General features: G+C 71.5%; 50 protein-coding genes and 2 pseudogenes (1 of these 52 running past the window's edge). 26 read left to right on the top strand and 26 right to left on the bottom strand.

The window, feature by feature from the left end; translation table 11 throughout:
* Both QI554_RS36215 and QI554_RS36210 read left to right on the top strand, forming a co-directional pair.
* On the top strand, positions 1–1,262 hold the 3' portion of the coding sequence (locus QI554_RS36215; RefSeq protein WP_281476480.1) for a serine hydrolase domain-containing protein. It extends 157 nt beyond the left edge of the window; only the last 1,262 of its 1,419 coding nucleotides appear in the window; its start codon lies beyond the left edge, outside the window; its stop codon occupies positions 1,260–1,262.
* Positions 1,263–2,495: 1,233 nt separating this feature from the next.
* Positions 2,496–3,017, top strand: a complete 522-nt coding sequence (locus QI554_RS36210; protein ID WP_281476478.1) for a hypothetical protein — start codon at positions 2,496–2,498, stop codon at positions 3,015–3,017.
* 7 nt (positions 3,018–3,024) lie between these two features.
* Here the strand turns inward: QI554_RS36210 and QI554_RS36205 are convergent, their stop codons facing one another.
* Positions 3,025–3,678: a GNAT family N-acetyltransferase gene (locus tag QI554_RS36205; RefSeq protein WP_281476476.1), complete on the bottom strand. Its 654-nt coding sequence runs from the start codon at positions 3,676–3,678 to the stop codon at positions 3,025–3,027.
* A 110-nt stretch (positions 3,679–3,788) separates the two neighbouring features.
* Between QI554_RS36205 and QI554_RS36200 the strand changes: the two genes are divergently transcribed.
* Positions 3,789–4,421: a winged helix-turn-helix domain-containing protein gene (locus QI554_RS36200; protein WP_281476475.1), complete on the top strand. Its 633-nt coding sequence runs from the start codon at positions 3,789–3,791 to the stop codon at positions 4,419–4,421.
* Between the two features lie 293 nt (positions 4,422–4,714).
* Positions 4,715–6,187 carry an MFS transporter gene (locus QI554_RS36195; RefSeq protein ID WP_281476524.1) on the top strand — a complete coding sequence of 491 codons (1,473 nt, stop codon included), beginning with the start codon at positions 4,715–4,717 and terminating at the stop codon, positions 6,185–6,187.
* A 33-nt stretch (positions 6,188–6,220) separates the two neighbouring features.
* On the opposite strand, the gene QI554_RS36190 is transcribed toward QI554_RS36195, so the two are convergent.
* Complete coding sequence (locus QI554_RS36190; RefSeq protein ID WP_281476473.1) at positions 6,221–6,727, bottom strand: DUF4279 domain-containing protein; 507 nt, start codon at positions 6,725–6,727, stop codon at positions 6,221–6,223.
* 144 nt (positions 6,728–6,871) lie between these two features.
* On the opposite strand from QI554_RS36190, the gene QI554_RS36185 reads away from it, so the two are divergent.
* Positions 6,872–7,375: a DUF4265 domain-containing protein gene (locus QI554_RS36185; RefSeq protein WP_425528116.1), complete on the top strand. Its 504-nt coding sequence runs from the start codon at positions 6,872–6,874 to the stop codon at positions 7,373–7,375.
* A 155-nt stretch (positions 7,376–7,530) separates the two neighbouring features.
* Here QI554_RS36185 and QI554_RS43470 read toward each other — a convergent pair whose 3' ends face one another.
* On the bottom strand, positions 7,531–8,313 hold the full coding sequence (locus tag QI554_RS43470) for a TnsA-like heteromeric transposase endonuclease subunit (protein WP_343230846.1): 783 nt from the start codon (positions 8,311–8,313) through the stop codon (positions 7,531–7,533).
* A gap of 319 nt (positions 8,314–8,632) precedes the next feature.
* Between QI554_RS43470 and lon the strand changes: the two genes are divergently transcribed.
* Positions 8,633–11,035: an endopeptidase La gene (gene lon, locus QI554_RS36175; protein ID WP_281476470.1), complete on the top strand. Its 2,403-nt coding sequence runs from the start codon at positions 8,633–8,635 to the stop codon at positions 11,033–11,035.
* Between the two features lie 118 nt (positions 11,036–11,153).
* On the opposite strand, the gene QI554_RS36170 is transcribed toward lon, so the two are convergent.
* Both QI554_RS36170 and QI554_RS36165 read right to left on the bottom strand, forming a co-directional pair.
* Positions 11,154–12,218, bottom strand: a complete 1,065-nt coding sequence (locus QI554_RS36170; RefSeq protein WP_281476468.1) for a hypothetical protein — start codon at positions 12,216–12,218, stop codon at positions 11,154–11,156.
* A gap of 96 nt (positions 12,219–12,314) precedes the next feature.
* On the bottom strand, positions 12,315–13,208 hold the full coding sequence (locus QI554_RS36165) for an ADP-ribosylglycohydrolase family protein (RefSeq protein WP_281476467.1): 894 nt from the start codon (positions 13,206–13,208) through the stop codon (positions 12,315–12,317).
* 224 nt (positions 13,209–13,432) lie between these two features.
* On the opposite strand from QI554_RS36165, the gene QI554_RS36160 reads away from it, so the two are divergent.
* From QI554_RS36160 to QI554_RS36130, 7 genes are all read left to right on the top strand, one after another.
* Positions 13,433–14,239 carry an SAM-dependent methyltransferase gene (locus QI554_RS36160; RefSeq protein WP_281476465.1) on the top strand — a complete coding sequence of 269 codons (807 nt, stop codon included), beginning with the start codon at positions 13,433–13,435 and terminating at the stop codon, positions 14,237–14,239.
* A complete protein-coding gene (locus QI554_RS36155; protein ID WP_281476463.1) occupies positions 14,236–16,476 on the top strand; it encodes a putative bifunctional diguanylate cyclase/phosphodiesterase in 2,241 nt (746 codons plus the stop codon). The genes QI554_RS36160 and QI554_RS36155 overlap by 4 nt, the downstream gene beginning before the upstream one ends.
* Positions 16,477–16,918: 442 nt before the next feature.
* Complete coding sequence (locus tag QI554_RS36150) at positions 16,919–18,514, top strand: ABC transporter substrate-binding protein (protein ID WP_281476461.1); 1,596 nt, start codon at positions 16,919–16,921, stop codon at positions 18,512–18,514.
* Between the two features lie 88 nt (positions 18,515–18,602).
* Positions 18,603–19,637 (top strand): ABC transporter permease, encoded by a 1,035-nt coding sequence (locus QI554_RS36145; protein WP_281476460.1) that lies wholly within the window; start codon positions 18,603–18,605, stop codon positions 19,635–19,637.
* Positions 19,637–20,800 carry an ABC transporter permease gene (locus QI554_RS36140; protein ID WP_281476458.1) on the top strand — a complete coding sequence of 388 codons (1,164 nt, stop codon included), beginning with the start codon at positions 19,637–19,639 and terminating at the stop codon, positions 20,798–20,800. The genes QI554_RS36145 and QI554_RS36140 overlap by 1 nt, the downstream gene beginning before the upstream one ends.
* Positions 20,797–21,864, top strand: a complete 1,068-nt coding sequence (locus QI554_RS36135; RefSeq protein WP_281476456.1) for an ABC transporter ATP-binding protein — start codon at positions 20,797–20,799, stop codon at positions 21,862–21,864. Before QI554_RS36140 ends, QI554_RS36135 begins: the two co-directional genes overlap by 4 nt.
* Entirely contained in the window at positions 21,848–23,149 is a 1,302-nt protein-coding gene (locus tag QI554_RS36130) for an ABC transporter ATP-binding protein (protein WP_281476454.1), read from the top strand. Before QI554_RS36135 ends, QI554_RS36130 begins: the two co-directional genes overlap by 17 nt.
* A gap of 61 nt (positions 23,150–23,210) precedes the next feature.
* Here the strand turns inward: QI554_RS36130 and QI554_RS36125 are convergent, their stop codons facing one another.
* The gene (locus QI554_RS36125) at positions 23,211–23,408 is read right to left on the bottom strand and encodes a DUF397 domain-containing protein (RefSeq protein ID WP_281476452.1); all 198 of its coding nucleotides are present in this window, start codon (positions 23,406–23,408) and stop codon (positions 23,211–23,213) included.
* On the bottom strand, positions 23,405–24,232 hold the full coding sequence (locus QI554_RS36120) for a helix-turn-helix domain-containing protein (RefSeq protein ID WP_281476451.1): 828 nt from the start codon (positions 24,230–24,232) through the stop codon (positions 23,405–23,407). The genes QI554_RS36125 and QI554_RS36120 overlap by 4 nt, the downstream gene beginning before the upstream one ends.
* 124 nt (positions 24,233–24,356) lie before the next feature.
* Here QI554_RS36120 and QI554_RS43645 point away from each other — a divergent pair.
* Positions 24,357–24,692: pseudogene (locus QI554_RS43645) on the top strand (ATP-binding protein); the annotation flags it as partial.
* Between the two features lie 53 nt (positions 24,693–24,745).
* On the opposite strand, the gene QI554_RS36115 reads toward QI554_RS43645, so the two are convergent.
* Together QI554_RS36115 and QI554_RS36110 are read right to left on the bottom strand one after the other, a co-directional pair.
* Positions 24,746–26,041, bottom strand: coding sequence for a hypothetical protein (locus QI554_RS36115; protein WP_281476449.1), 1,296 nt, complete (start codon positions 26,039–26,041; stop codon positions 24,746–24,748).
* Positions 26,042–26,133: 92 nt separating this feature from the next.
* Entirely contained in the window at positions 26,134–27,246 is a 1,113-nt protein-coding gene (locus QI554_RS36110) for a nucleotidyl transferase AbiEii/AbiGii toxin family protein (RefSeq protein WP_281476447.1), read from the bottom strand.
* A gap of 113 nt (positions 27,247–27,359) precedes the next feature.
* Between QI554_RS36110 and QI554_RS36105 the strand changes: the two genes are divergently transcribed.
* The 3 genes from QI554_RS36105 (at position 27,360) to QI554_RS36095 (ending at position 29,649) form a co-directional block, all read left to right on the top strand.
* Positions 27,360–27,914, top strand: a complete 555-nt coding sequence (locus QI554_RS36105) for a GNAT family N-acetyltransferase (protein ID WP_281476445.1) — start codon at positions 27,360–27,362, stop codon at positions 27,912–27,914.
* Positions 27,915–28,030: 116 nt separating this feature from the next.
* Positions 28,031–28,357 carry a hypothetical protein gene (locus tag QI554_RS36100; RefSeq protein ID WP_281476444.1) on the top strand — a complete coding sequence of 109 codons (327 nt, stop codon included), beginning with the start codon at positions 28,031–28,033 and terminating at the stop codon, positions 28,355–28,357.
* Positions 28,358–28,428: 71 nt separating this feature from the next.
* A complete protein-coding gene (locus QI554_RS36095; protein ID WP_281476443.1) occupies positions 28,429–29,649 on the top strand; it encodes a DUF6745 domain-containing protein in 1,221 nt (406 codons plus the stop codon).
* A gap of 4 nt (positions 29,650–29,653) precedes the next feature.
* On the opposite strand, the gene QI554_RS36090 is transcribed toward QI554_RS36095, so the two are convergent.
* Positions 29,654–30,787, bottom strand: coding sequence for an acyltransferase family protein (locus QI554_RS36090; protein ID WP_281476440.1), 1,134 nt, complete (start codon positions 30,785–30,787; stop codon positions 29,654–29,656).
* 193 nt (positions 30,788–30,980) lie between these two features.
* Between QI554_RS36090 and QI554_RS36085 the strand changes: the two genes are divergently transcribed.
* Both QI554_RS36085 and QI554_RS36080 read left to right on the top strand, forming a co-directional pair.
* Positions 30,981–33,041, top strand: a complete 2,061-nt coding sequence (locus tag QI554_RS36085; protein WP_281476438.1) for an alpha-galactosidase — start codon at positions 30,981–30,983, stop codon at positions 33,039–33,041.
* A complete protein-coding gene (locus tag QI554_RS36080) occupies positions 33,038–34,300 on the top strand; it encodes an MFS transporter (protein ID WP_281476435.1) in 1,263 nt (420 codons plus the stop codon). Before QI554_RS36085 ends, QI554_RS36080 begins: the two co-directional genes overlap by 4 nt.
* On the opposite strand, the gene QI554_RS36075 is transcribed toward QI554_RS36080, so the two are convergent.
* The 14 genes from QI554_RS36075 to QI554_RS36010 all read right to left on the bottom strand — a co-directional run bounded on the left by QI554_RS36075 (position 34,284) and on the right by QI554_RS36010 (position 48,433).
* A complete protein-coding gene (locus QI554_RS36075) occupies positions 34,284–34,949 on the bottom strand; it encodes a TetR/AcrR family transcriptional regulator (protein ID WP_281476433.1) in 666 nt (221 codons plus the stop codon). The two genes, QI554_RS36080 and QI554_RS36075, sit on opposite strands and share 17 nt — an antisense overlap.
* A gap of 72 nt (positions 34,950–35,021) precedes the next feature.
* Complete coding sequence (locus QI554_RS36070) at positions 35,022–35,993, bottom strand: DUF1152 domain-containing protein (RefSeq protein ID WP_281476431.1); 972 nt, start codon at positions 35,991–35,993, stop codon at positions 35,022–35,024.
* A gap of 93 nt (positions 35,994–36,086) precedes the next feature.
* The gene (locus tag QI554_RS36065; RefSeq protein ID WP_281476429.1) at positions 36,087–36,932 is read right to left on the bottom strand and encodes an STM4011 family radical SAM protein; all 846 of its coding nucleotides are present in this window, start codon (positions 36,930–36,932) and stop codon (positions 36,087–36,089) included.
* Positions 36,933–36,964: 32 nt separating this feature from the next.
* The gene (locus QI554_RS36060) at positions 36,965–38,317 is read right to left on the bottom strand and encodes an STM4012 family radical SAM protein (protein WP_281476427.1); all 1,353 of its coding nucleotides are present in this window, start codon (positions 38,315–38,317) and stop codon (positions 36,965–36,967) included.
* 111 nt (positions 38,318–38,428) lie between these two features.
* Positions 38,429–39,574 (bottom strand): hypothetical protein, encoded by a 1,146-nt coding sequence (locus QI554_RS36055; protein WP_281476425.1) that lies wholly within the window; start codon positions 39,572–39,574, stop codon positions 38,429–38,431.
* Complete coding sequence (locus tag QI554_RS36050; protein ID WP_281476423.1) at positions 39,571–40,128, bottom strand: SigE family RNA polymerase sigma factor; 558 nt, start codon at positions 40,126–40,128, stop codon at positions 39,571–39,573. Before QI554_RS36050 ends, QI554_RS36055 begins: the two co-directional genes overlap by 4 nt.
* Before the next feature lie 127 nt (positions 40,129–40,255).
* Positions 40,256–41,065: an STM4013/SEN3800 family hydrolase gene (locus QI554_RS36045; RefSeq protein ID WP_281476522.1), complete on the bottom strand. Its 810-nt coding sequence runs from the start codon at positions 41,063–41,065 to the stop codon at positions 40,256–40,258.
* Between the two features lie 67 nt (positions 41,066–41,132).
* Positions 41,133–42,293, bottom strand: coding sequence for an STM4014 family protein (locus QI554_RS36040; RefSeq protein ID WP_281476421.1), 1,161 nt, complete (start codon positions 42,291–42,293; stop codon positions 41,133–41,135).
* On the bottom strand, positions 42,290–43,267 hold the full coding sequence (locus QI554_RS36035) for an STM4015 family protein (RefSeq protein WP_281476419.1): 978 nt from the start codon (positions 43,265–43,267) through the stop codon (positions 42,290–42,292). The genes QI554_RS36040 and QI554_RS36035 overlap by 4 nt, the downstream gene beginning before the upstream one ends.
* Complete coding sequence (locus QI554_RS36030) at positions 43,264–44,217, bottom strand: STM4015 family protein (RefSeq protein ID WP_281476417.1); 954 nt, start codon at positions 44,215–44,217, stop codon at positions 43,264–43,266. Before QI554_RS36030 ends, QI554_RS36035 begins: the two co-directional genes overlap by 4 nt.
* 58 nt (positions 44,218–44,275) lie before the next feature.
* Positions 44,276–45,292 (bottom strand): STM4015 family protein, encoded by a 1,017-nt coding sequence (locus tag QI554_RS36025; protein WP_281476416.1) that lies wholly within the window; start codon positions 45,290–45,292, stop codon positions 44,276–44,278.
* 1 nt (position 45,293) lies between these two features.
* Complete coding sequence (locus QI554_RS36020; RefSeq protein WP_281476414.1) at positions 45,294–46,304, bottom strand: STM4015 family protein; 1,011 nt, start codon at positions 46,302–46,304, stop codon at positions 45,294–45,296.
* A gap of 47 nt (positions 46,305–46,351) precedes the next feature.
* On the bottom strand, positions 46,352–47,404 hold the full coding sequence (locus QI554_RS36015; protein WP_281476413.1) for an STM4015 family protein: 1,053 nt from the start codon (positions 47,402–47,404) through the stop codon (positions 46,352–46,354).
* A gap of 54 nt (positions 47,405–47,458) precedes the next feature.
* The gene (locus QI554_RS36010; protein WP_281476412.1) at positions 47,459–48,433 is read right to left on the bottom strand and encodes an STM4015 family protein; all 975 of its coding nucleotides are present in this window, start codon (positions 48,431–48,433) and stop codon (positions 47,459–47,461) included.
* Between the two features lie 271 nt (positions 48,434–48,704).
* Between QI554_RS36010 and QI554_RS36005 the strand changes: the two genes are divergently transcribed.
* The 7 genes from QI554_RS36005 (at position 48,705) to QI554_RS35975 (ending at position 56,197) form a co-directional block, all read left to right on the top strand.
* Complete coding sequence (locus tag QI554_RS36005; RefSeq protein ID WP_281476411.1) at positions 48,705–49,571, top strand: NUDIX hydrolase; 867 nt, start codon at positions 48,705–48,707, stop codon at positions 49,569–49,571.
* Complete coding sequence (locus tag QI554_RS36000; RefSeq protein WP_281476410.1) at positions 49,568–50,716, top strand: protein kinase family protein; 1,149 nt, start codon at positions 49,568–49,570, stop codon at positions 50,714–50,716. Before QI554_RS36005 ends, QI554_RS36000 begins: the two co-directional genes overlap by 4 nt.
* A 59-nt stretch (positions 50,717–50,775) precedes the next feature.
* On the top strand, positions 50,776–51,780 hold the full coding sequence (locus QI554_RS35995; RefSeq protein WP_281476408.1) for a hypothetical protein: 1,005 nt from the start codon (positions 50,776–50,778) through the stop codon (positions 51,778–51,780).
* Between the two features lie 184 nt (positions 51,781–51,964).
* Positions 51,965–53,437, top strand: a complete 1,473-nt coding sequence (locus tag QI554_RS35990) for an adenylosuccinate synthetase (protein WP_281476406.1) — start codon at positions 51,965–51,967, stop codon at positions 53,435–53,437.
* Positions 53,438–53,834: 397 nt separating this feature from the next.
* A complete protein-coding gene (locus QI554_RS35985) occupies positions 53,835–54,596 on the top strand; it encodes an electron transfer flavoprotein subunit beta/FixA family protein (protein WP_281476520.1) in 762 nt (253 codons plus the stop codon).
* A 63-nt stretch (positions 54,597–54,659) separates the two neighbouring features.
* The gene (locus QI554_RS35980) at positions 54,660–55,619 is read left to right on the top strand and encodes an electron transfer flavoprotein subunit alpha/FixB family protein (RefSeq protein WP_281476405.1); all 960 of its coding nucleotides are present in this window, start codon (positions 54,660–54,662) and stop codon (positions 55,617–55,619) included.
* Between the two features lie 197 nt (positions 55,620–55,816).
* On the top strand, positions 55,817–56,197 hold the full coding sequence (locus QI554_RS35975; RefSeq protein WP_281476403.1) for a hypothetical protein: 381 nt from the start codon (positions 55,817–55,819) through the stop codon (positions 56,195–56,197).
* Positions 56,198–56,234: 37 nt separating this feature from the next.
* On the opposite strand, the gene QI554_RS35970 is transcribed toward QI554_RS35975, so the two are convergent.
* Together QI554_RS35970 and QI554_RS35965 are read right to left on the bottom strand one after the other, a co-directional pair.
* A complete protein-coding gene (locus tag QI554_RS35970; RefSeq protein ID WP_281476400.1) occupies positions 56,235–56,858 on the bottom strand; it encodes a gamma carbonic anhydrase family protein in 624 nt (207 codons plus the stop codon).
* Between the two features lie 367 nt (positions 56,859–57,225).
* Positions 57,226–57,282: pseudogene (locus QI554_RS35965) on the bottom strand (hypothetical protein); the annotation flags it as partial.
* Between the last annotated feature and the right edge of the window lie 389 nt (positions 57,283–57,671).

Below are 57,671 nucleotides of genomic sequence, written 5' to 3'. Positions count from 1 at the left end.
TGGTCACCGCGAACGTCGACGACGGGAACACCCCCGGTTCGCCGCACGGCATGGACCAGATCCCGGGGGCGGTCGGCCGTACCGAGGTCGACGGCGTGCAGTGGGCCGGAACCGCCGACAACCCCGCCACGCAGTCGCCGCGCCAGGCCGACGCCAAGTTCCGGGCGGCCAGCAACACCAAGATGTTCACCTCCGCCGTCGTCATGAAGCTGGTCGCCGCGAACCGGCTCAAGCTGACCGACGACGTGTTCGGGCTGCTCGGCCCGATCCTCAAGAACAACCCGTCGCAGGGCTGCAACCCGCTGCGCTTCCGGTGCTTCGACGACCCGAAGAACGGCGGGCTGCCGATCACCGTCCTGAACCTGCTCAACATGTCCAGCGGCATCAAGGACTACATGGGCGACTACCTGTTCGACGCGAAGGTCGTCGCGACCTTCCCGAACACCGTCACCACGCCGCGGGAACTCGTCGCGAGCATGGCCGTCAACGGCCCGCAGTTCGACCCGGGCAAGGGCTTCGAGTACTCCAACACCAACTACGCGATCCTCGGGATGATCGTCGAGAAGGTCACCGGCATGGCGTGGGAGGACGCCGTCAAGCAGATGGTCGTCGACCCGCTCGGCCTCACCGACACCACGGTGCCGAAGGCCGACGACACGGTGCTGCCGCAGCCGCACGACCCGCACTGGACCAACTTCACCAAGGCGCGCGTCGGCAACCTGTGGATCGGCAAGCCGGCCGCCGACCAGAACATCTCCTACGCGTACGGCACCGGGGCGGTCGTCTCCACCACCGGTGACCTCATCAAGTTCCTCAAGGCGCTGCTGCAGGGTCGGCTGGTGCCCGAGCCGCAGCTCACCACGATGCTGACCACGCTCAACATGAACACCGTCGGCACGGCCGCGCCCGCGCTGCCGCCGGGGGTCACCTGCAACACCGGCTTCGCGTACCCCGAGTGCTTCCCGAACCCGAAGATCTTCAACGTCACCAGCGACGCGAACGCGCCGACGAACTGGTACGCGGACGAGCCCTGGAAGCAGCAGACGCTCCGCTACGGCCTCGGCATCGTGGAACGCAAGCTGACCTGCGCCGACGGGCACGTGGAGACGTTGTACGGGCACAACGGCGGCATCCCCGGCTCGTTCACCTACACGTACTCCAACCGCGCGGGCACGCACCTCGCTTCGTGGAACCTCAACGGCGACTGGGTGCAGTGGGAGCTGTTCACCGAATACGGCACCCTCGCCGCCGAGTTCTGCTGATCCGGGCCGCCGTGCGCTGCTGTGAAAGACGGCGAAGGATGTCGAAATTTTCCAAGACGTCCGCCGGTGTCCGCTGCGACGCTCGAACCGGTCGCCCCGCCAGGCGCCCGGCCTGACGGCCGCCGCGGAGCCCGCCCGACCCCCCGGTCCCGGACTCCGTGTGGGACCCCCGCCTGTGATGCGCCCCGGCGGGGGTCCCTCCGCGTACGGGCGGCGGCACGCGCTGTGCGGGTGCAGGCTGGTCCGCTGCGGCGGGGACGGCGCCTGGCTGCACCGTCCCCGGCCTGCACCGTGGCCGGCGGCGTCCTCCCCCTCCCGATTTTTGATGGTCCGCGCGGCCGAACGGCTGTCAAGGCGCGGTGGATCATGTACGGACCGGTGGCCTGTGCCGTGTTCGGGGAGGCGCCTTGACAGCCGCCCGGCCGCGCTTAAAACCGCGGCAACTATCGGGAGGGGGAGGCGGTGTGGAGGCGCAATGCGTGCTTCGCGTCGCCGTGTTGCGGTTCCAGCGTGGGGCGGGCGACCACCTTTGACGACCGGTGACCACGCTTCCGGGTTCTCATATCGCATCAAATCGGGGCAGTGAGGCGCCGGGTCTCTTATTGGCTTTGCGTCAAAAGAACCAAATGGCCACATGTTGCCATCTGGTTCTTTTGAAAACCGTTGTCAGTGAGAGGTGAGAGATCGGCGACCGCGGCCCGGCGGCGCGACCCGTCCCGGCGCCCGGCCGACACCGACCGCCCGCCCCCCACCACGTTGGGACCGCAGCCCGGCGGCGCGAAGCGATCACCGCGGCGCCACACCTCCCGCCCCTCCCGCAGGTGCCGAGGATGTTCAGCGCGGACGGCCCGCGGGTCAAGCCGCCCCCTCCTGCACGGGACAGGCCGCCGGTCCTTCAAAGGTCCACCGCGGCTTGACGCGCGGGGCGGCCGCGCGAAAATCAAAAGCGGGAGGGGCGGGAGGCCGCCGACAACGGAGCAGCCCCGGGACGGTACAGGCAGGCGCAGTCCATGTCGCCACCGTGCAGCCCATCCCGGTGCGAGCCCGGCGCACTCCACGCCGCCACCGTGCAGACCGTCCCGGTGCGAGCCCGGTGCAGTCCACGCAGCGCCTTCGCCCGTGCGGGTACGGCGTGTTCGAACGGGCGCCGCGCTACAGCCGGTCCGACACTTCATGATCCACTTTCCGAAGGCCCGCCTCGGCCGGGTGTGCCGCGCGAACTAGCCTGGTCGGATGGGGATCGTGCTGCATGTGCTGACCGCCGTGACCACCGCGGCGGGCCTGCGCCTTCGCCGGCTCGGCGTGGTGCGCCGGTTCCCCTTCACCCGGGTCGCGCGGCTGCTGCCGCGCCTGCTGCGGATCTGCGCGGGCGTGCTGGTGGTGTGGATCGGCGTCCTGGTCGTCGAACTCGGGCGGGGCGCCGGCAAGCGCAGCTTCGACACCTCGTGGATCGGCCTCGACCTCGCCGAGGTGGCGGCGCTGCTGATGGTCGCCCGGCTGGTCGCCGTACGGCACCGCGCCACCGGCCCGGCGGCGGCCATGACCGCCACGCTGCTCGGGCTCGACGCGTGGTTCGACTACATGTCGGCCGCGCCCCAACTGGAGTACCTGCAGGCGATGGTGCTCGCGGTGTTCGTCGAACTGCCGCTCGCGGCCCTGCTCGCGTGGGTGTCGCTGCGGACGCTGGACTGGGCCGCGCCGATGGCGGGCGCCGCCGAGGCCGAGCCGCGGGACCGGGTCGGCGGCGTCCGCTGAGGGTGGGTCAGGCGTCGTCTTTGCGGATCACGCCGGTCAGGGGGAGGCGTGTCGTCCAGCCGAGCGCCTCGTACAGCGCGCGGCCGTCCGTCGTGGCGCCGAGGACGCCGTCGGTGGTGCCGGCCTCGACGGCGGCGTTCCCGAGCGTGCGCATGACCAGGCTGCCGAGGCCCTTGCGACGGTGGTCGGGGGACGTCTCGATCTGGTCGAACACGGCGACGGCGCCGGGGGAGGGGATGGCCACCTGGCCGCGGGCGGCGAAGCCTCCGTCGGGTCCGGCGATCAGGAGGCGCGTGACCTCGCCGCGCGTCCACAGCCGCAGGCGGTAGCCGTCGGGCGTGGACACGGGCGTGTGTTCGAGCGGGGTGGTCATCATGAAGCCCTCGCTGTCGAACACCCATCCGGGTGTCAGCCACGGTTCGAGGACCTCGGGCAGGACGAACGTCTTCAGCCACGTGCCGGGCGCGGTCGGGCCGTCGGTGAACTTGCGCACCAGCGCCTCGTCGAGGTCGACGAGCACGTGCCGCGTGATCTGCGTGGCGAGGCCGACGTCGACGGTGTAGCCCCACGGCTCGGCGACCGGCGGGGCGGCCATCCGCGACGCGGTCCATCCCATGACCCAGTCGCGGGCGATCGTGGCGGTCTCGGCGCCGGTTTCCATCCTCACTCCGATCTTTGGCGGTCCGAACAAGCCCTTATAGCTGCGCACGCCGACAGCCCAGGTTGCAGAGAAAACTATGCAGAGAATCCTCTGCAACCTATGCTGAGGCCATGTCCGACGAGCACGTGCCCACCACGCCACCCGCCAGGCCGACCCGGCGCATCGACGCCAACAGCCTCAAGGGCCTCGCGCATCCCTTGCGCATGCGCATTTTCGAACTGCTCAGCCTCGACGGCCCCGCCACCTCCGCCCGTCTCGCCGAACGCCTGGGCGAGAACACCGGCACCGTCAGCTGGCACCTCCGCCAGCTCGCCGCACACGGCTTCATCGAGGAGGACGCCGGGCGTGGCACCAAGCGCGAACGCTGGTGGCGCCGCACCGGGCCGGCGAACGAGCTCAACCTCGCCGACTTCCGCGACGACCCGGCGAGCGCGGGGGCGGTCGACGTGTACCTCGACAGCCTGCTGCGGCTGTACTTCGAACGCGTCCACACGTACGTCAACGAGGACTGGGACGAGGCCTGGCGCGCGGCTGGAACCGTCTCCGACTGGCGCGACCTGCGCCTCACCCGCGACCAACTCGCCGCACTCAACACCGAACTCGCAGCGGTCGTAGCCCGGCACACCCCCGCGCCGGGGGAGGCGGATCCCGAGGCGCTGCCGGTCGTCGTCCAGCTGCAGTCCTTCCCACGCCGCCGGGTCGACGACGCCGACGCCCCGCAGGCCGACCAGGCCCCGGCATGACCCGCCGCCCCTCCGACGCCGAAACCGCACACCGTCAACCGGCGGCCCCCGCGGCACCGACCGCTCCCGAATCGACGGGATCGACCACACCGGCCGCTCCCGAATCGACGGGATCGACCACACCGGCCGCTCCCGCACCCACGGCCCGAGCGGCACCGGCCGCTCCCGCACCCACGGCCCGAGCGGCACCGGCCGCTCCCGCACCCACGGCCCGAGCGGCACCGACCGCTCCTGTAGCCACGACCCACACGCCACCGGACACGCCCCAACCACCAACACCCACGTCACCCAACCTGCGAATCCCACCCCGGCGCGGACTGCTGCTCCGCCACCGGGACTTCCGCCTGCTCTGGTGCGGCGAGACCGCGGGGAAGTTCGGTGCCGCCGTCACCAGCGTCGCGATACCCCTGATCGCGGTCGACCGGCTCGACGCGTCCACGTTCGAGGTCGGCATGCTGACCGCGGCCGCGTGGCTGCCGTGGCTCCTCATCGGCCTGCCCGCAGGCGTGTGGGTCGACCGGCTGCCGAGGCGGGGCGTGATGCTCGCGTCCGCCGCCGCCTCGCTCCTCCTGTACACGAGCCTGCCCGTAGCGGCGTGGCTCGGGCTCCTCACCATCTGGCTGCTGCTCGGCGTCGCCCTGCTCGCGGGCACCGCAGCAGTGTTCTTCCAGACCGCCTACACCGCCTACCTGCCGGGGCTTCTGGAACCCGCCGACCAGGCCGAGGGCAACGCCAAACTGCACGGCAGCGCCTCGGCCGCGCAGCTCGTCGGCCTCGGCTCGGGCGGCGTCATCGCCCAGGCGGCGGGCGCGGTCAACGGGATGCTCGTCAACGCCGGAACATTCGCCGTCTCCCTGCTCTGCCTGGGCCGAATCCGCCACCGAGAGCCCGCCACCCCCCACCCCGATCGCGACGCGCACACCATGTCCGCCGATACGAACCGCGCGCAGACCACCTCCGCCGACACGAACTGCGCGCACACCACCTCCGCCGACACGAACCGTGCGCGCACTATCTCCTCCGGCACAGAGCGCCGCGCGTGCACTATCTCCCCCGACACGAACCGCCGCCCACGCACCATGTCCGCCGACATCCGCGAGGGCCTGGCCCTGATCGCCCACGACCCGTGGCTGCGCACCCTGTCGCTGTTCTCGGCCGCCTCCAACCTCGCCCTCATGGGCTACCAGGCGATCCGCGTGGTGTTCCTGGTCCGCACTGTCGGACTCTCCTCCGGCGCGGTCGGCGCCCTCGTCGCCGTCGCGAGCGCGGGCGGCATCCTCGGTGCCTTCCTGGCCCGCCGCGTCGCCGACCGCTTCGGCACCGCCCGTGCCACCCTCGTCTTCGAGCTCGGCTTCGCCCTCGCGGGCCTCCTCGCCCCGGCAGCCTTCCCGGGCCCCGGCACAGCCCTCTTCGTCGCAGGCGGCTTCTTCGTCGTCGCCGGAGTGGTCGGCGGCAACGTCGTGAAAGCGGGCTTCCACCAGCGCTACTGCCCGCCCGACCTCCTCGGCCGCATCACCGCCACGTCGTCCTTCCTCGGCTACGCCACCATCCCCCTGGGAGCCCTCCTGGGCGGCACCCTCGGCGAACTCTTCGGCCCCCGCCCCGCCATGTGGCTCACCTGCGCCGCCATCCCCCTGTCCGCCGTGATCCTCCTGTGCTCCCCCCTCTCCCACACCCGAGACCTCCCGACAGAGCCCCCGCAACGCGCTGCTGACGTGCCGGTCGCAGGGTTGCGCGAGACCACCGCGGCCGATTCGTCCAGGTGAACTCTGCAACGTCAAGCCGCCGGGGCCGTCGGCTCAGGGCCCGACGGCCTGTTCCGGCTCCTCGTCGGATGGTTCCGGTGACATGTCGTACTCGTCGACGTCCAGAACCGCGCCGGTCGCGGCGAGGAAATCCATGACCGAGCGATCGATGTGCCAGCCGAACAGGTTCGACGCCTCGGTCGGCTGGGCTTGCTGGGGGCCGGCGGTGGGCGCGTCGTCGTTGAAGTACCGCACGACCTCAAGCACCGCACCGCTGTGCATCGGCTCGCCCTCGGCTGCGAGCCGCGCGGAGAGCTCGGCGACGCGCTGCGTGTGTGGGGCGAGACGGTCGACGACGCGGGCGATCTGCTCGTCGACCCGCAGGCCGGGCTCTCTGCAGACGATCTTCCACTTGTGTGCCGTCGGAATGACGGCGGGCTCGGTCATGCGGCTCCCGCGAACCAGCACTTCGTCGGGTTCGATGCCGAGGAACGCGGTCATTTCCGCAGCCGAGGTGTGTTTGCTGATGAGCGCGAAGTAGGCGTATTGGCGCAGAGGCATCCCGGGAGACTATGGGCGCTCGCCGGCAGCCAGCACGGCATTATGCCGACGCAGCGGCGTCGCGGTCAGGGCGAAATCCGGCGAACAACGCCGGAGGTGCCCCGGGGCAATCGGAGCGAGTGCGGGTGGGCGATCATGACGGCCGTGAACGTTGCGTCGTCGGGTGAGTCCGATGCGGCGGAAGGCCGTCGGATCAAGGTGTGGTTTCGGTTCGTGCCGCGCGAGGGCTGGCTGCCGCATGACCAGGAAGGACTGTGGGCCGTCCAGGTCGGCGAGGACACCGCGCGCATCGAGAATGTGCCGTTCCTTCAGAATGGCGTTGCTCAAGGCGACGTCGTGCGGTTCGCGAGCGATGACGACGGTCTTCGCTGGGCCGTCGGCCAGGTCGAGGCGTCTGGCGGCTGCACGATTCGTGTCTTGCCCGTGCCGAGCGGTCCGCTCGGGCGCAGTGCGAAGGCTGTCCATGAACGCTTCGCGCCGTTCGGTCTGGGCGGAGAGGCGTTCAGTGACGAGTTCCCCTTGGTTGCCTTCGACGTGCGGGCCGACGCGGACATGAGCGGCATCAAGGCCCTGCTCGTCCAAGGTCAGACGGATGGCTGGTGGCACTACGAAGAGGGCTGCATCAACGATGCCTGGCGGAACGCGTAGGAGCGTTGCGGGAACGCCCCTGTGTCAGGAGGGCTCAGCCGGACGTTCGAGCAGGCGCCGTTCGCGGGCGGCGTCGGCTTGTGCGTACTTGTCTGCCTTTTCGTTGTGTGAGATGGCGCCCCCGATCTGTTCGAAGTCGGGGTCCCAAGCGCGTCTTAGCGTGGGGCGGAGATGACTGTGGTGCAGCAGGGTCTTCCCGGCGCGGTGGTTCCGGCCGAACCAGAGCGAGCTCGTGTTGTGCCGACGTTGGCGCGCGCCGTGGAGCGGTGACAGGACGCCGTTAATCCTCCCAGGTGAGAAGAGGCTGGATGGCGGTGAGGGCGGTCGCCAAGCGCTGTGGTCGGCCCAGTGGGCGACGGCGTCGCGGCGTGATTCCGGGTCGTTATATGGATAGGTGATGCGTCGGCCGGGGGCGCGGTTGAACTGTCGGCGCTCGTCCGGGCTTCCGCTGGCGAGTTGCCGCCAGTGCGGTGAGGCGATGAGGGCCGCAACGTTGACGGCTTCGGGATAGACAGAAGCGAACAGCCGCGAGGTGCTGCGACCAGTCGGTATTCCCACCCGACCTCGACGCATGCACGGCGCGTGGCCGCGAATTTCAGCAGGTCGCGGCGGGGCCGACGCCCCATCGGACGGCAGTCCACGACCACGGCTGACCCGTCCGACCGGCGAGCGAAGTAGTCCGGTGCGTGTGACCGTGTCCGGCCTTCGCCGATGGACCAGAACAACCAGAACGGCTGGGAGGAAATCGCCGTCACTGTCGGATCGAAGTCCAACGCCATGACGTGATCGCGTTCGAGCCGCGACTCGTAGCCGACATGCCGACCGTCCGTCGCGGACCACCATTGGCCGGGCAGATTCCGCTGGCCCTTGTACGAGCGGATGGCGCGGGCGGGGGCCGCATCCTCGAACCGGACAGCCCACGCGTCGATCAGCCGCATCCTGACTTCGTCACCGTCACGGGTGCTGTACCCGACCTCGAACCCGTTGGGCCGCAGCCCGTGCACGCCGCCGGGTGACGATCCGTACCCCTGTAGACACGAACGGCCTAACGCGGGTCGCCTCGCAAGGTCACGTGAGACATCGCAAGGTCTCTCGCAACTTCACCCCGGATTTCGCAGCCTTCATCCGTACACGACGGTTGTTCGCTCAGAGCGATCAGGGGTGGGAGCTGGGCGGGAACAATCTGGGGCTCGTCTTTCTTGAGTGTGATCAGCGCAAGGCACTGAAGAGAACTGACCGACTCAAGGGGAACCCACCATGAGCGACAACGCGACCTCCGGCACTCTGACCCTTCCGGTCCTGCCCCTGGACGACATCGTCGTGCTGCCGGGCATGGCGGTGCCCCTGGAGCTCGACGACAGCGAGACGCGGGCCGCGGTGGACGCGGCGCGGGCGTTGCCCGGGATCCGGGCGGGGAAGGGGAAGGCGCGGGTGCTGCTCGTGCCGCGGGACGACGGCCACTACCCGGCGGTCGGCACGCTGGGCGTGATCGAGCAGATCGGGCGGCTGCCGAGTGGTGAGTCCGCGGTCGTGGTGCGCGGCACCGCGCGCGTGCGGATCGGGACCGGGACGACCGGGCCCGGCGCGGCCCTGTGGGTCGAGGCGACCCTCATCGAGGAGGCCCCGGCGGACGAGCGGGCCGAGGAGCTGGCGCGTGAGTACCGGGCGCTGGTCACCACGATCCTGGGCAAGCGCGGCGCCTGGCAGGTCGTCGACTTCGTCCAGCAGATCGAGGACGCGAGCGAGCTGTCCGACAACGCGGGCTACGCCCCGTACCTGTCGCAGGCGCAGAAGATCGAGCTGCTGCAGACCACGGACCTGACCGAGCGTCTGGAGAAGGTCGTCGGCTGGACCCGCGACCACCTGGCCGAGCTGGACGTCGCGGAGACGATCCGCAAGGACGTCCAGGAGGGCATGGAGAAGACCCAGCGCGAGTTCCTGCTCAAGCAGCAGCTGGCCGCCATCCGCAAGGAGCTCGGCGAGCTCAACGGCACGCCCGGCAACGAGGAGGACGACTACCGCGCCCGCGTCGAGGCCGCGAACCTGCCGGAGAAGGTGCTGCAGGCCGCGCTCAAGGAGGTCGACAAGCTCGAGCACGCCTCCGACGCGTCGCCCGAGGGCGGCTGGATCCGCACGTGGCTCGACACGGTGCTGGAGATCCCGTGGAACGAGCGCACCGAGGACGCCTACGACATCGCCGGCGCGCGCGGCGTCCTGGACGCCGATCACGCCGGACTCGACGACGTCAAGGAGCGCATCGTCGAGTACCTGGCGGTGCGGAAGCGCCGCGAGGAGCGCGGTCTCGGCGTCGTCGGCGGCCGCCGTTCCGGTGCCGTGCTGGCGCTGGTCGGCCCGCCCGGGGTCGGCAAGACCTCGTTGGGCGAGTCGGTCGCGCGGGCGATGGGCCGCAACTTCGTGCGGGTCGCGCTCGGCGGCGTCCGCGACGAGGCGGAGATCCGCGGCCACCGCCGCACGTACGTCGGCGCGCTGCCGGGCCGCCTGGTCCGGGCGATCAAGGAGGCGGGCAGCATGAACCCCGTCGTCCTGCTCGACGAGATCGACAAGGTCGGCTCCGACTACCGCGGCGACCCGACCGCGGCGCTCCTCGAGGTGCTCGACCCGGCGCAGAACCACACCTTCCGCGACCACTACCTCGAGGTCGAACTCGACCTGTCCGACGTGGTGTTCCTGGCGACCGCGAACGTCCTGGAGGCCATCCCGGAGCCGCTGCTCGACCGCATGGAGCTGGTGCGCCTCGACGGCTACACCGAGGACGAGAAGGTCACCATCGCCCGCGACCACCTGGTGCCGCGCCAGCTGGACAAGGCCGGCCTGGACGCGACCGAGGTGGCGTTCACCGAGGACGCGCTGCGCCTGCTGGCCGGCGAGTACACCCGCGAGGCCGGCGTCCGCACGCTGGAGCGCGCGATCGCGCGGGTGCTCCGCAAGATCGCGGCCAAGCAGGCCCTGGACAACGTCGAACTGCCGCTGGAGGTCGGCCCGGAGCAGCTGCGCGACTACCTGGGACGGCCGCGCCACACCCCCGAGGCGCAGCTCGCCAAGGAGGAGCAGCGCACCGCGGTCCCGGGCGTGGCCACCGGCCTGGCGGTCACCGGTGCCGGCGGCGACGTGCTGTACATCGAGGCGTCGCTGGCCGACCCGGAGACGGGCGGGACCGGGGTGACGCTGACCGGCCAGCTCGGCGACGTCATGAAGGAGTCCGCGCAGATCGCGCTGTCCTACCTGCGGTCGCGCGGCGTCGAACTGGAGCTCCCGGTCGGCGACCTGAAGGACCGCGGCGTGCACATCCACGTCCCCGCGGGCGCGGTGCCCAAGGACGGGCCGAGCGCGGGCGTCACCATGACGACCGCCCTCGTGTCCCTGCTGACGGGCCGCCCGGTGCGCGGTGACGTGGCGATGACCGGCGAGGTGTCGCTGACCGGGCGCGTGCTGCCCATCGGCGGCGTCAAGCAGAAGCTGCTCGCGGCGCACCAGGCCGGCATCACCACGGTGCTGATCCCGAAGCGCAACGAGCCCGACCTGGACGACGTGCCGGAGGCGGTCCGGGCCCAGCTGACGGTGCACGCCGTGGCGGACGTGCGCGAGGTGCTGGCACTCGCCCTGGAGCCGGCCGACGTCAAGGTCGCCGCCGCGGCCTGAAGCGGCGCCCGGTGCGAGGCCCCCGCGGGGGCCGGCCCCCCCCGGCGGGGCCCCGCGCCCCAACACCCCCCGCCGGGGCGGCCGTTCGATCGGCCGCCCCGGCGGTGTCATGTCCGGATCAGTGCCGGTACTGCGCCCAGGGGTCCTGCGGGGGATGGGCGCTCGGGTAGGGCTGCTGCGGGAACGGCGGCTGCTGGTACGGCCCTTGCGGATAGGACGGCTGCTGGTAAGGCGCTTGCGGGTAGGACGGCTGCTGGTACGGCCCTTGTGGGTAGGACGGCTGCTGGTACGGCGGATACCCGTACGGCTGCGTCTGCTGCGGTGGCCCTTGCTGCGCCCGCGGGTCGAACGGCGGCGCCCACGGCGCGTTCGTCCCCAGCGGATACGGACCGCGCCTGAACCGCAGTCCGCGGCGCCGGCGCATGCGTCGGAACTCCCAGACGGACGTCGCGGTGATGCTCAGCGCCGCGCCCGCCGGCAGCGTCACGGCGACGGCCGCGGGAACGCCCGGGTCGAGCGGGTTGCGGACCGTGATGAACAGCAGGGCGAGGGACATCAGCGGCGCGAGGACAGGCGGCAGCAGGGGGTGCGCGTCCACCGAGCTGAACAGGTGCCGTGAGCACAGCCATGCGCCGTACAGGAGGTAGACCCAGGTCCACAGCACCAGTGGAAACACCAGGAAGGCCAGCGGGAACAGCTTGTTGCTGTCACTGTCGGCACAGTAGATCCAGACGAGCGTGATGCCGCTGATGGCCCCGCAGGCCAGCAGGAACCTGAGCATCACCCCGAACGCCTTACGGCTGAGCCGCGCGGCCTGCGCCCGCAGCCCGCGCCGTGTGAGCAGGATGTAGGCGAGCAGTGTGAGCGGCGTGAGGACCCCGCCCACGATCATCGCCCCGGTGAGGTTTTCGAAGCCCTCACCGGCCGCCTCGCGCGCGTGACCGCCGAAGTGGACGAACGACCAGGCGCTGATGGCGAAGCCGATGAGGGTGCGGGCGAGCTGGACGCGCTCGACCACGGCGTCGGGCGGCCCCAGCCGGTAGTCGGGCACATAGTGCCGCTTGGCGCTGCGCCATGGCGTGAACATGACGACTAACGCGCGGCGGACGGGCCCGCGCCGCGCCGGCGGCGGCGCGGGCGCGTGCGGATATAACGGCTGTGGATGCAGCTGCGGATAGGACATGCGTAGCTCCCCCGTGTGAGTGGTGACCGGGAGGCTAGCAATCGTTATCGTCGAAGCGACTCTAATAAACCTCCGCTTGACGAGAAAAAGACAGAGTCAGGCACGTAGACCCCATCGCTCGTCCAGCCGCGCGTCCAATTCGCTCAAATAGGTACGCCCGTAAGGTCCGTCCTCCAGCCCGTCGAGCAGCGCCTTCGGCAGGTCGTCCTCGTACTCGCCCGACACCGACGCCGCCGCCAGGGCGATCGTCGCCACGGTGTCGACGTCGCCGGTCCACGCCGTGCACGCCTTCAACAGCCCGCTCATCGTGCGGTTCGCGACCAGCGAGGTGACGGCCGCCCGGGCGCTGTGCATGCCCGGCGAGCCGACCTTGCCGCGCCAGGTCTCGGTCCAGCGGCCGTACCGGGCCGGGTCGGCCGCGGCCACGTTGCGGTCGAGCCAGCGCGGCAGTTCGTCCAGCGGCCCGAGCCCGTACCGGCAGTAGTGCACGGTGAAGGCGGCACCCAGCGCAGCGCCGACCCCGCCGGGGGAGTCGTGCGTGATCCGCGCCTGAATCCGGGTCAGCTCGGCGACCTGTCCCAGGTCCGGCAGCAGGCCCAGCACGCCCGCGCGCATCGCCGCGCCGCTCTTGTCGCTGCCGGGCCGCAGCGACTCCAGCAGTTCCGCGCCCGTCCACACGCGGTCGAGCACCGAGCGGAACCCCGACGCGTACCCCGCCCGTTCGTCGCGCTTGTACGCGCGGACGAAGCGCTCCGCCAGGTCCTCCCGGGCGAGAGCTCCCGGCTCCGCGTCCGGCGCCGTGCCGTCCAGCAGCCACTCCGCGACCGCGATGCTCATCTGTGTGTCGTCCGTGTACCGCCCCGGCCCGACGTCGCTGTGCGTCGGGTGCTGCACGTACCGCGCGAGCGTGTTGCCGCGCCGCACGAAGTCCGCCGGCGCGTACTCGAACCCCGCCCCGTAGGCGTCTCCGACCGCCAGTTCGACCAGCATGACCGCTAACCCCCCAATAGTTCCCGGTCCACCGTCACCCGCTGTCCCTCGCAGGAGTGATGCTCCTCGCGCCGGGCCGGAGTGCGAGACGTTTCGCGCTCCCGGCGGATACCGTCGACAGTGATCACACGTCACTCGTCGCACGTGGATCAACTCGATTATCAGCACATCGCACGCAGGGCGGCGCCCGAGGGCGACGTCCCGCACCTGGAGGCGGGGGACACATGGAACGGCCGTCGTGGGCACCGGAAGAGATCGACCTGAGCAAGCCGAGCGTGGCCCGGGTCTACGACTACTACCTCGGCGGGTCGCACAACTTCGAGGTGGACCGCGAGATGGCCGCGCAGGCCGTCGCCATGTGGCCCGAGCTGCCGCGGATCATGCAGGAGAACCGCGCGTTCATGCGGCGCGCCGTCCGCCACCTGCTCGACGACGGCATCACGCAGTTCCTCGACATCGGCTCCGGCATCCCGACCGTCGGCAGCACCCACGAGGTGGTCCGCAACGCCGGGTCCGACGCGCCGGTGGTGTACGTCGACCTCGACCCGGTCGCGGTCGCGCACGGCCGGGCCATACTCGCCGGCGACCCGCGCGCCGCCATGCTCGGCGGCGACCTGCGGCAGCCGCAGGACGTGCTGGAGGCGGCCGCCGCGACGGGGCTGGTCGACCTGGAACGCCCGCTCGGCGTCCTGCTCGTCGCCGTCCTCCACTTCGTGCACGACGACGAGGGGCCCGCCGACATCATGGCGACCCTGCACAAGCACACCGCCCCGGGCAGCCGCCTCGTCGTGTCGCACGCCAGCGGCGACGGCCGGCCCGACAAGGCCGCCGAGCACCAGGACCTGTACCGCAGCCGCAACGCGCCGATGCACATGCGCGGCCGCGCCGAGATCGGTGCCCTGCTGAGCGGCTTCGACCTGGTCGACCCCGGCCTGGTCTTCCTCCCGGAATGGCGCCCCGAGCCGGGCGCCGAACCGGTCGCCGACGCCGCGTTGTTCGCGGGAATCGCGGGAGTAGGGATCCGTACATGAGTTCGCACGCCGACGACGCCCCATCCGGCGCCGCCGGTACGAGTCCCGCCGGCCTCACCGCCGGCGGGCTCAACCCGACCCTGAGCGCGCCCGTGCCGTACGCCGGCGACGCGTACGACGAGTTCGCGCGGCAGTGGGCGCACTCCGTGCAGGGCACCAGCTATGTGCCGCTGCCGCTCGCCGACATGCAGGTCTACCTGCGCGACCTGACGCGGCGCCTGTCGTCGGCGCTCGGCTCCGAGCCGTTCCAGCCGCACGAGGCCCGCTCGATCGGTGAGGCCCTGGTCGCGGCGCACTTCACCGGCACGGGCACGCTGGAGCGCACGTTCGCCCTGATCGGCGCGTGGTGGCCGGTGCTGCGCGAGCGGGCGTACGCCGAGCGGCACGACCCCGACGCGTACCTGCTGCGCCTCATCCAGATCCAGGGCGCGCTCGCCGCCGGCTACGCCGAGGCGCTGCGCACGCGCACGCTCCACGAGCAGCAGTCCATCCACGCCGCGGTGCTGGACGCGCGCGAGCTGACCGAGCAGGCGCTGCACACCAGCGAGGCCCGGTTCCGCGCGGTGTTCGAGCAGTCCGGGCTCGGCATCGCGATCGGCGACGTCGACGGCGTGATCCTCGACGTGAACCCGGCGCTCGCCCAGATGTTCGGCTTCCACACCGACGACCTGACCGGCCGCCAGGTGCGCGACTTCATGCTCGCCGACGACCCCGGCCACGTGTGGCAGTGGTACGAGGAGCTGGTGCGCGGCGAGCGCGAGCACTTCTCCGCCGAGAAGCGCTACCTGCGCGCCGACGGCGAGCCGCTGTGGACGCACCTGACGGTCTCCCTCGTGCGCGACACCGCCGGCCACCCCGAGTACCAGGTCGCGATGATCGAGGACGTCACCGACCGGCACCGCCTCTACACCCGGCTGCGCCACCAGTCCCAGCACGACCCGCTCACCGGGCTGCCGAACCGCGCGCTGTTCTTCGACCGGCTCGACGCGGTGTTCGCGGCGCCGGGCGACGCCGACCGGGTCGGCCTGTGCTACCTGGACCTCGACGGGTTCAAGGTGGTCAACGACAGCCTCGGCCACGACGTGGGCGACCAGCTGCTGATCGCGGTCGCGCGGCGGCTCGACGCGTACGTGTCGCGCGCCGGGCACCTGATCGCCCGCATGGGCGGCGACGAGTTCGTGGTGCTCGTCGAGCACTCGGCCGGCACCGGCCAGGTGGTCGCGCTAGCGGAGGGCATCCTCGGCGCGCTGCGCGAGCCGTTCCGGATCCGCGGCCACGACCTCGCGGTGACCGCGTCGATCGGCATCGTCGAGCGGCCGGTGGCCGGCACCGGCCCGGCGGACACGATGCGCGCCGCCGACATCACCCTGTACTGGGCGAAGTCCGGGGGACGCGGCCGCTGGACGGTGTTCGACACCGAGCGCAACGACCGCGAGGTGGCCCGCTACACGCTGTCGGCCGAGATGCCGGCGGCGCTGCACCACGGTGAGTTCGACGTGGACTACCAGCCGCTGGTGTCGCTCGCGGACGGCGCGGTGCTGGGCGTCGAGGCGCTGGTGCGGTGGCGGCATCCCCGGCAGGGCCTGATCGGGCCCGACCGGTTCATCGGGCTCGCGGAGGAGACCGGGCTGATCGTGCCGCTCGGCATGTACGTCCTGGAGCGCGCCTGCCGCGAGGCCCGCCGGTGGCGCGACCTCGGCGGACCGGTGCCGTTCGTGAGCGTCAACCTCGCCGAGCGGCAGTGCCACGAGCCGGGCCTGGTGCGGCAGGTGCGCCGGGTGCTCGCGGAGACCGGCCTGGAGCCGGAGCGGCTGCAGTTCGAGCTGACCGAGTCGCAGATCATGGCGACCGACGGCGGCCCGCTGGAGCGGCTGCGCGAACTCGCCGAGATGGGCGTGCGGATCGCCATCGACGACTTCGGCACCGGCTACTCGAACCTGGCGTACCTGCGCCGGCTGCCGGTGTGCGAGCTGAAGATCGCAGGCTCGTTCGTCGAGGGCCTGCGCGGCTCGGGCGACGCCGACCCGGACCCGGTGGACGCGCGCATCGTCGCGTCGCTGGTGGACCTCGCGCACGCGCTGGGCCTGACGGTCACGGCGGAGGGCATCGAGACGGCCGCGCAGGCCGAGCGGCTGCGCGACATCGGGTGCGACGCGGGGCAGGGCTGGTACTTCTCGCGGCCGGGCCCGGCGGACCGGATCGCGACCTTGCTGGACGGCGTGCCGCGGGTGCGCTGACGGGAGCACCGGTGAGCGCGCTGACGAGTGCGCCGACCGTTATCTGATGCACCGTCAAGATCCGGCTATCGGATGGTGATGTCCGTTGGCCGGGACTGGTCTCGCAATCTGGACAGTTTGTCCGATGTATTTGGTCCATAAATACAAAGAGATGTCCGATTTGTAGATATGTGATCCAGGCAACTTTGCCGATTAAAGAACAACTTTCGGCGTGAAGCCGAATTCGCGTTCGATCCTTCGATTCGAAGGCCCATCCGGACCAAAACCTCATGATCCACTGGTCGGGCCCGGTTTTCTACGCGCGAAGTCCCATGTCGTGTCCAGTCCGTGATGTTTATGAGACCAATCGTCCTCCTCTTTCTGGTCCGGCCGACGGCTAGTGTTCCGGCCCAGGCAGCGCCGCGTGTCCACCATTCGGCGCCTGGGCAGAGGGATTTCATCCATGGCACGTACGAAGCGCGTTATCGCCGCGGCCACGGTCGGCATACTCGCCGCCTCCATGGCGGCGTGCAGTAGCGACGACGGCTCCGGCAAGGGCAACGGGGGCAACCCGAGCGGCGGCGCCGGTGGCGGCGGGACCGTCATCCTCGGCACCACCGACAAGGTGGGGTCCCTCGACCCGGCGGCCGCCTACGACCTCCCGTCGTGGACGATCATCCGCAACACCTTCCAGAAGCTCTACCGCTTCCCGGAGGGCAGCACCACTGCCGTCCCGGACGCCGCGCAGAAGTGCGACTTCCCCGACCCGAAGACCTACAGCTGCACGCTGAAGCCGGGGCAGACCTTCTCGGACGGCACGCCGCTCACCGCGAAGGACGTCAAGTTCTCCTTCGAGCGCATGCTGAAGATCAACGACCCGAACGGCCCCGCGCCGCTGCTGGGTTCGATGGACACCGTCGACGCCCCGGACGACAACACGGTCGTCTTCCACCTCAAGAACGCCGACGTGACCTTCGCGTCCGTCGTGGCCTCCGAGGTCGGCGCCATCGTGCCGTCCAGCGGCAAGTACCCGCTGGACAAGCTCGCGGACAACAGCACGCTGCTCGGCTCGGGTGCCTACAAGCTGGCCAAGTACACGCCCGGCCAGCAGGCCGTCTTCGAGCTCAACGACAAGTACAAGGGTGACATCAAGCCGGCCAACGGCAAGTTCCTCATCCAGTACTTCACCGAGTCGTCGGCGCTCAAGCAGGCCATCGAGAACGGCACCGTCGACGTCGCCGTCACCGGCCTGTCGCCGACCGACATCACCGACCTGCGCGGCAAGTCGTCGCAGGGCATCAAGGTCATCGACGGCATCGGCTCGACCATCCGCTTCATGACGTTCAACGTCAAGAGCGCCCCGGTCGACAACAAGGCCGTCCGCCAGGCCATCGCGCAGACCGTCGACCGCGAGTCGATGATCAAGCAGGCCTACAACGGCACCGTCGACCCGCTGTACTCGCTCGTCGCGAACGGCTTCGCCGGCCACGCCGACGCGTTCAAGGACAAGTACGGCGCGCCGAGCAAGGACAAGGCCAAGGCGATCCTGGACGCCGCGGGCGTCAAGACGCCGGTCGACCTGACGCTCTGGTACAACCCGGGCCACTACGGCGCCACCACGGCGGACGAGTACACCGAGATCAAGCGCCAGCTGGACGCCTCGGGCCTGTTCAAGGTCAACCTCCAGACCACGGAGTGGGAGGCCTACAAGAAGTCCTTCGCGGCCGGCGAGTACGCCGCGTGGGGTGCGGGCTGGCAGCCGGACTTCCCGGACTCGGACAACTACATCGAGCCCTTCCTGCGTCCTGACGGCACGTTCCACGTGAACTACGACAACCCGGCCGCCAAGGCGCTGATCGAGAAGGAGCGCACCAGCGCCGACCCGGCGGCCCGCAACGCGGCCTTCGCCGAAGCGCAGAAGATCGCCGCCGACGACGTTCCGTACATCCCGCTCTGGCAGGGCAAGCAGGTCGCGGTGACGCGCCCGGGTGTCGAGGGTGTCGACAAGACCCTGGACGTCTCCGTCCTGGTCAGCTTCTGGGTCATCAGCAAGAAGTAGTCCGCCGCACACTCGCGTAGGACAGCGCAACGGGCACGGGCGGGTCACCCGCCCGTGCCCCGTGGCGTGTCCCCGAAGGAATCTGACTATGAGCCAGAAATCAGGGAGCCTCGGCCGGTACTTCGTCATCCGGCTCGCGATGGCGGTCCCGATGGTGCTGATCCTGCTGACGCTGGTCTTCTTCATGCTGCGTGTCGCCCCCGGCGACCCGGTGACCGCCTCCGCGGGCGGCGCGAAGATGACCGCCGAGCAGATCGCCGCGAAGCGGCACGCCGCCGGATTCGACCGGCCGCTCATCAACCAGTACGGCGAGTACCTCGGCAACGTCGTCAAGGGCGACTTCGGCACGACGATCTCGGACCACCGCAAAGTGACCGACATCATCGTGGAGAACGGCGGCGCGACGCTCACGCTCGCGCTCGCGGCGCTCTTCGTCGCCCTCGTCGTCGGTCTGCCGCTCGGCCTGCTCGCCGGCCGGTACAGAGACACCGGCTTCGACGTCGCGATCCGGTTGTTCGGCATCGTGACGTACGCGGCACCGGCGTTCGTGCTCGGCGCCCTGGCCCAGATCGTCTTCGTCAAGAAGCTGGGCTGGCTCGACGACTCGAGCCTTCAGGCGTCACCCCTGATCCAGGCGAGTGTGCCCACCAAGAGCCACATCCTGATCGTCGACGCCGCCATGGCCGGCGACTGGAACGCGGTGCACAACATCTTCCTCCACCTGATCCTCCCGTCGGTCACGCTCGGGCTGATCATCGTCGGCGTCTTCATCCGCATGGTGCGCGTCAACCTCATCCAGACGCTGCGCGGCGACTACGTCGAGGCCGCTCGCGCCCGCGGCATCCGCGAGCACAAGGTGGTCACCAAGCACGCCTTCCGCAACGCGCTCATCCCGGTGATCACCGTCATCGGCATGCAGGTCGCCCTGCTGCTCGGCGGCTCGGTCCTCACCGAGAAAACGTTCAGCTGGCCCGGCCTCGGCAACCAGCTCATCAACTACCTCAACGCGCGCGACTACATCGCCGTCCAGGGCATCGTCACGTTCATCGCGGTGGTCGTGATCGTGATCGGCATCCTGATCGACTTTGTCAACGCGCTGATCGACCCGAGGGTGCGGTACTGATGACGAGCATGCAGACGACCCCGCCGGTCACCACCGTCGCCCCGTCCGCGGCGCGCTCCAAGGGCCGCCGGTTCTCGGGGCCGCGCCAGACCCTCGGGCTGATCCGCGAGGCGCACGGCATCGGCAAGTTCATGCTGTGGTCCGGCATCGTGCTGAGCACGCTGTTCGTGCTGACCGCGCTGCTCGCGCCGTGGATCTCGCCGTACGACTTCGACACGTACCAGGACGGCGGCGAGCGCTTCCCGAAGCTCGGCGAGCCCAGCGGGACCAACACGTTCGGCACCACCGTGCAGAGCCTGGACGTGCTGTCGCGCGTCATCTGGGGCGCCCGCACCGCGCTCGAGGTCATGGTCCTCGCCGTGGTGTTCTCGCTCATCGTCGGCGTGCTGCTGGGCCTGGTGTCCGGCTTCTTCGGCGGGTGGCTGGACCGGATCCTCGTCCTGATCATGGACACGCTCTTCGCGTTCCCGTACCTGCTGCTGGCGATCGTCGCCGCGTTCATGTTCCAGGGTCTGCCGGGCGGCGGCGTGCTCACCACGGCGATCGCCATCACCGTGGTCTACATCCCGCAGTACTTCCGCGTGGTGCGCGCGTCCACGTTGTCCGCGCGCGAGGCGATGTACGTCGAGGCGGCCCGCGCGATCGGCGCCAAGCCGGGCACCATCATGCGCCGCTACATCTTCGGCAACGTCATCCAGTCGGTGCCGGTCATCACGACCGTCAACGCCGCCGACGCGCTGTCGACGCTGGCCGGCCTGGGCTTCCTCGGCTTCGGCATCCAGCCGACCGAGGCCGCCGAGTGGGGCTACGACGTCAGCCGCGCGCTGACCGACATCAACGCCGACATCTGGTGGACCGCGACGTTCCCCTGTGTGGCTATCGTCCTGGCCATCCTCGGGTTCACCCTGTTGGGTGAAGGCCTCAACGACGTGCTCAACCCGACGATGCGCCGCCGCAAGATCTCCAAGGTGATCATCCCGGCGCTGACCAAGCCGCGCACCGTGGTGACCGTCGCCGCCGTGCCGGCCCAGGCCGACGCGCCGGCGGCGGAGAGCACCGAGACCGAGGCCGAACCGGCCGCGGCCGACGGCGCAGAGAGCACCGAGACCGCCGAGACCGCCGAGACCGCCGGTTCCGAGCAGCCGCAGGAGGAGGGCAAGTGACCACCGCGAGCAGCACCGAAAGCACCACCGAGGCCCGCGAGTCCGCGTCGCCCGTCCTGTCCGCGCGCGACCTGCGCGTCTGGTACGGCAGCACGCGCGGCCCCGTCGCCGCCGTCGACGGTGTCACCTTCGACGTCCGCCCGGGCGAGACGCTCGGCCTGGTCGGCGAGTCCGGCTGCGGCAAGTCGACGCTCGGCCGCGGCGTCCTCGGCCTGCTGCCGGCCGGCGCGGCGGTGGACGGCGAGGTCCGCTTCGCCGGGAAGAACCTCGTCGGCATGCCGGCCAAGGAGCTCCAGCAGCTCCGCGGCCCCGAGCTCGGCCTGATCTTCCAGGAGCCGATGACCCGGCTCAACCCGCTGATGAAAGTCTCCGAGCACTTCGAGGAGACCCTCAAGACGCACCACCCCGAACTGCCCAAGGACCAGATCCGGTCCCGCGCGCTCGAGGCGCTGCGCGGCATGGGCATCCCGGCCAGCCGCTACGAGTCGTACCCGCACGAGTTCTCGGGCGGTATGCGGCAGCGCATCATGATCGCGCTCGCGCTCGTGCTGCGGCCCGCGTTCGTCGTCGCCGACGAGCCGACCACCGCACTCGACGTGCTGGTCGAGGCGCAGATCATCCAGATCCTCGCCGACCTGCGCCGCAACTTCGACACCGCGCTGGTGCTCATCACCCACAACCTCGGCATCGTCGCCGAGGCGTGCGACCGCGTCGCGGTGATGTACGCCGGCCACATCGTCGAACAGGGCGACGCCCGCGAGGTGTTCGCCAACCCGCAGCACCCCTACACGCAGGAGCTGCTGCGCTCCACCATCTCGCTCGGCACCACCGGGCTGCACTTCATCCCCGGCTCGCCGCCCGACCTCGCGCACCCGCCCGTCGGCTGCCGTTTCCACCCGCGCTGCCCCAAGGCGATGCGGGTGTGCGCCGAAGAGGCTCCGCCCGAGGTGCTGCTGCCCTCCGGCAGCCGCAACACGTGCTGGCTGCCGGTGCCCGACATGACCACCGCGGAAGGCCGCCTTCCGCTCGAGGTCGAGGAGATCAGCGTTGCTGACGAAGCCTGACACCGCGACGTCCGAGACCGCGAAGGACGCCGAGACGCTGATCGAGGTCGCCGACCTCCAGGTGCACTTCCCGCTGCGCGGCGGCCTGTTCAACCGCGACGCCGGCGCCGTCAAGGCCGTCGACGGCGTGTCGTTCAGCCTGAACAAGGGCGAGGTGCTCGGCCTGGTCGGCGAGTCCGGCTCGGGCAAGACCACGCTCGGCCGCACCCTGCTCGGCCTCAACCGCGCCACCGGCGGCAGCATCCGCTACCGCGGCCGCGAGCTGGCCGGGCTCAAGGAGTCCGACCTGCGCCCGCTGCGCCGCAAGCTGCAGATGGTCTTCCAGGACCCGCACGCGTCGCTCAACCCGTCCATGGACATCGCCACCGCGGTCGGCCACCCGCTCCAGATCCACGGTCTGGTGCCGGACCCCGTCGAGCGCCGCGCCAAGGTCGCCGAGACCCTGGAGCGGGTCGGGCTCAGCCCGGCCGAGCTGTTCATGGACAAGTTCCCGTCGGACCTGTCCGGCGGCCAGAAGCAGCGCGCCGTGATGGCCCGTGCCATCATCGCGGGCCCCGAACTGCTGGTCGCGGACGAGCCCATCTCGATGCTCGACATGAGCGTCCGGGCCAAGATCCTCCAGCTGTTCCTGGACCTGAAGCGGGACCTGGACCTGACGTACGTCTACGTGACGCACGACCTGGCCAGCGCCAAGTTCTTCTGCGACCGCATCGCGATCATGTACCTCGGCCGGGTCGTCGAGATCGGCCCCACCGAGGAGATCTTCGCGAACCCGCGGCACCCGTACACCAAGGCGCTGCTCGGGGCGATCCCGGACCCGGAGAAGGTCGGCGTTCCGCGCGACCTCCCCCGCGGCGAGATCCCCGACGCGGCCGCACCGCCGCTCGGCTGCTCGTTCCACCCGCGTTGCCCGGTCGCCGTGGCCGGCTGCGGATGGGAAGGCCGCGACCTGGGCGCGCTGCTCGAACGCCACTGGCTGGCCGAGGGCGAGGACGTGCGCGTGGCCGACACGGCGCTGTTCGGCCGGCCGGTCGAACTCACCGCGCCGGGCATCCGGCAGCTCAGCCTCACCCCCGGACGCGGCCACGAGGCGGCGGCGATCATCAGCCTCCTCGACCGGGTCCGGGAGAAGACCGCCGAGGACCCGTTCTGGCGCGGCGTGAAGACGATCGAGGCCCGCGACGGCAAGGCCCACGTCGAGTTCGCCGAAGGCACCGACCCTCGCCTGAAGCTCGTCAGCAACACCACGGCCCCGATCCAGGCGGCCTGCCACCTGGTCGACTAGCCCCAGCATTACGCGAACGGGCGGGGACTGATTCGTCAGTCCCCGCCCTTTGCCGTTGCCACTACTTCAGCGCGTCGGTGAAGGACGCCCACCGGGACGCGGGGATGAGCAGGTGCCCGCGCGCGGTGTCCTTCGAGTCACGGACGGGGACGAGCGGGAGGTTGCCGTCGGCGACCTCGACGCAGTCTCCACCCGTGCCGTTGCTGTACGAGCTCTTGCGCCAAGCCAACGAGCTCAACGGAGCGATCTCAGCCTTCATTTCGCCTGGTCCTCCGCCGCCGACACGATGAGATCCAGGGACGCCTCCGGCGACAACGCAGCGGCCCTGACGCAATCGTAGGACAGTCGGCACAGCTTGATAGTGGCCGGATCGTCCAGCAGCTGACCAGCACGAACTCCCTCGATGTACGCCACCGAAGGCGCGTCCTCGAAGTCCATGAACTTGAGGAATCCATCCATCAACGCATGCGCGCCCGCCGCATACGGCAGCACCTGGACGGCCACTCGTCGACGCCTGATCAGATCGGCGATATGCGCGAGCTGCTCACGCATCACGCTGGCGCCACCGACCGGGCGTCGCAGCACGCTTTCGTCCAGCACCGCCCAGAACAGCGGCGGTGTTTGGCGTTCCAGCAACTGCGATCGTTCGATGCGTGCCGCAACGAGCTCCGCCAACTCCGACTCGGCGATCATCGGCTGCGCGCCGAGGATCACCGCTTTCGCGTACTCGGGCGTCTGGAGCAACCCAGGCACCAGCATCGGCGCGTACTCGTAGATCTCCGTCGCCAGCGCCTCCAACTCGGCCACCGGCGCGAAGTACTCCGCGTGCCGCGTCCGGTTGACCAGCCTGCACAGGCGCGTGAGCAGCCCGCCGGTCTTCAGCACCTCGTCGAGGCGCTTCGACATGTCCAACTGCGGTTTGCGCACGGCCGTTTCGATCTGGCCGATATAGACCCCCGAACAGAACACCAGCTCTCCCAGTCTCTCCTGGGAGTACCTGGCCTCCTCGCGGAGTCTGCGCAGCTCCGCGCCGTAAAAGGCGCGCGGGGACTCGGTCGGGTCGAGGTTCCTGGGGTTGGCCATTGTCTTCGGTTCCCCTTCCATACAGTTCCGTTGCTGTCGCTCGGACTCTGTCAAGGCTAACTTCGGACAGCGACGCTTGTGATGCAGAAAGTGACATTGCATCCACAGAAGAGGTCGCCACTCCGTGAACGCGAGCCGCAGCTACCTGCTCCCCGACAGTCCCGAGTCAGCCCGGTTCGCCCGCGACCACGTGCGAGGGCTCCTGTTCGCGTACCGACTGCCGGAACTCGTCGAAGCGGCCGTCCTCTTAGCTTCGGAACTCGTCACCAACGCCCTGTGCCACGGGACCGGAAGGCCCGAACTGAGGCTCTCCCTCGACGACTCCGTCCTGCGGATCGAGGTCGTCGACCACGGCCCCGGTACGCCCGTGCCATGTCTGCCCGACGGCGGCAGCATCGGCGGCCGAGGCCTCCTGCTGGTCGGCCTGATGGCGGCCCGTTGGGGATTCACCCGCGAGGCCGAAACGAAGTCGGTCTGGTGCGAACTCGATCGACCCGAGGCCGGAGCCGCGGGTCAAACGGTGGTGGCGGCGCGGGAGGTCTCCAGCAACTCGACGATGCTGCCCGGGAACTGCTCGACCAGGCGGACCGCGACGACCCAGGCGTCCAGGTCCGTCCCCAGGGTGGCGCGGAAGAGGTCGCCGGTGGGCTCGCTCGTGGTGGACGCGTGCCAGCGGGCGCGGCGGTCGTGGTGCTCCGGGGCGCGGAGGAGCGTCAGTGCGCTCGCGGCCGGGGATACGTGCCGCAGCAGGTCGTGCGGGGACAGAGCGCCGGCTTCCAGGGCGGCGTCCAGCCAGGGGTCGGCTTTGCCTTCCTCGGGCAGCCCTTTGCGAAGCCGGGTGATCAGCAGTTCCTTGGGGCAGTCCGGGAGCGCGGTCAGGGCGTTGCGCAGCGCGTCGGGCAGCGGGTCCTCCTGATGCGAACGGAGGAGCTCGGCCCACGGGAACACGCCGCCCTCGGCGGCGATGTGCTCGATCCACCAGGACTGGCGGTCGTGCGCGAGCCGGCGCAAGGACGCGACGATGTACGCGGGGTCCGCCAACTCGGCCAGCCGGGCGCGCAGGACGTCCAGGCCGTCCGGAGCCGCCAACGCGCGGGCGATCTCCTCGGTGTGGGCCGCCGGGTAGGAGGCGGATGCCAGGAGCCGTCCGGCTGCCTCGGCGTCGTGCCGCGTCCACACGGCGACGATGGGCCGCAGCCGCCCGGATTCGGTCTGCGGCTCCAGGCGGCCGACGATCACCGAGGCGACTCCGGGGTCGCCCGACTCGATGGCCAGCGGCAGCATGCGGCGCAGCCGGGCCAGGTCCATGGTCCACAGCACGTCGAGCAGCGGCGTGCCGACCGGGCCACGGCTGCCGTCCGACCGGATGCCGTCGAGCATGCGGCGGCGCTCCCGGTCGTCCAGCGCCAGGTGGCCGAACAGGCGTGCGTCGACGTCGGGTTCGTCGAGGGCGAGCAGCGCGGACAGTTCACCAGGGGTGAGGTCGGGCCGGAGCGCGAGTTCGGTGGGCGGGACGGCGGCCGGGCGGACCCCGGCCGCGGGTTGCGCGAACGTGCGCAGCACCTGCGGGCGGCGGGTCGGCGCCTCGTCGGGGAGTCTGTCCAGGGCCTCCGCGACGACCTCCGCGGCGGGGCGGCCGACGGGGCGCCGCCATCTGGAGCCGCAGCCGTCCCGTGAACCGCATCGCGCGCACGGCGTGCGCATGTCGGGTTCGCGGCTCCCGGCCAGGCGCGCGGCCAGCGCCTCAGCGACCGGGGACTCGGCCAACTCCAGTACCAGATCGACCGGTTCGGGGCGCGTCGTACTCACTCGGGGGCTCCTCGGGGATCGATCGGCGCATGCGCCGTTGCCGGGTGTGGTCGTCGCACGGCGACCGTCGTCGGGCCGTCTTGTCGGATGCGTCAGACGGTTTCGCGGAGGGTGAAGAGAGCCTTCTCGACGTGATCGGCCGGGTTCGACCAGGAGTAGCGGTCGGGGGCCTGCCGCTGGTGAAACTCGATGAGAGTCGCCGCGGCGTCCGCCGTACCGCACCGGTCGGCACCGACCGCTTCGCGCAGGGTCACGATGCTCTCGGGCATGCCCATGGACGCGCCCTCCAGGAGGGCGAGCACGGCATCCATGCCTTCGCCGCGCAGCACTTCCCGGGCCTGCTCGATGCACGGAGCGAGGTGCACGGCTCGCCACCGGTAGCCGTCGGTGGGCGGGACGGCCGCGCTTTCCGCGAGCGTCGGGGCCAGCGCGGCCTTGAGGCGCTCGTGGAGCACGGCCGCGGTGTCCGGGAACTTCCTGCGCAGTTCGGCCGCGTCCACGGAGATGCCGTCCACCATCTCGGGCACGAACCGGCGGCCCGCCCAGTGCGGCTCCGCGGCGACGAGGGTCCGCATCAGCAACCCGACCGGGAGCGGGACGGCCTCGGCCAGCAGGACCGCGTCGTACAGGTCCTTGGCGGGCGACCACCCGTCGGACAGCAGCCGCCGCAGTTTCCACGCCAGCGACAGCTCCGGGGTCGCGGCCGCAATCCGTGTGGCGCCATCGGTGCCGGTCCCGGGGAGCAGTGCGAACTCGGGTTGCACGGGCAGGCGTTCGGTGAACGCGAAGTCGACGTGGACGGCGCCGGGCGGCAGTCCCTCGGCGTGCCACCGAAGGGTCAGCCGTCTGCCGGGCTTGCGCCCGCGCACGCGGGTCTCCTCGCAGCGCACGTTCGCCTCATCGATGCGCACCACGCCGTGCTCGGCCGCGACAGCGGCCGACGAACGCGCGACCTCGTCGAGCATCCGCGTGGTTCGCGGCTCGCTCGGGAGCCACGTTTCAGGTCGGACGACGAAGTCGAGGCCGCCCGGCTCGCGGGCGGCCTCGCCGAACCATGCCTTGAGCAGGGCGTCGCCGTGCAGCACGAGGTCGGCGGCCCAGCGGGAGCGGGCGACGGCCGTGAGCACGTTGTCGCGGGCGGTGCGGCGCGCGTGGTGCCAGCGGGCGGCGCGCTCCGACGGAGCAGGGGGAGTGGTTCTCGGCACGCGCCGAGAGTTGCAGGCGGTGCCGACATCAAACCCGGAACGCGGCCCACGCGCGTGCGTTCTCGGTGAGTGCCCGCGGGGTCTTCCGGCGTCCGGCTGTTAACGTGGCGCGGGTGGGCGAGACTTCGGGAACGATCACCTGGCGGCGGCTCGAAGCGGCGGACTTTCCGCTGCTGAAGGGCTGGCTGGAGCAGCCGTACGTCGCGCGCTGGTGGAACCACGAGACGTCCGACGAGGCGGTCGAACGCGACTTCGGGCCGTCCATGCGCGGCGAGGAGCCGTCGGAGGACTGGCTCGCGTTGCTCGACGGGCGGCCGGTCGGGCTGGTGCAGCGGGCGCGGATCGCGGACTACCCCGAGGAGCTCGACGCGCTCGCGGCGATCGTGCCGGTGCCCGACGGGGCCGTGATGATCGACTACCTGGTCGGCGCGCCGGAGCTCGTCGGCAGGGGCTTCGGGCCGCGCATGATCGCGGCGATGGTCGAACGCACCTGGCAGGACCACCCGGACGCCCCCGCCGTGATCGTCCCGGTCGTCGCCGCCAACCGCCGCTCGTGGCGCGCGTTGGAGAAGGCCGGCTTCAGCCGCGTCGGGGAAGGGGAGATGGAGCCGGACAACCCCGTCGACGACCCGGCGCATGTCGTCTACCGGGTCGAGCGGCCGGCCTAGTCGGCCGAGCCTGGGTTCCCGTGGGTGTCAGTGCGGCGTCGTAGCGTCTGAGGTGTCGGAGGGGCTGGTCAAGGCCCCTCGGAGACGACGAACCCAACTGTCTACCAGGGGGATTGATGTACCGTCAGGGCGACATTCTGATCCTGCCCGTCGACGAGACGGCGGTGCCGCAGGGCGTCACCGCGCTGCCGGCCAAGCCGCGCGACGGGCGCGGGCGGCTGGTGCTGGCGCTCGGCGAGGTGACCGGCCACGCGCACGCGGTGGTCGGCGCGGGCACGCTGTTCCTCGACCCGGAGCCGACGGTGATCGGGCACCTCAAGCTGGACGCGCCCACCCGCCTGGTGCACGAGGAGCACGCCGCGATCTCGCTGCCGAAGGGCTGGTACCGGGTGGTCCGGCAGCGCGAGTACGTGCCGGGCGCGGTCCGGATCGTCGCGGACTGACCCTCCCTCACCTTCCCAGCCTTCCTCGCCCTCCCCGCCTTCCCTCTCTTCCCCGCTCGAGGAGCCCGCCCGTGACCGCCGCCACCGCCGCCTTCCCCGAGCTCACGCTCGCCCATCGCGCGGCCCTCTCCGAGACCGCCGACACGTGGGCCGCCGTCGCCGCCGCGACCGGGCCCGCCGACCGGGCGGCCGCCGAGGCCGCGATCCGGGACGCGTACCGCGCCGCCGGGCTCGCCGAGCCGGACAAGATCCTGTGGTACGACTCGCCGTTGGCCGCCGCGGTCGCCGCGACCGTGGTGTCCGGCGCGTTCAAGCCGCAGGAGCTGGCCGCGATGAAGCTGCCCGTGCGTGCCCCGGCCGGCTCCCGCGCCGGCGCCCCCGTGCGCGACCGGCTGCGCGCCGCCACCTGGGAACGCGCCCGCACCGACGCCGCCGCGACGCTCGGCCAGGCCACCTGGGCCCAGGCGTGGCAGGAGGTCGCCGAACGCCTGTGGGCCCCGACCACCGGGCTGACCGCGCGCATCCGCGAGGGCGTCGAGGGCGCCGTGTCCGCCGCGACCGGTGGCGGCGGTGGCCCGCGCAACCCGGGCATGGAGCGCACCGCGCCCACGAAGGCCGCCGTCGAGGCGCGCGCCGCGACGCTGGACGCGATGGGCGGCCAGCACGACGCCGCCTGGCTCGCGGCCTTCGACGGACTGCGGCGCTGCTTCCCGGAGTTGGCGCACTCCCCGGCCGCCCCCGCGCTGGACGCGGTCGGCCGGGTGGCCCGCGCCGCCGGCTGGTGGTGGCCGTACGAGCGTGTCGTGCTGGTCGCCGAACGGCCCACGCAGCTGCACCGCGACGAGAACGCCCGCCTGCACAGCGGCGAGGGCGCCGCGCTCGCGTTCCCCGACGGCTTCGCGCTGCACGCGTGGCGTGGCATGCCGATCCCGGCCGACTTCGTCACCGGCCTCGGCCCGCGCGGCAGCAGCCTCGACGCTACGCGCATCCGCAACGAGGACAACGCCGAACTGCGGCGCGTCATGTTGGAGATCTACGGGTACGACCGCTACCTGTCCGAGGTCGGCGCGCAGCCGCTGCACCGCGACGCGACGGGCGTCCTGTGGCGCATCCAACTGCCGGGCGACGAGCCCGTCGTCATGGTCGAGGTCCTCAACTCCACGCCGGAGCCGGACGGTTCGGTCCGCACCTACTGGCTGCGCGTCCCCCCGACCACCCGCACCGCCCGCGCCGGCGTCGCCTGGACCTTCGGCCTGACCGAGGAGGAGTACCACCCCTCCCGCGAGACCTGATCCTTCAGCGCTGGTGGACGGGTTCGCCCGCCGCATCGTCGGATACCGGCTTGCGGGGAGCGGGGATGCGTGTCCGGGCGCGTGCGGACCTCGCCCATCGGAACAGCGTGGAACGGAAGTTCATGGCCGGTTCCTCGACGAGCTTCCACGAGAGCATCGCTATGGGCAGCGTGATAGCGAGGGCGTAGGCCATCAGGTGGTACTGGTTGCGGACGCCGTGCGAGACCAGCAGTTGCTCGATCGGGAAGCCGTAGAGGTAGACGCCGTAGCTGGCCATGCCGACGGACGCGGGGAGCTTCACCCACTTGGGCATCAGGTGGCCGACGGCCAGCGGGATGTAGGCGAGGGTGACGCCGCGGGTGACCTCGACCATCGGGGTGCCGAAGAAGACGAGTTCGATGCCGACGCAGGCGGCGACGCCCCACCAGGTGAGCGGGATCTTGTCGCGGTAGAGGTAGAGGGCCATGCCGTACAGGTAGATCGGGAGCATTTGCATCAGCGCCACGGACGGGACCATCAGGATCGTCGGTCCGGCGTCCCACTGCCGGGTGATGAGGCGTTCGACGATCAGTGAGGCGGTCATGGCGCTCGCGATCGTGATCCAGCGGTGCCGGAGGCCGCCGACGACGCCGAGGACGACCACCAGCCCGTAGCCGACGACCTCGACCGGCAGGCTCCACAGCGAGCCGTTCACGGCGGCGTTGTGCGGGTTGTGCTCGAAGACGCCGGGGAGCCAGTAGTCCTGAGGGAAGATCAGGATGTCCTGCTTGAGGTACTCCCAGGTGGCGGGGTCGTGGAAGTAGTCGCTGGTCGAGAGCGTCGTGGCGACGGGGCCGAGCACCAGGACGGTGAGAAGCAGGAGCACGGCGAGCGCGGGCACGATGCGCAGGATCCGGCGCGTGCAGTAGCGCCAGACGGACGGGTCCCGTTCGAAGCTCTGGCAGACGAAGTACCCGCTGATGGCCATGAACGCGCCGACCGCCCAGGCACCGAGGTTGATGCCGATGCGCTGCTGGGGGAGCAGCCCGAGGCCGTTTCCGCTGAGGGGCACGGCGTGGTCGACGACGACCGCGGTGGCGGCGAGCATGCGGACCAGGGCGAAGCCGTCGGTGGATTTCTTGCGCCGTGCCATGGTCATGCAGGTGTCCCTCGGGCCGAAGGCGAGTGTCATGGCCTGAACACGCCTGGGCCCGCCAAGAGTTGTCTCGGGTGGCGCGGAATTTTCCAGAAACCGTTGCCGGTGCGGGTGCGCCGTCAGGGGGTTGGCGTCGGGGACGCGCGCGCCTAGCATGTGGCCTAAACATGAGCCCTCCTCATGTCTAGGGAGCTAGATGATCGCCCACCACTCAGAAGCCCGACTCTGGCTGCTGAGCACGCCCGGCACCTCCTACGCCTTCCGGTTGGACGCCGACGACGTCCCCCGGCACGTGCATTGGGGCCGGCCGCTGACGCTGGAGCAGGCCGTCGTGATCGCGGACGACCTGCCGGCCACGGGCCCCGGAGACGACGACCCCGGCGGCGAGGAGTACGTCGTCGAGGGTGGACTGCGCTTCGGGGCGCCGTCGTTGACGGTCCGGTTCGAGGACGGCGTACGCGGCTTCGCGTGGCGGTTCGTCTCGCACGTCGCCGACGGTGGACACCTCACGCTCTCGTTCTCCGACCGCGCCCGCTCGCTCGGCCTCGACCTGCACTACCGGATCCGCGACGGCCACGACCAGATCGAACGCTGGGCCGTCCTGACCGCGGGCGAGCCCGTGGACGTCCTGCGGTTCGACTCCGCCGCGTGGACGCTGCCCGCCCGCGACGACTACCGGGTCAGCCACGTGGTGGGTGAGTGGGGACGGGAGTTCCAGCTCCAGCGCGACCGGGTGCCCGTCGGGGAGACCGTGCTCACCAGTCGGCTCGGCATCACCGGACAGCACGCCGGCCCCTGGCTGATGCTCGACGCGCACGACGCCGGGGAGGAGTACGGCGAGGTCTGGAGCGCGGCCCTGGCCTGGAGCGGCAGCCGCCGGATCACCCTGCGCCGCGACCCTTACGGCCGCGCCTCCTGGACCGGCGGCTTCGGCCACGAGGGACTGGTCTGGAAGCTGCTCCCCGGCGAGCGCCTGGAGACCCCCGTCTTCACCGGCCTGTACGCCCCGGACGGCTTCGGCGGCACCAGCCGCCGCTGGCACGCCTACGTCGAACGCCAGGTGCTGCCCGCCCGACCGGCCGAACGCCCGCTGATCTTCAACTCGTGGGAGGCCACCGAGTTCGACATCAGCGAGAAGCAGCAGACCGAACTGGCCGAACTGGCGGCGGGTATCGGCGTCGAGGTCTTCGTGGTGGACGACGCCTGGTTCGGGTCCCGCACCAGCGACGCGGCCGGGCTCGGCGACTGGTGGCCCAACCCGGAGCGCTTCCCGGACGGTCTGGGCCCGCTCGCCGACCACGTCCGGTCGCTGGGCATGGGCTTCGGCCTGTGGGTCGAGCCGGAGGCGGTCAACCCCGACAGCGACCTGTACCGCGCGCACCCCGACTGGATCCTCCACCAGGAGGGCCGCACCCGCACGCAGAGCCGTAACCAGCACGTGCTGAACTTCGCCCGCCGCGACGTCCGCGAGTGGGCGGTCGAATGGCTGGTCAGGACCGTCACCGAACTGGACGTCGCCTTCCTCAAATGGGACATGAACCGGCCCTTCACCGAGGCCGGGCAGCCCGGCGCCGCCGACCCCGACCGGGTCTGGATCGAGCACACGCGCGGCGTCTACGAGGTCATGGACCGGCTGCGCGCGGCCCGGCCCGGCCTGTACCTGGAGTCGTGCGCGGGCGGTGGCGGCCGGGCCGACCTGGGTGTGCTGGCCCGCGCCGACCAGGTGTGGACGTCCGACAACACCGACGCCGCGGACCGGATCGCCATCCAGCACGGACACTGCCAGCTGCTGCCCGCCCGGACGATGGGCGCCTGGGTCACGGACAGCCCGAACAGCTTCTCCGCCCGACCCACCCCGCTGCGGTACCGCTTCCACGTCTCGATGGCCGGGGCTATGGGCATCGGCGGGGACCTGCGCAGGTGGAGTGAGGACGAACTGGGCTGGTCCCGCATGCTGGTCGAGCAGTACAAGCGGATCCGGCCCGTCGTGCACGGCGGCGCCCAGTACCGCCTGGACCGCCACGCCGTGCAGTACCTCACCGAGGACGAGACGGTCGTCTTCCAGTTCCAGCCGTCCGCGCTCGACCGCTCGGTCGCCCGCACCCGGCTGAAGGGCCTCGACCCCGACGCCCGCTACCGGGACGAGGCCACCGGCGCCGTGCACGACGGCGCCGTCCTGCTCGGCCACGGTCTCCCGCCGCTGCTGTCCTTCGACTGGACGAGCGAGCTCGTCCACCTCAGGAGAGTGCCCCGGTGACCCTCGCCGCCGAGCGGCCCGACGCCCTCGCCGAGCCGACGCGCGAGGTCGGCCGCGGCTGGATAGCCCTGTACGTCCTGGCCAACCTGGGCCTGAACGTGCCGTTGCAGACGCCGACCACGTTTCTGATGCCCGACCAGATCGACCAGATCGACTCGGCCGGGAAGATCGGCAGCTACGCCTGGGTCAGCCTGATGGGCGCGGTCGCGGGCATCGTCATCGCGCCGCTCGCCGGCGCGCTCTGCGACCGCACCACCGGCCGCTGGGGCCGCCGCCGGCCGTGGATGATCGCGGGCTCGCTGCTCTGTATGGCGGCGCTGCTGTTCATCGGATTCCAGAAAACGGTCGCCGGGGTCGCGATCGGCAGTTTCGTGCTGTCCGCCGGCTTCATGGTCGTCGGCGCCGGGCTCGCCCCGGTGGTGCCCGACCGGGTTCCGGTCGCCCAGCGCGGCCTGGTGCTCGGCTGGGCCATGGCACCCCTGGCCGGCAGCATGATCGTGGGCGGGCTGCTGGTCGGCCTCGTCGCGGGGTTCCCGGCGAAATACGCCCTGATAGCCGTGTTCCCGCTGCTGATCGTGCTGTTCGCGGTCGTGACGAAGGACACGCCGTTGCCCCGGAGCCACCGCGAGCCGTTCTCCGCGCGTGTCTTCCTGGCCGGCTACCGGATCAGCCCGCGCGAGCACCCGGACTTCCTGTGGGCACTGGGCTCCCGGTTCCTCATGGGCCTGGGGTACGGCCTGGGCACGCTCTACCTGCCCTACTTCCTGGACGACGTGCTGCACTACGAGCAGCGCTTCCCCGGGCAGTCCACCGAGGACGGCCTGCTCATCGTCGTCGGCGTCAACTGCGCGGCCACGGTCTCGACGGTCGTCCTCAGCGGCTGGCTCTCCGACAAGCTCGGCAGGCGGCGCATGCCGGTCTTCGTCGGCGGCCTCACGATGGCCGCCGCCGCGATCCCGCTCGCCCTGTCCCCCACCTGGGCCATGACGCTGGTCGCGGCCGTGATCCTCGGCCTGGGCTTCGGCGTGTACCTGGCCGTCGACACCGCGCTGGTCACCGAAGTGCTCCCGGGCTCGGCGGACCGCGGCAAGGACATGGCCCTGGCGAACCTGATGACCTCGCTGCCGTACGTGGTCGTCCCCCCGATCGCCTCGCTCGTCCTCGGCCATCTCGGGGGCTACCGCTCGTTGTTCCTCTGTTCCGCGGCCGTGTCCGCCCTGGGCGCGACCCTGGTCTGGAAGGTCAGGGCCGTCCGCTGACCGCGCTCGAAGCGCCTGCTGTCCGTGAACCGATTCGATCGCTCAGATAGCTGTTGAGGACCCGCTTGCACTCGGCGATCAACCGGGGATCGCCGTGCGGATCGGCCTGGAACGCCAGGTTCAGCACACTGTCCGCGCACTCCAGGGCGACCCGGACGGCGATCTCCAGTTCGGCGTCGTCCTGGATCCCGGTCAGGGCCGGGACCAGGCCGCGCAGCCGCCCGGCGACCGCCGTGTTGTTGTCCAGAGTCGCGTCGAGGACGTGGTCCTGGCCCGTCGCGCCGAAGTCGACCACGCCGAAACCGGCGACGGTCCGGCGCATGGCGACGAACTCGTCGACGGTCACGTCCACGATCCCCGAGACGTCTTCGGGCCGCTCGCTCTCCAGGCGGGCCGAGACCCGCTCGACGAAGGCGTTGAGGTTACGGGCCGCGAGCGCCCCGATCAGCCCCTGCTGGTCGGGGAAGAACTGGTACAGGGTGCCGATGGGCACTCCGGCCCTGCGGGCGACTTCCTTGGTGGTGAGCGCGGCGTAGCCGACCTCGTCCAGCAGCTCGGCGCAGGCGTCCAGCAGCCGTTCGAAGCGTGCGGCGCTGCGCTTCTGGACGGGCCGGCGGCGCGGGGCCCCCGCTGTACGAGCGTGGTTCACACCCCCATCATCCCATCAGTCGAGCAACACGAGCCAAGCTCATGTGCCGGCGGACGGGCCGAGGCGCGGGACTCAGTGCGGGTACGCCTTCTGCGGCCGGATGGTCGGCACCTCGTCCCTGAAGCCCTCGATCCGCGCCACCACGTCCCACAGTGTGTACGTGTCGCGCAGCCGGTCGAGGTAGAGGTTCCGGCGCGCCAGGGCGTCGAGCTCGACGGTGAAGTACACGCCCATCAGCGGATTGACGAACAGCTCGCTGTTCCGCGTGCGCTCGCTCAGCGCCACGTTCCCGAACTCGCCCCGGATCGCCGCCGCCACGGAGCCGTGGACGATACTCGGGTGCGCCTCGGTCTCCCGCTCGGCGTGGGCGACGGCGTCGAGGTAGAGAGTGCCTTCGCGGGAGTCGCGGGGGATGGACAGCGCGCCGAGGTAGCCGCCGTCGCGTTCCAGCGCCGCGAGGTTCTCCAACACGTGGGTGTGGCACACGCCGTGGTACGCGTCGATGCCGAAGCCGAGGGACACCACCAGCCGGGTCGGGGCCATGTCCGGCGGCAGGGAGGCGACCGCCGCGAGGCTGGTCATGTCCTCGCCCGGGGTGCCCAGGCCCGACTCGTCACCGCGCATCAGGATGTCCGTGCCGCCGTCGACCAGCACGATGGCGTCCAGCTCCAGCAGCGTGCACAGCGTCCGGTACATGCTCGCGAGCGGCCGTACGCCCGTCATCTGGAACGCGTACACCACCGGCGACGCCGCCCCGTTGGCGTCGCGCCAGCGGGCCAGGGACCGTTCGGGGAAGTACACGCCGGGACCGCCGGTCTCCGGCAGGACGGCCGCCACGCCGGGCCGGAGCATGTCGCGGGCCGGCAGCCGGTCGACGCCGACGAACGACAGGTTCGCGAGGTGGACCTGCTTGCCGGCCGCCTCCAGGGCGAGCGCGAGGGGCAGGCCCGCGTAGACGTCGAAGCCGCCGCCGGCGCCCGCGACCAGCACGCGTTCGCACGACGACAGACGGGTGAACAAAGGCGGTTCGGAGAGGGAGAACACCGGCGGAATGTACCCATGCGAACACCCTTGCCCGCAAGGGAAATCCGTTGCGGGGAAGATCACGCGTGTCGCTGCGCGGGCCTCCGCCGCAGGTCAGCGGAACGGCGGTAGGTTCGGGACACGTTCGAGCACCCCGCCGGCGAACACGTCGTAGAGCGGCAGCGCCTCGAGGTGCACATAGCCGATGTGGCAGTCGCACAGCTCCTTCGGGCACGGCCGCGGCCCCAGTGCGGCCCGGAACGAGCCGTCGTAGAGGTTCCCGATCCGCTCGGGCACGAAGTGGCAGCGCCGCACCTCGCCGTCGCCGTCCACGCTCACCACCGTCTCGCCGGTACGGCACGCCGCGCCGCGCGACGGGTGCGCATGCCGGCTGTAGCCGAACAGCGGGTCGATCCCCGTCCAGTCGGCGGCCTCGGCGTCCGTGTAGGTGCGGCCCTCGGCCGCGTTGACCCACAGGTAGACGCCCTCCGGCAGGTCGCCGCGCAACCGCCGTGCCGCGTCCAGGTGTTCCGGAAGCCCGACGACCCCGACGCTGAACCGCACGCCGCGCGCGTGCAGTTCGCGGCAGCGGCCCAGGAACCGGTCGTACGGCACCTGGTCCGGGTGGTACGTCCCCCACAGCGCGAGCCGCGACAGGTCCGCGGCTTCGGTCCACGCCGGGCGGGCGCTCAGGTTGGTCTGGATCGCGACCCGGTCGACGTTCGGCAGATGGCTCAGCTCGGCCAGCGTCCGCCGGTACCACGACCGCACCAGGCCCTCGCCCCACGGCGTGAACAGCAGCGACACCCGCTCCGGCGCGTCTCCCACCCACGCCGCGAAGCGCTCCAACGCCGCCCGGTCCGCCCGTAGTTGCGCCGCGGAGTCCCGCCGCTTGGCGAACGGGCAGTACCCGCAGTCGTAGTCGCAGGACGCCAACGGCCCCCGGTAGAGGATCGTCAACGCCGGGGGAGCGTCGGCAAACGGCAGCGGAATCACCGGAGTTCGTAGCCGTCCATGAGTTCCTGGGCCCGCCCCGAGAACAGCGCCGGGCCGACCGCGTCCGACCACGCCAGGCCCTCCTCGGTGAGCCGGATCCGGTCGGCGTCCACGGCCACCCACCCCGCGTCGGCCAGCGGCGCCAGCTCCGCCGCGAAGTCGACCGCCGCGTCCGAGCCGAACCGGCCCCGGTAGTCGGCGGCTTCCAGGCCCTCGGCCTGGAGCAGCGAGGTCAGCAGATGCCGCCGCCGCTGCTCCCCGGCATCCAGCCGGATGCCCACGCGGGCCCGCGAGAACGCCTCCTGATCGAACGTCACGTACTCGTCGATGATCGCCCGCACCTCGCTGATGCCGACCGCGTACTCGAACGAATAGTGCAGGTCCGCGGTGTACGAGCGGGCCCCGCAGCCGAGGCCGATCATGCCGTCCCGCTGGCAGCGGTACCCGGTGTCGGCGTCCCGCGGCCCGTCGGCGCGCCGGAAGCCACGCATCGACGTCTGCTCGTAGCCCGCCTCCCGCAGCCGGTCCCGGCCGATCCGGTACAGCGCCAGCCGCTCCCGGTCCCAGTCCGCGCGGGTCACGGCACGGCGGCCGAGGCCGGTCAACGGGCGGACGTACAGCGGGTAGAGGTAGACCTCCTCGGGCCGCCACGCCAGCGCGGCGTCCAGCGACCTCCGCCAGCTGTCCGGGGTCTGCCCGTCGATGCCGTAGATCAGGTCGATGTTGAGCGACGGGATCGCCGCGTCCCGGATGGCCGTGAGCGCCGCCTCCACCTCGGCCCGCTTCTGCGGCCGCCCGGCGGCGTGCGCCTCGGCGTCGTCGAACGACTGGACGCCGATGCTCACACGCGTCGTCCCGTGCGCGGCGAGCACCGCGAGCCGGTCGGGGGTGGCGGTTCCCGGGGAGGTCTCGACGGCGAGCGGCACCGCGGCCAGGTCCACGCCGAGCACGTCCGTCGCGATCCCGAACAGCCGCTCCAGCTCCGGTGCGCTCAGGTACGTCGGCGTCCCGCCGCCGACCGCGGCTGTCGCGAACCGCGCACCGGGTATCGCCTCGCGCACCGCCCGCGCCTGCCGCTCCAGCGCGTCCAGGTAACGGGTCACCAGCTCCTCCGGAGCGCCCGTCCGGAGGAAGAGGTTGCAGAACCCGCAGCGCGTCGCGCAGAACGGGATGTGGAAGTACAGGAAGAGCGACGAGAGGTCCTGCCCGGCCCACACGTCCCGCAGCGCCGGCGGGTCCTCGAACGGCCGGTATGCGGTCTTGTGCGGATACGCGTACACGTAGCCGCCGTACGGCGACCGCGAGCCCGTGTCCGCGAGGGCGGGATCGGCGGTACGGGTCGACCCCATGGGCGGTTCCTCCGGCGGTTCTGCGGTCGTTGATCGCCCCGACCCTATGCCGCAACGCCGACACGGCGGCCGCCAGGTGGGGTGGCGGCCGCCGTGCCGGGTGTCAGAGGCCTACTTGAACGGCGGAACCCAGGTGGACTGGTCCTTGCAGTCCTTGAACTGGGCCTGCCGAATCACCTCTTCGAGATCGGCGCGGGTCACCCGGTTACGGTCCAGCGTCTCGACCGACACGAAGCACGAGCCGACGGTGCCTTCGAACCTGGCCGGGTGCTGCCAGGTGCCGCCCGGCACCTGCGGGTCGGACTCCCAGTACAGGAAGTCCATCGTGCCGATGCGGACCGGTGTGCCCGCCGGAGGCGGCGTGGAGCGGGGATCAACGGGCTGGGACGGTGGCCGCTTGTCGGCGACGTTCACCATGAGAAGCAGGGGGTGCGTCTGGGGTGCGCCGTGCCCACCGTTGTCGACCAGCGGCAACGCGGGGTCGGTCAGCCAGATCTGGTTCCCCGTCGACGACGCCATGTCGCCGTACTTGACCTCAAGGCCCGCGGGGACATACGGCAACCGGACCGGCTGCGGCACATCGACGGGTGTGTCGGCGCGCAGTGCCTCCGCCACCCGCAGCGCGTCGGCGATGCGCGCTTCGTTGGTGGTCGCGCTGCCGCCACGGACGATGAGCACCGCCCAGAGCCCGGACGGCAGCTGCCACACCACGGTCGTGGGCCGCTCGGCTGCCGGGGTCGAGTCGCCCGCCACGTTGACGAAGGCGGCGGCGTCGTGGACCTTGGCCGGTGTGCCGCCCTCGGACCGGTACTTGGCTTCGGTTCCGTCGGGGGACAGCCGCAGGTCCACGTCGGTCGGCGTGGTGCCGGTGCCGCTGCTGCGGAGGTGCATCGTCCACCAGGTCTGGGCGTCGAGGCCGTTGGACATGGCGTTCGTCATCGTGAGACCGCTGCTCGGCGCGAAGGACACCGGCACGGTCAGGGACAGAGGGGCGGCCGGTGCGGTGGTGGGGGCGGTCGCCGCGGTCGCCGCGGGGCGCACGTCCCCGCCGCCCCCGCCGCTGGTGACCGCCAGGGCGGTCGTCGCCCCGGCCACCAGCGCCAGTGCGGCTCCGGCGGCGCCGATGGCCCGGCGGCGGCGCTTGCGGCCGACCGCCGCGGTGCGGGCTGCCTCGATCATGCCGAGACCGTCGGGCGCGTTGTCTTCCATCATGGCGAACGTCCTCCGCAGGTCATCGGCTTCGTACTGCTTCGTCATCGTGCGCCTCCGTCCTGGGCGGTCAGCGTCGCAACCGGAATCCGAGCGGCGCGGTCCGGGGCAGGGCCCGACTCCTCCGTCATCGACACCCGCAGCGTCGCGAGCGCGCGCGCCGCGTAGCCGCGTACCGTCGACGGCCGGCAGCCGAGCGCGTCGGCGATCTCGTTGTCGGTGAGTCCCTCGTAGTAGCGCAGCACGACGACCGCACGCTGCTTCCGCGGCAGGGCCCCGAGCCGCTGCCACAGGTCGGCGCGCAGGCCGACCTGGTGCCCCGGGTCCTCGGCCGTCGGCGCGGCCGGTCCGTCCAGGGCCTCGTACGTCAGCGCCACCGTGGCGACGGCCTTCCTGCGCCGCAGCGACAGGAACTCGTTCGTCACCATGGTCCGGACGTACGCCTCAGGGTGTGCCAAGCCGGATATCCGCCGCCACTTCACCAGGGCCCTGGTCAGGACCTCCTGCGTGATGTCGCGGGCGAGTTCCCGGTCCCCGCACAGCATGTAGGCGCACCGCAGCAGCCCGGGCAATCGGGCTGCCGCGAACTCCTCGAATTCCACGCGTTTCCTCTCCTCCCGTCGGGAGCTTCCGGCAAGAGAGAACGCGGCGAGGCGGCGATGTGCTGTGCGCGGATCCGGATTCGTTCGGAACCCGGCCCGGATCCGCGTCAGCAGGTCTGACGAGACATCACCATTCGCCCGGGTTCAAGGTGAAGTGCGCGTACGGCACCGTCCACACGACCTCGTGCCCGATGCGGTGCCCGGTGTAGCCGTCCTCGCCGTACGCCGTCCCGTGGTCGGACGTCACGATCGTGAAGCACGGCCGACGGCTGCTCATCGCGCGGAACAGCCGCCCGATGTGCCGGTCGACGTATTCGAGCGCGGCCGCGTGGGTCTCCCGCGAGTCGCCGTCGGCGGACGAGGCGCCCGGCATGTGGAACCAGTTGGGCTGGTGCAGCGCGGACACGTTCACCAGCAGGAACAGCCGCTGGTCGGCGTCCAGCGCGCCGACCACCCGCTCCGCGCGGGCGACCTGGGCCTCGAACGAGATCGGCGACGCCACGCCCAGCTCGGGGTCCCAGTGACTCTCGGCGAACATGCCCGGCAGCACCGACCCGAGCGCGCCCTGCTTGTTGAAGAACCCGACGCCGCCGATGCACGCCGTGTGGTAGCCGGCCCGCGCCAGCCCGGCCGGCAGGTCGGCCTCCTCGAACACCCACGTGTTCGCCGCCGTTGACTCGCTGCCGCCGAACCGGGCCGCGAACAGCCGCGGATGCGGCCCGGGCCCGAGCGGCGTCGGCAGGAACCCGGCCAGGAACGCGGTGTGCGCCGCGAACGTGAAGCTGCCCGGCGTGTGCCGCTGCTCCCAGCGCCCGCCCGGCAGCACGCGTGCGAGGTTCGGCAGCCGCCCGGCCCCGGCCAGTTCGACGGCGACGTCGTAGCGCAGCGTGTCGAGCGTGACGACGAGCAGGTCGTGCTGACCGACCACGGCGTTCATGTCCGGCGCCTGCGGGTCCGCGCCCGCTTCGCCGCCCCCGTACTCCGGCGGGAGGGGTGTCGTCATGTCAGGCAGTACCTCGGTCCTCGTGGGGTGCGGTCCGCCGCTCGGGCGGTCGCGGGCGCCATCCTCGCACCAGCGCGTCGACCTGTTCCGCCCAGGTGTCCCGCCCGTGGTGCAGCACGCCGGGGAGCAGGTCGCCGAACGCGTTGACCTCGCCGACGGCGTGGCGGCGCCGGTCCACCGCGAACAGCAGGTCGACGCCGACGTGCAGCGTACGGGGAAAACACCCCGCGGCGCGGACACACGACGCCATTGCCCGCGCCCACGCCTCATCGCCCACGGCGGCGCGCACGGCGCCCACGTCGGCGCGCGCGTTGCCGAGGTGCAGGTTGGTCATCGGGGAGCGCGAAGCGCGCGCCACGACGTGCGTCGCGCGCCCCGCGACGACCAGCACGCGGAGGTCCACGGCGTGCCCGTCGAGGGTGAGTTTGGGCAGCCACGACTCGACGTGCACGCGGTCGGCGCACAGGGCGTCGATCAGGGCGGCGACGTCGGCCTCGTCGCGGTACTTGCGGATCCGCAGCGCGTTGAACAGCTCGACGCCGCCCGCGGTACGCACGAGTTCGGCCGACGTGGTGGCTTGCACCCGCCCCGACCCGCTCGTCTCCAGCGCGACCACGCCGGACGCCGACGAGCCGTGCGCGGGCTTGATGAACACCCGCGGACGCCTCTCCTCGCGCATGAGCTCGCGCAGGTGCTCGTACGAAGCGACCTTCGTGTCGGGCCCGGTGAGCGCATGCGGCACCGGCACCCCGGCCTCGGCGAGCAGCGCGCTCGCCCGCGGCTTGTCGAACATCACCGCTATGTCGTCGGGTTCGTTGACGAGCCAGGCGCCGGGCGTGCCGTCGACCGCGTCACGGATGCGCTGGAGCCCGCGCAGGAGGGCCGCGTGCCGCACGGCACCGCCCTCGACCCGCGTGGCGTCGCGCGGCGCCCCGTCGCGGGACAGGAGGTCGTGGACGTCCTGGTCCTCGCCGGGCGAGTCGACACGCACCGGGCCCGCGGCGAACGCGATCGGCGCGCCGGACAGGACGTCCCGCCAGGGCACGACCCGCGGTTCGGGCAGTCCGGCGGCGTGCGCTGCCGCGGCGAATCCGACGAGGCGGCGGTGGCCGGGGTTGCCGACGACCGTCACTCCGGTTTCCGTGACCGGGTAGCCGCTCATTCGGCCACCGCCACGTACCGCTCGAACCGCTCGGCGTTCTCGCGCAGGCGGCCCTGGGTGACGTCGACGGACACCCCTGCGGGCACCAGCGTGTCCAGGACCCGCCGGGCCATGGCGCGGCTGAGGTAGTGGTGGTGCAGGTCCAGACGCCGCAGGCGGGTGAGCGGCTGCCCGGCGAGCAGTGCCTCCGCGCCGACGTCGCCGAGCGTGCCGAGCGACAGGTCGAGGGTGTGCAGGCGCGCGGTCACCGGGGCCGCCGCCAGCACGGCGGCCACGTGGTCGGTGAAACCGCAGTTGCGCAGCCCGAGCGAGCCCAGGTCCGGCGCCCCGCGCCCGAGGGTGTCGACCAGCCGGTCGACGTCGCCCGGCTCGACGTCGGCGCCGTAATCTGCATCCCCGCACCAGATTTCCAGGTGCTCCAGGGCCGGGAAAGCCGACTCCGCGACACACCTGACGACGCGCCCGGACAGGTTCCCGCTCTCGAACGTCAGCCACCGCAGCCGCTCGTGGGTCAGCGGCACGGGACGGTAGCCGCCGCCCCCGCGTACCCCGAGTTCCTCCAGCAGCGGGAACGCCTGAAGCACCAGCGTGAACGCGGCCTGGTCGAGCCACGAGATCTCGCACTCGTCGGGGACGACGTCGCCGAGGAACACGGCGCGCAGCCCGGGGAACCGGTCGGCGTACCGCTCCAGGCAGTCGACGGCGGTGCCGGAACTCTCGCCCGGCTCACCCCACACGCCGATCACGAGCGCGGTCACGCCGGCCGTGTCCACCGTGTCCGCGAACCGTGCGAACTGCTCGCGGAACGCGTCTGCGGGGGTACGCGCCGGGCCGCGCTCGCGCCACCACGCGTCGAGCCCGAGCTTCCAGGCGACCGAGCCGGCGGGTGTGCTGTCGTGGGCTTCGGGACCATCGTCCGCGAAACGCACGACGGGCAGCCCGCCGAACTCGGTCAGATGCCGAACAGGTGTCACTCGGAGACCGCCACGTACCGTCCCCAGTCCGGCTCCGTCTGCGCGTCGGACAGGTCCACGTCGACGTCCGGCACCGCGTCCCGCAGGCGCTTCTGCACGCCCTCGCCGACGAAGTGGTGGCTCAGGACGAGCCGCCGCAGGTGGGTGAGGGGCTGACCGGCGATCAGCTGCTCCACGCCCTCGTCGCCCAAGGTGCCCATGGACAGGTCGAGTTCGGTCAGCCGCGCGACGATCGGCGCACCGGCGACGGCGCCCGCGACGGCGTCCTGGATCTCGCTGTCCATCAGGCCGAGGTGCGTCAGGCTCGGCAGGCCGGCGCCGTTGAGGATGCCGGCGAGGTCGTCGGTGGTCGTGTCGCCGCCGTACCGGTCGACCCCCAGCCAGACGTCCAGGTACTCCAGCACCGGGAAGGTGGACGCCCCGACCGCGCGCACCACCTCGGCCGGCATGCCGCCGCTCTGCAGCCGCAGGCGGCGCAGGTGCGGGTAGTCGCCGACGGGGAAGGCCAGGCCCTCGCCCCCGCAGGTGGCGAGTTCCTCGAGGGCGGGGAAGGCCGCCAGCAGCGGGGCCAGGTCGCCCTGCGGGATGTAGGCGACGTCGGACTCCTCGCGGACGATGTCGCCGAGGAACAGCGCGCGCAGCGCCGGGAACCGGTCCCGGGCCCCCAGGAGCATGGTGAACGGGAGGTCTTCCTCCGCGTCGGTGACGCCCCAGTCGCCGATCAGCAGCGCGCGGACGCGGGTGGTGTCCACGGTGTCCAGGAAGTGCTGGAACAACTCCTCGAAGCCGCTCTCGGGCTCCGCGAACTCGATCGCCTCGACGAGCCGGAGCCGCCAAGCGACGGCACCGGGGTCGGCGACCTGCGGTATGCGGATCGAGCGCTCGTCGTCCATCGTCGCCTCGACAACGGGCAGTCCGGCGAAGTGCGTCTCGTGCTCGTTGACGCTCATGGGCTGACGTCCTTTCGGTGCTGGGTGTTTCGAAGCCCGGTGTTCCGGGTCGGCGACGTCACTCGGAAACCTCGACGTATCGGCCGTCGTCAGCCCAGTCGTACGGGATTTCGGGCTCGGAGACGTCGACGGCAACGCCTTGCGCCCCGAGCGTCGTACGCAGCCGTTCGATCACGCCGGGGGACAGGAAGTGGTGACGGATCCTGAGCCGCTCAAGGTGTCCGAGCGGCTGGCCGCTCAGCAGTGCCTCCGCACCGTCGTCGCCGAGCGTCCCCATGGACAGGTCGAGTTCCGTCAGCTGGGCGACGACCGGCGCGGACGCGATCGCGGCGGCGATCTCGTCCTGCCGCTCGCTGTTCAGCAGCGCGAGGCGGCGCAGAGACGGCAGCCTGGCGCCGGAGAGGATCTCGGACAGGTCGCCGACGGTCGTGTCGCCGGAGTAGCGCTCGGTACCCAGCCACAGTTCGAGGTCTTCCAGCGCGGGCAGGTCCGCGCCGCCGATTGAGCGGACGATCCCGCCGTGCAGGCCACCGGACTCGAACCGCAGGGTGCGCAGGCCCCGGTGCGCCGTCGGGAAATCCGAGCCCGGGCTGCCGCGGAACGCGAACGTCTCCAACGCCGGGTAGGCGTCGAGCAGCGGAGTGAACGGGTCGTCGAACGAGATCCAGGAGATCTCCGACTCCTCGGAGATGACGTCGCCCACGAACAGGTGCCGCAGCGCGGGCAGGCGGTCGGCGGCGGCGACCAGCGAGGGGATGACAGGCCCGCCGTCGGAAAGGTCCTCGTCCCATGCGCCGATCACCAGGGACGTCACCCGCCGGGTGTCCACGGAGTCCAGGAAGTAGGCGAAGTGGTCGGACCACTCGGGATCCGCGTCCCAGTGCCGGAAACGCAGCCGCCAGGCGACCGCGTCGGGCGCGTACTCGTCGGGGGCGATGCCGTACTGGGCATCGGTGTCGAGGTAGCTGTTCGTCGGTTGGCTGCCCGGCGCGGCGGACTGTTCGTCCGAATCGGGCGGCCGCAGGTCGGCGACCGGGAGACCGCCGAAGGATGTGACGTAGTCACCGATGCCCATGCTATTCGGCCACCTCGACGTAGCGGCCGTCGACGCCCCAGTCGCGGCGCTCCTCGGGGGCCGAGAGGACGACGTCGACGCCGCTGTCGGCGAGGGTTGTCCGGAGCCGTTCCGTCATCGGCTCGGACATGAAGTGGTGGTTGACCACGAACTCCTCGAGGTGGCCGAGGGGTTGGCCGCCGAGGAGGGCTTCCGCGCCTTCGTCGCCGAAGGTGCCCATGGACAGGTCGAGGCGCTTCAGGCCCGCGACGACGGGGGCGGCGGCGAGTGCGGCGGCGAAGTCGTCCTGACGCTCGCTGTTGAGCAGGGCGAGCTGGCGCAAGGCCGGTGTGCGGGCGCCTTCGAGGAGTTGTGCGAGGTCTTCGGGGGTGGCCGTGCCGCCGTGGTGTGCGACGCCGAGCCACAGTTCCAGGGTTTCCAGGAGCGGGAACTCGCACGCGCCGAGGCCGCGGGCGATCGAGGCGGTCAGCATGCCCTCCATGGTCAGGCGGCGCAGGTTCGGGTGCCGGCCGGGGTTCACGTCGACGAAGCCTCGCACGCCGAGTCCGGTGAGGTTCGGGAACGCGTCGAGGACGTCGTTGAGCGGTCTGGTGAACTCGATCCAGGTCAGCTCCGACTCCTCCTGCACCGCTTCGCCGACGAACAGGTGGCGCAGTGCGGGGAACCGGTCGGCGGCCTCGACGAGCGACGGTATGACGACCTCGTCCTCGGACAGGTCCTCGCTCCAGGCTCCGATGATGAGGGCGGTGACCTTGGTGGTGTCGACGGTGTCGAGGAAGTACCGGAAGTGGTCGGCCCAGTCGGGGGCGTCCTCCCAGTACCGGTAGCGCACCCGCCACGCGACCGCGTCGGGGGCGTACTCGTCCGGGGCTATGCCGTAGCGGGGTTCGTCACCGTGGCGGGTGTCGTCGGGGTGCGTGCCGGGCGTCAGCGAGGCCGCCTTCGAGCCGGCCGGGCGCAGGTCGGCGACGGGCAGACCGCCGAAGTGTTCGAGGTATCGGTAGATGCCCATGCTGGTGTTCCGGGCTCCTGTTCGGGTGCTGGTCGGTGGCGGGCGTGCTACTCGGCGACCGCGACGTAGCGGCCCCAGTCGCGGGCCGTCTGGTGGTCGGACAGGTCCAGGTCGACGCCGGCTTCGGCGCACAGCGTCCGCAGCCGTTCCTGGAGCGCGTCGCCGATGAAGTGGTGGTGCAGGTCGAGCCGCGTGAGGTGCCCGAGCGGCTGTCCGGCGAGCAGTGCTTCGGCGCCCTCGTCGCCCAAGGTGCCCATGGACAGGTCGAGTTCGGCGAGCCGGGCGACGACAGGGGCGCCCGCGACCGTGGCGGCGACGGCGTCCTGGACCAGGCTGTCGCACAGCGCGAGGTGGGTCAGCGCGGGCAGGCCGGCGCCGGAGAGGATCCCGGCGAGCTGGTCCACGGTGCCGGCCTGCCCTCCCAGGCCGGCGCCGACGCGGATCCGGTCGACGGTGTCGATGCCGCCGTACTCGGGGTGGCCGAGCATCGCGTACAGGTGGGTGAGCGCGGGGAGTTCGCACGCGCCGACGGCTTCGAGGACGTGGCCGGGCAGTCCGCCGCTGTGGAAGACCAGTTCGCGCAGGCCGACGTGGCGTATCGCGTCGAGCCGGAGGTGGGAGCCGCCCTTGACACCGAGGGTGTGCAGGTCGGGGAAGGCGTTGAGCAGCGGGGTGAGGTCGTCCTGGACGATCCAGGACACCTCTTCCTCCTCCTGGCTGATGTCGCCGACGAAGAGGTGTCGCAGCGCGGGGAAGCGCTGCGCGTCGGCGGTGAGCAGGCCGAGGGGGACGTCGGCCGAGGCCTCTTCGTAGCTGGGTCCCCATCCGCCGATGACGAGTGCGGTGACCTTGGTGGTGTCGACGGTGTCGACGAACCGCGCGTACAGGCTCGGGTAGTCCTCAGGGTCGGTGGCGTAGTCGTCGTTGAGCGTCCGCAGCCGCCACGCGGCCTTGTCGGCGGGCGGGAGGCCGGTTTCCGGCCGCACGTCGGCCGGGTCGATGTACCAGTCGTACTGCGGCTCGCCGTGCGGGGCGAAGGCCGCGACGGGGAGGCCGCCGAACGACTCCAGCAGGCCGCGGGTGTAGGGGATGGTCGGCAAGGTGTCCTCTGGTTCGGTTCCGTGCGGGGTGGTCGACGTGGCGAGGGCGCGCGGTTACTCGGACACCTCGACGTAGCGCCACACCTCGGTGCCGTCCAGGTCGTCCTCCTCCTCGAGGTCCTCGAGGCCGACGACGACGTCGGGCAGGGCGTCCGCGAGTCGGTCGCACATGCTCTGGGTCATGAAGTGGTGGCTCAGGACAAGCTGTTCGAGGTGCTGGAGCGGCTGCCCGGTGAGCAGCGCCTCGGCGCCCTGGTTGCCCAGCGTGCCCATGGACAGGTCGAGCCGCCGCAGCCGGGCGACGATCGGGGCGGAGGCGACGGCGGCGCAGATCTCGTCCTGGATCTCGCTGTTCATCAGGCCCAGTGAGGTGAGGGCGGGCAGGCCGCGGCCGTTGAGGATGCCGGCGAGGTCCTCGGCGGTGGCGTCGCCGTCGTAGTCCTCGACGCCGAGCCACAGTTCGAGGGATTCGAGGGCCGGGAGCGTCGAGGCGCCGACGGCCTGCACGACGTCGGCCGGGAGGCCGACGGTCTGGAACTCGAGGGTCCGCAGGGAGTCGTGTTCGACGGGGGAGAGTTCGATGTACGCGCCCTTGACGATGAGCGTTTCCAGCTTCGGGAACTCGGTGAGCAGCGGCGTGACGTCGCTCTGCTGGATCCAGGAGAGCTCGTTCTCCTCGTAGTGGATGTAGCCGAGGTACAGGTGGCGCAAGGCGGGGAACTTGTCGGCGTGTTCGACGAGCAGGTCGACCACGACCTTGGAGCTGAGGTCGTTCACGCCCCAGGAGCCGATGAGCAGCGCGCTGACCTTGGTGCTGTCGACCGTGGCGAGGAAGCGCGCGAAGTGCTCGGGGAAGGTCTCGGGGGCTTGGTACGTCGGGATCCGCAGCGCCCACGCGGCCTTGCCTGCGGCAGGCAGCGGCTTGTGGGCGTGGGCGTTGTCGGCCCGGGTCCCCTTCGGGTCGGGGAGGTCGTTCAGCGCGGCGACGGGCAGACCGCCGAACGAGTCCATGTCCCGGTACGTGTACATGACGGAGCGTCTCCTTGGTGGCGGCGTGGCCGGGGGTGTGGGGACCTGCCTACCAGAGCGGTGCGACGCCCGTTCGGGGGAGTGCGCGCGGGGCGCTCGGGGAGGCGCTCGGGACGGCGCTCGGTGAGGTGTTCGAGGGGCGCCGAACGGGTGCTTCCACGTGAGGGAAAACCCTGTGGCCCGTGTCGGAGTGGACAGGTACTTTGGTCTCGGCACTAGATTTTCTCATGTCGAGAACAACTAGGATCGAGTGAGCGGCGAGGCGGAGCACATGACGACGGTCGGACAGCCTGGCGGGGACACCCCGGGGGGCACGGAGCAGGCCTGGCTGGCCGCGTACGATCCGCGCGCCTTCGCGCCGATCGCGGTCACCGTCGACGTGGTCGCGCTCACCATCAGGCAGCGCGCGGACGGCGGCGGCAAGGCGCTGCACGTGCTGACCATCCGGCGCGGCGGCATGCCGTACGAGGGCTTCCGGGCGCTGCCCGGCGGCTTCGTCCGCGCGGCCGAGGACGAGGACCTCGGCCAGGCCGCGGTGCGGGAACTCGCCGAGGAGACCGGCCTGTCCGCGCTCGGCGCCGCAGGGGAGGGCGGCGCGCCCGAGGCCGACTCCGCACCGTCCGACGCCCCCGCCCCGAGGCTGCACCTGGAGCAGCTCGGCACCTATGGCACACCGGGCCGCGACCCGCGCATGCGCGTCGTGTCCGTCGCCTACCTGGCCTTCGCGCCCGACCTGCCCGAGGCGACCGCGGGCGGCGACGCCGCGGCGGCGGCCTGGCTGCCGGTCGACGCGCTCGACCCGTCCGAACTCGCCTTCGACCACGCGCGCATCCTCGCCGACGGCCTGGAGCGCGCCCGGTCCAAGCTCGAATACACCGCGCTCGCCACGGCGTTCGCACCGCCCGAGTTCACCATCTCGGAGCTGCGCGAGGTCTACGAGACGGTCTGGGGGGAACCCCTGCACGCCGGAAACTTCCACCGCAAGGTGCTGTCGGCGCCCGGCTTCGTCGAGGACACCGACACCACCACCGCCCGCGGCGGCGCCCGCGGCGGCCGACGCGCCCGGCTCTATCGAGCCGGCGGCGCGAGCCTGCTGCATCCCGCGCTGCTGCGTCCGTCACGGGAGGAAAACCAGTGACAGGCACGCCCGGAACCACGACTCCCGCGATCCCGAGGACTCTCGAGGAGGCCCTCGAACTCGTCGGCGGGGCGATCGCCCCCGAGGACCTGTTCGGGCCGTACGACGGCACTCCCGAGGCGTGCCTGCGTTCGGGGGGACGCATGTACCGCGCACTCGCCCGCATCCTGCACCCGGACGCGGTCCCCGAGGGCCGCAAGGCCGCCGCCCAGGCGGTGTTCACCCGGCTGTCGGAGCTGTGGCAGCGCTACCAGCAGACCATCACCGGGGTGACGGGCCGCCAGGTCGTCGTCACCACAAGGAAACGCGCGTACTCCGTCGGCGGCGAACGCGCCCGCGGCGACATCGGCACGCTGTTCAAGGTCAGTTACGCCGACGCCGCCGGCGCCGAGGTGCGGGCGCTGCTCAAGATGCCGCGCTCGGTCGCCGACAACGACCTGATGGAGCGTGAGGCGACCGCCCTGGAGCGCATCGCGCGCGAGGGCGACCGCAAGTACGCGTCGTACGTGCCGGCGCTCGTCGAGTCGTTCCGGCACCGCGACGAGGACACCGGCAACGAGCGGCGCGCCAACGTCATCGAGCGGGTGCGCGGATTCCGCTCGCTCGCCGAGGTGCGCGAGGCGTACCCCGACGGGCTCGACGCGCGCGACGTCGCGTGGATGTGGCGGCGGCTGCTCGTCGCGCTCGGCTACGCGCATCGCGCGGGCGTCGTGCACGGCGCGGTGGTGCCCGACCACGTCCTGATCCACCCCCAGCAGCACGGCCTCGTGCTGGTCGACTGGTGCTACTCGACGCTGCTCGGCCGCGGAGCCGACGACGCGTACACGGCCGCCACCGAGTACGTCCCGGCGATGCTCGACCGCTACGCCGAGCTGTATCCGCCGGAGGTCCCGGCCAAGCAGCCGCCGGACCCGTCGACCGACATCTACATGGCCACCAAGTGCATGACGTACCTGCTGGCCCCCGACGCCCCCAAGCCCGTCTTCCGCTTCGCGCGCGGCTGCACGCTGGCCGCCCCGGCCCGCCGGCCGCACGACGCGTGGCGGCTCCTCGGCGAACTCGACGAGCTGCTGGGGCGGTTGTACGGGCCGCGCCGGTTCCGGCCGTTCACCATGCCCGCCGCGCGGCCGGGCCGGCGCAAGTAGCAGTCCCCGGAGCACGACATCCCGAGCACGACATTCCCTGAGGAGGGACGACCACCACCATGGGAAGCGGCAACTGGTCCACCGATGTGTACGACGCGGCGAACGCCTACAACGCCAGCACGGGGCGCAGCGCGTTCGCGTACAACGACTCCACCGTGAAGTCCGTTCCGCGCAGCTCCTGGAAGGCCCACGCCGACCTCGACCCGCGCGGCGTGGGCGTGCGTGAGAGCCGCGACAGCGACGAGCACCCGACGTCGCTCGCGATCTCCATCCTGTTCGACGTCACCGGCTCGATGGGCTCGGTGCCGATCACGCTGCAGACCAAGCTCGCCGAGCTGTTCGGACTGCTGCTGCGCAAGGGCTACGTCGACCACCCGCAGATCCTCTTCGGCGCGATCGGCGACGCCACGTGCGACCGAGTGCCGTTGCAGGTCGGCCAGTTCGAGTCCGACAACCGCATGGACGACCAGCTCGGCACGATCCTGCTCGAAGGTGGCGGCGGCGGCCAGAAGACCGAATCGTACGAGCTGGCCATGTACTTCATGGCCCGGCACACCGAACTCGACTGCCTGGACAAGCGCGGCAAGCGCGGCTACCTGTTCGTCATCGGCGACGAGATGCCGTACGGGCGGGTCAAGAAGCGCGAGGTCGAGGCGGTGATCGGCGACACGATCGGTGAAGACATCCCCGTCGAGGCGATCGTCGCCGAGCTGCAGCGCAAGTTCGAGGTGTACTACATCCTCCCGGCGGGGGCGTCGTACGTCGGCGACACCGAGGTGCTCGGCATCTGGAAGAAGCTGCTGCGGCAGAACGTCATCGAGCTCGACGACCTGGACGCGGTGTGCGAGACCATCGCGCTCACCATCGGCCTCGCCGAGGACGCCATCGACCTCGACGAAGGCCTCGGCCACCTGCGCGACGTCGGCTCGACCGACACGCAGGTCGGATCGGTCTCCCGCGCGCTCTCGGCGTACGCCGACGCCCGCCCGGGCGGCGTCGCGGTGGCCGGCAAGCTGCCGAGCCTCGACGACGGCGGGCCGGCCGCGGGGACGACCCGGTTGTAGTGCCTGAGCACAGGGCCGGTCGGATCATCCGACCGGCCCTGTGGGCGCCCGCGGTGAACGGAACAGCCGCCGCTGCTATACCCCCTGAGTGGGGGCGCGATTTCCGGTCCGACCATCACACCGCGACCCGCGCGCCCCCGTCCTCCCGTGCCCCCGTGACCGGTCGCCACACCCTGGAGTCCGCGTGCCCGACGCCCCCCGCCACACCGCCGTCGTCGACCTCGGCTTCGGCGACGCCGGCAAGGGCACCGTCGTCGACCACCTGTGCGCCCGCGCCCGCGACACCGCCGACCCCGTCCGCGCGGTCGTCCGCTTCAACGGCGGCGCGCAGGCCGCGCACAACGTCGTCACCGACGACGGGCGCCACCACACGTTCGCCCAGTGGGGCTCCGGCACCTTCACGCCCGGCGTCGAGACCCACCTGTCGCGCTTCATGATCGTCGACCCGCTGGCGCTGACCGCCGAGGGCGCGCACCTGGCCGCGGTCGGTGTCCCCCGCCCGTTCGACCGGCTCACCGTGCACCGGGACGCGCTGCTGACCACCCCGTACCACGCCGCCGCCAACCGGGTCCGCGAGCTGGCGCGCGGCGCCGCCCGGCACGGCTCGTGCGGCATGGGCGTGGGGGAGACCGCCGCGTTCGCCGCGCGGTTCCCCGACGAGGCGATACGCGCCCGCGACTGCCTCGACCCGCGGCTGCTCCGCACCCGCCTGCGGACCCTGCTCGACGCCCTGCGCGCCGAAGGCATCGCCGGCATAGGCGCCGCCGCCGACACCGACGCGGCCGTCTACACCGACGACATCGCCGCCGCCGCCGATACCGCCGCCGCCGATACCGCCGCCGGCGACGCGGCGCCCCTCGGATCCGGCCACCCGCAAGGCCCCCGTCGCGCCACCCCTCTCGACCTCGGCTCCGTTCCCGACATCGACGCCTGCGTCGACGCGTTCGCCGCCTTCGGCCGCGCTGTCCGGCTCGTCGACGACGCCCACACCGTCCGCCTGCTCCGCCGCGGCCGCGTCGTGTTCGAGGGCGCGCAGGGCGTGCTGCTCGACGAGTGGCACGGCTTCCACCCGTACACCACCTGGTCGACCACCACCTTCGCCAACGCCGAGACACTGCTCGCCGACGCCGGCCTCGCCGCCGGGTCCGCGCTGCGGCTCGGCGTGGTGCGCACCTATACGCCACGGCACGGCCCAGGGCCGCTGGTCACCGAGGACGCCGCCGCCACGGCCGCGCTGCCCGACCGGCACAACGACACGGGGCGCTGGCAGGGCGCGTTCCGGGTCGGCCACTTCGACGCCGTCGCGCACCGCTACGCCGTCGAGGTGTGCGGAGGCGTGGACGCGCTCGCGGTGACCCATCTCGACGCGCCGGAGCGGTTCCCGCTCGTGCTGTGCCGGGCGTACGAACTCGACGGCGGCCGGCTCGACCGGCTGCCGGTCGGCCGGCGCGGCGACCTGGCCGGCCAGGAGCGGCTCACCGCGCGGCTGATGCGCGCCGCGCCCGTCCTGGAACCGGTGCCGGTCGCCGCGGACACGCCGTCGCCGTGGCCGGAGATCGTCTCGGCGGCCCTCGGTGCGCCGGTGAGCCTGCTCTCGTCGGGTCCGCGCACCGGTGACAAGGCCGGTCCAGCGGTGTTACTGTCCAGTAACAAGTAGTCGGAGGCCCGTCAGGGTGCCGGAAGAAACCTCCATCAATCGCCCAAGTGGCGGGGCGGTGGTCAGGTTCCCTTCCGGGGGCGCGTACTCTCGACTAGAAGTTGACGGACCGTCACATGATGGAAGTGCCAGGCCGCTTCACACACGCGCGCGTGCGTGGGGAGGTCAGGAGACGGACATCGCAGGATCGAAGGGGCCGGAGCCGTCATGGACCTGGTGGGACGCCGTACCAGCGGGTACTCCCGTGGATGCAATGATGCGGGAGTGATCGAACACCCGGCTTCGCGCGAGCCGCGGTGGGGCCATAGCGGCGTCTTCGGACGGGCATGACACCCTCGGACCGGCACCTGGGTGACCGGACGACCACAGGAGAACTGTTGTGAAAATCGTTGTCTGCGTGAAGTACGTGCCCGACGCCACCGCCGACCGCGGGTTCAATGAGGACGGCACCACCGACCGCGAGTCGGTCGACTCGCTCCTCTCCGAACTCGACGAGTACGCGATCGAGCAGGCCCTGCAGATCGTCGAGTCGGGCGTCGAGGCCGAGATCACCTACCTCACGGTCGGTCCGGACGACGCCACGGACGCGCTGCGCAAGGCCCTCGCCATGGGCGGCGACAACGCGGTCCACGTCAACGACGACGACATCCAGGGCACCGACGCGCTCGGCACCTCCCTGATCCTCGCCAAGGCCATCGAGGCCAACGGCTACGACCTGGTCATCTGCGGCATGGCCTCCACCGACGGCGGCATGGGCGTCGTGCCCGCGATGCTCGCCGAGCGCCTGGGCGTCCCGCAGGTCACCTACCTCGACGAGGTCAAGGTCGAGGGCGGCGTCGTCAAGGGCCGCCGCGAGGGCGACACCGCGACCGAGCAGGTCGAGGCCTCGCTCCCTGCCGTCATCTCGGTCACCGACCGCACGGGCGAGGCACGCTTCCCGTCCTTCAAGGGCATCATGGCGGCCCGCAAGAAGCCGCTGGAGTCCAAGGACCTGGATGACCTGGGCATCGACTCCGACGAGGTCGGCCTGTCCGCCGCCTGGTCGACGGTCGACGCCGCCACCGCGCGCCCGGCGCGCACCAAGGGCGAGGTCGTCACGGACGAGGGCGAGGGCGGCGTGCAGCTGGCCACGTTCCTCGCCGCCAAGAAGTTCATCTGAGTCGGGCAGCACCGGACCTTTTTCTGATCTGTTTCCGGGCTTCACCGGACAAGGAGAGATTCAGTGGGTGAGATCCTCGTTCTCGTCGACCACGTCGACGGAGCCGTTCGCAAGCCGACCCTGGAGCTGCTGACGCTGGCCCGCCGCATCGGCGAGCCCTCGGCCGTGTTCCTGGGCAAGGGCGCCGACGCCGCCACCGAGACCCTGGGCCGCTACGGCGCCCAGAAGATCTACGTCGTGGACGCCGCCGAGGTCGACGAGTACCTCGTCGTGCCGAAGGCCGACGCCCTCGCGCAGGTCGCCGGCGCCGTCAACCCGGCCGCCATCCTCGTGCCGTCGTCGCCCGACGGCCGTGAGGTCGGTGCCCGCGTCGCGGTCCGCCTCGGCTCGGGCCTGATCACCGACGCCGTCGACGTCGTCGCCGGTGAGAACGGCCCCGAGACCGAGCAGTCGGTCTTCGCCGCGACCTACCAGGTCCGCGCGCACGTCACCAAGGGCACGCCGATCATCACGGTCAAGCCCAACGCCGCGACCCCGGAGGAGGCCCCGGCCACCCCCGCCGTCGAGTCCGTCGCGGTGAAGTTCTCCGCGGCCGCCACCGGCACCAAGGTCGTCTCCCGCGCCCCGCGTGAGAAGTCCGACCGCCCCGAGCTGACCGAGGCCGACATCGTCGTCTCCGGCGGCCGCGGCGTGAACGGCGCCGAGAACTTCGTCGTCATCGAGCGCGTCGCCGACGCCCTCGGTGCGGCGGTCGGCGCCTCCCGTGCCGCCGTCGACGCCGGCTGGTACCCGCACAGCCACCAGGTCGGCCAGACCGGCACGCAGGTCTCGCCGCAGCTGTACATCGCGGCGGGCATCTCCGGCGCGATCCAGCACCGCGCGGGCATGCAGACCTCGAAGACCATCGTCGCGATCAACAAGGACGAGGACGCCCCGATCTTCGACCTCGTCGACTACGGCGTCGTGGGCGACCTGTTCAAGGTCCTCCCGCAGCTCGAGGAAGAGATCAACAAGCGCAAGTGACGCCCGCCGTCTGACGCTTGACGCCCGGCCCCTGGCTCTCCCGCACGGGAGGACCAGGGGCCGGCGGCATTCCCGGGTCCGTCGAGGTCCGCTGTCGGTGATCGGGCAAATGTGACGAATGCCCCACCGGGGGGAGGTTTGACCTCGCTTAGCCTGGATGAGGTCGGTCGAACGCACGGGCTCGGAAGGGCAGCGCCTTGATTTTCCTCGTCTTCATCTGCTTCGCGGCGCTCGCCCTGATGACCTCCATCGCGGCGTTCACCGGGTACCGCGGGCTGGTGTGCCACCCGCGGCGCGGGTATCCGGTCGTCACGCGGCGGATCTCGGACGACACGCACCACGCGCACGAGGCGAACCGCAGCGTCGCGCACTGGTGCACCGGGGCCGCGCTGCTCTCGATCGCGCCGCTCGTGCCGCTGGGGCGGCTGCTCGGGGACGGGATCGAGGGGCAGACGCTGACCACCGGCTCGGTGGTCCTGCTGGCCGCGTACGGTGCCGCGCTGGTCGTCCTGGGGCGCTACCCGTTCGAGCGCATCCGGCGCCGGTACGCGGTCTCGGGCGCGGACCCGCAGGCCTGAGTCGCCTGAGTCGTCGGAGTCGCCGGAGTCGCCTGGGTCACCGTTCGCCGTTCCGCTCGCGGTAGGTGTGCAGCGGGACGGCCACGGAGCTGTCCGTGCTGACCCTGCGGCGGTCCGGTTCGACCGCGGTGAGGGGCGTTGCGGGGCGCAGGCTCACGAGGGAGCGCGCCGCCAGGTCCTGGTAGACACGGGTGCCGTTGGCCTTCCAGGCCAGTTCGGTCTCGGTCAGCTCCCGGACGACGGCGGCCGGGGTCCCCGCGGCGAGGTGCTTCTCCGGGACGACGGTGCCGGCCTTCACGAAGCTGTTCGCCGCGACGAACGCGTACGCGCCCAGCTCGACGCCGTCCATCACGACCGCGTTCATGCCGACCAGCACGCCGCGCCCGACCCGGCAGCCGTGCAGGACCGCGCCGTGCCCGATGTGCCCGTCCTCGTCGACGACGGTGTCCGTGCCGGGGAAGCAGTGCACGACGCAGCCGTCCTGGACGTTCGCGCCCGCCCCGACGGTGATCCGGCCGAAGTCGCCGCGCAGGCTCGCGAGCGGGCCGATGTAGGCGCGTGGGCCGATGATGACGTCGCCGACGAGGACGGCGTCGGGGTGGACGAACGCCGTCGGGTCGATCACCGGGACGATCGAGTCGATCTCGTACACGCGGGCCATGGCGGTCTCCGTTCCGGGCGGTGGTGCGAGGTGCCCGGCACAGTTTTCCTGACGGGGTGTCAGATTGCGAGGGCGGGGGCGGTCTGTCGCTGCTCCGCCGACTCGGCCCGCTTCGTCCGTCTCGCCCTCGCGGCCCGGTCAGTCGTCGCCCAGGGCCCGCTCGTACGCGGCCAGCGTCTCCGTGAACACCGCCCGCTCGGCGTCCGACAGCGGTGCCAGCGCCTTGCGCCACGCCCCGGCGCTCCGGCCCGAGCCACGTGCGGATCGCCGGCTCGTGCGCGTCGGCGATGGCGACGATCGCCCGGTGCCGGTCGGCCGGGTCCGCGCCGCGTTCGAGGATGCCCCGTTTGCCGAGGTCGCTGACCATCGGGCTCACCGTCGCGGGCACGACCTCGAGGCGCGCGGCCAGCTCGCTGACCGGCATCGGGCCGTCGAAGAGCAGGTAGGCGAGGAGCGACAGGTGGCGGGGGCCTGAGGATTTCGCCTGAGGGCGTCGGTTCCTGCCTGCCGCAGCGTGGACTGCGGGTGTCCGCACCTTCTCAGGCTGCTCGGTGGCGGCACGGACTGCGCCTGGCTGCACTGTCCCCGACCTGCACCGTGGCGGTGTGGACCCCGTTGGCCTGCACCGTCCCGGGCCTGCATGCCGGCGGTGGCCATCTCCCCCTCCCGATTTTTGATTGTCCGCGCGGCCGAGCGGCTGTCAAGGCGCGGTGGACCAGCGAAGTATCCGTGGCCTGACCGGTGTTCGAGGGGGCGCCTTGACCGCCGCCCGGCCGCGCTTAAAACCGCGGCAACTATCGGGCGGGGGAGGCG

Origin of the sequence: Yinghuangia seranimata, assembly GCF_029953285.1 — a bacterium.
GTDB classification, from domain to species: Bacteria; Actinomycetota; Actinomycetes; order Streptomycetales; family Streptomycetaceae; genus Yinghuangia; species Yinghuangia seranimata.
Note: the sequence above shows the minus strand (reverse complement) of the source record. Positions and strands in the feature narration are given on the sequence as shown.

Excerpts from the sequence above, each read along its gene's own strand:
- QI554_RS36010 (WP_281476412.1), bottom strand. The coding sequence starts at position 48,433 with ATGTACACGTACCGGGACATGGACTCGTTCGGCGGTCTGCCCGTCGCC.
- QI554_RS36120 (WP_281476451.1), bottom strand. The coding sequence starts at position 24,232 with ATGGCCAACCCCAGGAACCTCGACCCGACCGAGTCCCCGCGCGCCTTT.
- QI554_RS36140 (WP_281476458.1), top strand. The coding sequence starts at position 19,637 with ATGACGAGCATGCAGACGACCCCGCCGGTCACCACCGTCGCCCCGTCC.
- QI554_RS36160 (WP_281476465.1), top strand. The coding sequence starts at position 13,433 with ATGGAACGGCCGTCGTGGGCACCGGAAGAGATCGACCTGAGCAAGCCG.
- QI554_RS36200 (WP_281476475.1), top strand. The coding sequence starts at position 3,789 with ATGTCCGACGAGCACGTGCCCACCACGCCACCCGCCAGGCCGACCCGG.
- QI554_RS36085 (WP_281476438.1), top strand. The coding sequence starts at position 30,981 with ATGATCGCCCACCACTCAGAAGCCCGACTCTGGCTGCTGAGCACGCCC.
- QI554_RS36020 (WP_281476414.1), bottom strand. The coding sequence starts at position 46,304 with ATGGGCATCTACCGATACCTCGAACACTTCGGCGGTCTGCCCGTCGCC.
- QI554_RS36055 (WP_281476425.1), bottom strand. The coding sequence starts at position 39,574 with ATGACGAAGCAGTACGAAGCCGATGACCTGCGGAGGACGTTCGCCATG.
- QI554_RS35970 (WP_281476400.1), bottom strand. The coding sequence starts at position 56,858 with ATGGCCCGCGTGTACGAGATCGACTCGATCGTCCCGGTGATCGACCCG.
- QI554_RS36190 (WP_281476473.1), bottom strand. The coding sequence starts at position 6,727 with ATGCCTCTGCGCCAATACGCCTACTTCGCGCTCATCAGCAAACACACC.
- QI554_RS36145 (WP_281476460.1), top strand. The coding sequence starts at position 18,603 with ATGAGCCAGAAATCAGGGAGCCTCGGCCGGTACTTCGTCATCCGGCTC.
- QI554_RS36100 (WP_281476444.1), top strand. The coding sequence starts at position 28,031 with ATGTACCGTCAGGGCGACATTCTGATCCTGCCCGTCGACGAGACGGCG.
- QI554_RS36090 (WP_281476440.1), bottom strand. The coding sequence starts at position 30,787 with ATGACCATGGCACGGCGCAAGAAATCCACCGACGGCTTCGCCCTGGTC.
- QI554_RS36040 (WP_281476421.1), bottom strand. The coding sequence starts at position 42,293 with ATGAGCGGCTACCCGGTCACGGAAACCGGAGTGACGGTCGTCGGCAAC.
- QI554_RS36210 (WP_281476478.1), top strand. The coding sequence starts at position 2,496 with ATGGGGATCGTGCTGCATGTGCTGACCGCCGTGACCACCGCGGCGGGC.
- QI554_RS36030 (WP_281476417.1), bottom strand. The coding sequence starts at position 44,217 with ATGAGCGTCAACGAGCACGAGACGCACTTCGCCGGACTGCCCGTTGTC.
- QI554_RS36155 (WP_281476463.1), top strand. The coding sequence starts at position 14,236 with ATGAGTTCGCACGCCGACGACGCCCCATCCGGCGCCGCCGGTACGAGT.
- QI554_RS43470 (WP_343230846.1), bottom strand. The coding sequence starts at position 8,313 with ATGCGGCTGATCGACGCGTGGGCTGTCCGGTTCGAGGATGCGGCCCCC.
- QI554_RS36150 (WP_281476461.1), top strand. The coding sequence starts at position 16,919 with ATGGCACGTACGAAGCGCGTTATCGCCGCGGCCACGGTCGGCATACTC.
- QI554_RS36060 (WP_281476427.1), bottom strand. The coding sequence starts at position 38,317 with ATGGGGTCGACCCGTACCGCCGATCCCGCCCTCGCGGACACGGGCTCG.
- QI554_RS36165 (WP_281476467.1), bottom strand. The coding sequence starts at position 13,208 with ATGCTGGTCGAACTGGCGGTCGGAGACGCCTACGGGGCGGGGTTCGAG.
- QI554_RS36125 (WP_281476452.1), bottom strand. The coding sequence starts at position 23,408 with ATGAAGGCTGAGATCGCTCCGTTGAGCTCGTTGGCTTGGCGCAAGAGC.
- QI554_RS36205 (WP_281476476.1), bottom strand. The coding sequence starts at position 3,678 with ATGGAAACCGGCGCCGAGACCGCCACGATCGCCCGCGACTGGGTCATG.
- QI554_RS35995 (WP_281476408.1), top strand. The coding sequence starts at position 50,776 with ATGGGAAGCGGCAACTGGTCCACCGATGTGTACGACGCGGCGAACGCC.
- QI554_RS36045 (WP_281476522.1), bottom strand. The coding sequence starts at position 41,065 with ATGAACGCCGTGGTCGGTCAGCACGACCTGCTCGTCGTCACGCTCGAC.
- QI554_RS36170 (WP_281476468.1), bottom strand. The coding sequence starts at position 12,218 with ATGTCCTATCCGCAGCTGCATCCACAGCCGTTATATCCGCACGCGCCC.
- QI554_RS36025 (WP_281476416.1), bottom strand. The coding sequence starts at position 45,292 with ATGGGCATCGGTGACTACGTCACATCCTTCGGCGGTCTCCCGGTCGCC.
- lon (WP_281476470.1), top strand. The coding sequence starts at position 8,633 with ATGAGCGACAACGCGACCTCCGGCACTCTGACCCTTCCGGTCCTGCCC.
- QI554_RS36005 (WP_281476411.1), top strand. The coding sequence starts at position 48,705 with ATGACGACGGTCGGACAGCCTGGCGGGGACACCCCGGGGGGCACGGAG.